At 55.6% G+C, this 57,671-nt stretch carries 50 protein-coding genes (1 of these 50 running past the window's edge); 36 read left to right on the forward strand and 14 right to left on the reverse strand.

The features are described 5' to 3' along the window. Positions 1-632, reverse strand: a 632-nt coding sequence (locus FKP33_RS18580; protein WP_181410206.1) for an energy-coupling factor ABC transporter ATP-binding protein, incomplete at its 3' end; no start/stop codon positions are given. A 185-nt stretch (positions 633-817) separates the two neighbouring features. Here FKP33_RS18580 and FKP33_RS18585 point away from each other — a divergent pair. Next, complete coding sequence (locus tag FKP33_RS18585; protein WP_054800392.1) at positions 818-1,405, forward strand: biotin transporter BioY; 588 nt, start codon at positions 818-820, stop codon at positions 1,403-1,405. 68 nt (positions 1,406-1,473) lie between these two features. On the opposite strand, the gene motB is transcribed toward FKP33_RS18585, so the two are convergent. Continuing rightward, on the reverse strand, positions 1,474-2,286 hold the full coding sequence (motB, locus tag FKP33_RS18590) for a flagellar motor protein MotB (RefSeq protein ID WP_141336034.1): 813 nt from the start codon (positions 2,284-2,286) through the stop codon (positions 1,474-1,476). Further along, positions 2,279-3,073: a flagellar motor stator protein MotA gene (motA, locus tag FKP33_RS18595; protein WP_127606980.1), complete on the reverse strand. Its 795-nt coding sequence runs from the start codon at positions 3,071-3,073 to the stop codon at positions 2,279-2,281. The genes motB and motA overlap by 8 nt, the downstream gene beginning before the upstream one ends. A gap of 325 nt (positions 3,074-3,398) precedes the next feature. On the opposite strand from motA, the gene FKP33_RS18600 reads away from it, so the two are divergent. Continuing rightward, positions 3,399-4,277: a VOC family protein gene (locus FKP33_RS18600; RefSeq protein ID WP_141336035.1), complete on the forward strand. Its 879-nt coding sequence runs from the start codon at positions 3,399-3,401 to the stop codon at positions 4,275-4,277. Positions 4,278-4,437: 160 nt separating this feature from the next. On the opposite strand, the gene FKP33_RS18605 is transcribed toward FKP33_RS18600, so the two are convergent. From FKP33_RS18605 to FKP33_RS18630, 6 genes are all read right to left on the reverse strand, one after another. Next, positions 4,438-5,439 (reverse strand): aldose 1-epimerase, encoded by a 1,002-nt coding sequence (locus FKP33_RS18605; protein ID WP_127606976.1) that lies wholly within the window; start codon positions 5,437-5,439, stop codon positions 4,438-4,440. 92 nt (positions 5,440-5,531) lie between these two features. Next, positions 5,532-6,335 carry a formate dehydrogenase accessory sulfurtransferase FdhD gene (fdhD, locus tag FKP33_RS18610; protein ID WP_141336036.1) on the reverse strand — a complete coding sequence of 268 codons (804 nt, stop codon included), beginning with the start codon at positions 6,333-6,335 and terminating at the stop codon, positions 5,532-5,534. A 20-nt stretch (positions 6,336-6,355) separates the two neighbouring features. Next, complete coding sequence (locus FKP33_RS18615; RefSeq protein WP_141336037.1) at positions 6,356-8,710, reverse strand: FdhF/YdeP family oxidoreductase; 2,355 nt, start codon at positions 8,708-8,710, stop codon at positions 6,356-6,358. 138 nt (positions 8,711-8,848) lie between these two features. Then, positions 8,849-9,211 (reverse strand): Na-translocating system protein MpsC family protein, encoded by a 363-nt coding sequence (locus FKP33_RS18620; protein ID WP_054796737.1) that lies wholly within the window; start codon positions 9,209-9,211, stop codon positions 8,849-8,851. Between the two features lie 170 nt (positions 9,212-9,381). Further along, positions 9,382-9,915 (reverse strand): glutathione peroxidase, encoded by a 534-nt coding sequence (locus FKP33_RS18625; protein ID WP_141336038.1) that lies wholly within the window; start codon positions 9,913-9,915, stop codon positions 9,382-9,384. Positions 9,916-9,918: 3 nt separating this feature from the next. Further along, entirely contained in the window at positions 9,919-10,368 is a 450-nt protein-coding gene (locus FKP33_RS18630; RefSeq protein ID WP_054796747.1) for a MarR family winged helix-turn-helix transcriptional regulator, read from the reverse strand. Positions 10,369-10,649: 281 nt separating this feature from the next. Here FKP33_RS18630 and FKP33_RS18635 point away from each other — a divergent pair, with 281 nt between their 5' ends. The 4 genes from FKP33_RS18635 to FKP33_RS18650 are packed head-to-tail and all read left to right on the forward strand — an operon-like array spanning position 10,650 to position 15,123. After that, positions 10,650-11,222 carry a TetR/AcrR family transcriptional regulator gene (locus FKP33_RS18635; RefSeq protein ID WP_141336039.1) on the forward strand — a complete coding sequence of 191 codons (573 nt, stop codon included), beginning with the start codon at positions 10,650-10,652 and terminating at the stop codon, positions 11,220-11,222. Between the two features lie 39 nt (positions 11,223-11,261). Continuing rightward, positions 11,262-12,536: an HlyD family secretion protein gene (locus FKP33_RS18640; RefSeq protein ID WP_054796735.1), complete on the forward strand. Its 1,275-nt coding sequence runs from the start codon at positions 11,262-11,264 to the stop codon at positions 12,534-12,536. A gap of 6 nt (positions 12,537-12,542) precedes the next feature. Next, positions 12,543-13,793 carry an ABC transporter permease gene (locus FKP33_RS18645; protein WP_127606966.1) on the forward strand — a complete coding sequence of 417 codons (1,251 nt, stop codon included), beginning with the start codon at positions 12,543-12,545 and terminating at the stop codon, positions 13,791-13,793. A 22-nt stretch (positions 13,794-13,815) separates the two neighbouring features. After that, positions 13,816-15,123, forward strand: coding sequence for a TolC family protein (locus FKP33_RS18650; RefSeq protein ID WP_054796734.1), 1,308 nt, complete (start codon positions 13,816-13,818; stop codon positions 15,121-15,123). 173 nt (positions 15,124-15,296) lie between these two features. Here FKP33_RS18650 and FKP33_RS18655 read toward each other — a convergent pair whose 3' ends face one another. After that, the gene (locus FKP33_RS18655) at positions 15,297-16,166 is read right to left on the reverse strand and encodes an AraC family transcriptional regulator (protein ID WP_236595848.1); all 870 of its coding nucleotides are present in this window, start codon (positions 16,164-16,166) and stop codon (positions 15,297-15,299) included. Positions 16,167-16,296: 130 nt separating this feature from the next. Here FKP33_RS18655 and FKP33_RS18660 point away from each other — a divergent pair, with 130 nt between their 5' ends. The 5 genes from FKP33_RS18660 to FKP33_RS18680 all read left to right on the forward strand — a co-directional run bounded on the left by FKP33_RS18660 (position 16,297) and on the right by FKP33_RS18680 (position 22,040). Next, entirely contained in the window at positions 16,297-17,664 is a 1,368-nt protein-coding gene (locus FKP33_RS18660; RefSeq protein ID WP_141336040.1) for an MATE family efflux transporter, read from the forward strand. 143 nt (positions 17,665-17,807) lie between these two features. Further along, the gene (locus FKP33_RS18665) at positions 17,808-18,626 is read left to right on the forward strand and encodes a dienelactone hydrolase family protein (RefSeq protein WP_127606960.1); all 819 of its coding nucleotides are present in this window, start codon (positions 17,808-17,810) and stop codon (positions 18,624-18,626) included. Positions 18,627-18,792: 166 nt separating this feature from the next. Beyond that, on the forward strand, positions 18,793-19,755 hold the full coding sequence (locus FKP33_RS18670; RefSeq protein ID WP_141336055.1) for an acetylxylan esterase: 963 nt from the start codon (positions 18,793-18,795) through the stop codon (positions 19,753-19,755). A gap of 146 nt (positions 19,756-19,901) precedes the next feature. Continuing rightward, positions 19,902-21,356, forward strand: a complete 1,455-nt coding sequence (gene aspA / locus FKP33_RS18675) for an aspartate ammonia-lyase (protein ID WP_127606956.1) — start codon at positions 19,902-19,904, stop codon at positions 21,354-21,356. Positions 21,357-21,509: 153 nt separating this feature from the next. Next, positions 21,510-22,040: a L,D-transpeptidase gene (locus FKP33_RS18680; RefSeq protein ID WP_258313488.1), complete on the forward strand. Its 531-nt coding sequence runs from the start codon at positions 21,510-21,512 to the stop codon at positions 22,038-22,040. A gap of 385 nt (positions 22,041-22,425) precedes the next feature. Here FKP33_RS18680 and FKP33_RS18685 read toward each other — a convergent pair whose 3' ends face one another. Together FKP33_RS18685 and FKP33_RS18690 are read right to left on the reverse strand one after the other, a co-directional pair. Next, a complete protein-coding gene (locus FKP33_RS18685; protein ID WP_141336041.1) occupies positions 22,426-23,691 on the reverse strand; it encodes a glucuronate isomerase in 1,266 nt (421 codons plus the stop codon). Positions 23,692-24,036: 345 nt separating this feature from the next. Beyond that, on the reverse strand, positions 24,037-24,243 hold the full coding sequence (locus FKP33_RS18690; protein WP_054796732.1) for a DUF1657 domain-containing protein: 207 nt from the start codon (positions 24,241-24,243) through the stop codon (positions 24,037-24,039). Between the two features lie 169 nt (positions 24,244-24,412). On the opposite strand from FKP33_RS18690, the gene FKP33_RS18695 reads away from it, so the two are divergent. From FKP33_RS18695 to leuS, 17 genes are all read left to right on the forward strand, one after another. Continuing rightward, positions 24,413-25,273 carry a DUF421 domain-containing protein gene (locus FKP33_RS18695; protein ID WP_054796731.1) on the forward strand — a complete coding sequence of 287 codons (861 nt, stop codon included), beginning with the start codon at positions 24,413-24,415 and terminating at the stop codon, positions 25,271-25,273. Between the two features lie 23 nt (positions 25,274-25,296). Next, positions 25,297-25,776 (forward strand): stage V sporulation protein AC, encoded by a 480-nt coding sequence (spoVAC, locus tag FKP33_RS18700; RefSeq protein ID WP_054796730.1) that lies wholly within the window; start codon positions 25,297-25,299, stop codon positions 25,774-25,776. A gap of 1 nt (position 25,777) precedes the next feature. Continuing rightward, positions 25,778-26,794 carry a stage V sporulation protein AD gene (spoVAD, locus tag FKP33_RS18705; RefSeq protein ID WP_141336042.1) on the forward strand — a complete coding sequence of 339 codons (1,017 nt, stop codon included), beginning with the start codon at positions 25,778-25,780 and terminating at the stop codon, positions 26,792-26,794. Between the two features lie 18 nt (positions 26,795-26,812). Next, positions 26,813-27,178 (forward strand): stage V sporulation protein AE, encoded by a 366-nt coding sequence (gene spoVAE / locus FKP33_RS18710; RefSeq protein ID WP_054796744.1) that lies wholly within the window; start codon positions 26,813-26,815, stop codon positions 27,176-27,178. Between the two features lie 219 nt (positions 27,179-27,397). Continuing rightward, positions 27,398-28,357, forward strand: coding sequence for an AAA family ATPase (locus FKP33_RS18715; protein ID WP_127606946.1), 960 nt, complete (start codon positions 27,398-27,400; stop codon positions 28,355-28,357). Then, positions 28,354-29,607, forward strand: coding sequence for a DUF58 domain-containing protein (locus FKP33_RS18720; RefSeq protein ID WP_236595853.1), 1,254 nt, complete (start codon positions 28,354-28,356; stop codon positions 29,605-29,607). The genes FKP33_RS18715 and FKP33_RS18720 overlap by 4 nt, the downstream gene beginning before the upstream one ends. Continuing rightward, positions 29,604-31,832 carry a transglutaminase TgpA family protein gene (locus tag FKP33_RS18725; protein WP_141336043.1) on the forward strand — a complete coding sequence of 743 codons (2,229 nt, stop codon included), beginning with the start codon at positions 29,604-29,606 and terminating at the stop codon, positions 31,830-31,832. Before FKP33_RS18720 ends, FKP33_RS18725 begins: the two co-directional genes overlap by 4 nt. A 145-nt stretch (positions 31,833-31,977) precedes the next feature. Then, a complete protein-coding gene (locus FKP33_RS18730) occupies positions 31,978-32,472 on the forward strand; it encodes a YqeG family HAD IIIA-type phosphatase (protein WP_127606942.1) in 495 nt (164 codons plus the stop codon). Between the two features lie 7 nt (positions 32,473-32,479). Next, positions 32,480-33,610 carry a ribosome biogenesis GTPase YqeH gene (gene yqeH / locus FKP33_RS18735; protein ID WP_141336044.1) on the forward strand — a complete coding sequence of 377 codons (1,131 nt, stop codon included), beginning with the start codon at positions 32,480-32,482 and terminating at the stop codon, positions 33,608-33,610. A 66-nt stretch (positions 33,611-33,676) separates the two neighbouring features. Beyond that, the gene (gene aroE, locus FKP33_RS18740) at positions 33,677-34,540 is read left to right on the forward strand and encodes a shikimate dehydrogenase (protein WP_054796729.1); all 864 of its coding nucleotides are present in this window, start codon (positions 33,677-33,679) and stop codon (positions 34,538-34,540) included. A 460-nt stretch (positions 34,541-35,000) separates the two neighbouring features. Next, on the forward strand, positions 35,001-35,291 hold the full coding sequence (gene yhbY / locus FKP33_RS18745; protein ID WP_127607047.1) for a ribosome assembly RNA-binding protein YhbY: 291 nt from the start codon (positions 35,001-35,003) through the stop codon (positions 35,289-35,291). A gap of 39 nt (positions 35,292-35,330) precedes the next feature. Beyond that, on the forward strand, positions 35,331-35,918 hold the full coding sequence (locus FKP33_RS18750; protein ID WP_127606939.1) for a nicotinate-nucleotide adenylyltransferase: 588 nt from the start codon (positions 35,331-35,333) through the stop codon (positions 35,916-35,918). Further along, complete coding sequence (gene yqeK / locus FKP33_RS18755) at positions 35,908-36,504, forward strand: bis(5'-nucleosyl)-tetraphosphatase (symmetrical) YqeK (protein WP_054796728.1); 597 nt, start codon at positions 35,908-35,910, stop codon at positions 36,502-36,504. Before FKP33_RS18750 ends, yqeK begins: the two co-directional genes overlap by 11 nt. Before the next feature lie 13 nt (positions 36,505-36,517). Then, positions 36,518-36,865 carry a ribosome silencing factor gene (gene rsfS / locus FKP33_RS18760; RefSeq protein ID WP_141336045.1) on the forward strand — a complete coding sequence of 116 codons (348 nt, stop codon included), beginning with the start codon at positions 36,518-36,520 and terminating at the stop codon, positions 36,863-36,865. Continuing rightward, positions 36,862-37,761 (forward strand): CvfB family protein, encoded by a 900-nt coding sequence (locus FKP33_RS18765; protein ID WP_127606937.1) that lies wholly within the window; start codon positions 36,862-36,864, stop codon positions 37,759-37,761. The genes rsfS and FKP33_RS18765 overlap by 4 nt, the downstream gene beginning before the upstream one ends. Before the next feature lie 48 nt (positions 37,762-37,809). Then, positions 37,810-38,598, forward strand: a complete 789-nt coding sequence (locus FKP33_RS18770) for a class I SAM-dependent DNA methyltransferase (protein ID WP_127607045.1) — start codon at positions 37,810-37,812, stop codon at positions 38,596-38,598. A 559-nt stretch (positions 38,599-39,157) separates the two neighbouring features. Then, complete coding sequence (gene leuS, locus FKP33_RS18775; protein WP_141336046.1) at positions 39,158-41,608, forward strand: leucine--tRNA ligase; 2,451 nt, start codon at positions 39,158-39,160, stop codon at positions 41,606-41,608. 71 nt (positions 41,609-41,679) lie between these two features. Here the strand turns inward: leuS and comER are convergent, their stop codons facing one another. Next, positions 41,680-42,513, reverse strand: coding sequence for a late competence protein ComER (gene comER / locus FKP33_RS18780; RefSeq protein ID WP_141336047.1), 834 nt, complete (start codon positions 42,511-42,513; stop codon positions 41,680-41,682). Between the two features lie 96 nt (positions 42,514-42,609). Here comER and FKP33_RS18785 point away from each other — a divergent pair, with 96 nt between their 5' ends. The 8 genes from FKP33_RS18785 to FKP33_RS18820 all read left to right on the forward strand — a co-directional run bounded on the left by FKP33_RS18785 (position 42,610) and on the right by FKP33_RS18820 (position 57,408). After that, the gene (locus tag FKP33_RS18785; protein WP_218029632.1) at positions 42,610-43,236 is read left to right on the forward strand and encodes a ComEA family DNA-binding protein; all 627 of its coding nucleotides are present in this window, start codon (positions 42,610-42,612) and stop codon (positions 43,234-43,236) included. Between the two features lie 141 nt (positions 43,237-43,377). After that, entirely contained in the window at positions 43,378-44,667 is a 1,290-nt protein-coding gene (locus FKP33_RS18790; RefSeq protein WP_141336048.1) for a homocysteine synthase, read from the forward strand. Between the two features lie 17 nt (positions 44,668-44,684). After that, entirely contained in the window at positions 44,685-45,197 is a 513-nt protein-coding gene (locus FKP33_RS18795) for a deoxycytidylate deaminase (protein ID WP_054796723.1), read from the forward strand. 91 nt (positions 45,198-45,288) lie between these two features. Then, positions 45,289-47,889 (forward strand): DNA internalization-related competence protein ComEC/Rec2, encoded by a 2,601-nt coding sequence (locus tag FKP33_RS18800; protein WP_258313489.1) that lies wholly within the window; start codon positions 45,289-45,291, stop codon positions 47,887-47,889. A 355-nt stretch (positions 47,890-48,244) separates the two neighbouring features. Continuing rightward, positions 48,245-49,318, forward strand: coding sequence for an S-layer homology domain-containing protein (locus tag FKP33_RS18805; protein ID WP_181410208.1), 1,074 nt, complete (start codon positions 48,245-48,247; stop codon positions 49,316-49,318). 20 nt (positions 49,319-49,338) lie between these two features. Further along, the gene (locus FKP33_RS18810; RefSeq protein WP_141336050.1) at positions 49,339-54,927 is read left to right on the forward strand and encodes a hypothetical protein; all 5,589 of its coding nucleotides are present in this window, start codon (positions 49,339-49,341) and stop codon (positions 54,925-54,927) included. 702 nt (positions 54,928-55,629) lie between these two features. Next, a complete protein-coding gene (locus tag FKP33_RS18815; RefSeq protein WP_181410209.1) occupies positions 55,630-56,340 on the forward strand; it encodes an Ig-like domain-containing protein in 711 nt (236 codons plus the stop codon). 153 nt (positions 56,341-56,493) lie between these two features. After that, a complete protein-coding gene (locus FKP33_RS18820) occupies positions 56,494-57,408 on the forward strand; it encodes an EamA family transporter (RefSeq protein WP_141336051.1) in 915 nt (304 codons plus the stop codon). 64 nt (positions 57,409-57,472) lie between these two features. On the opposite strand, the gene FKP33_RS18825 is transcribed toward FKP33_RS18820, so the two are convergent. Continuing rightward, on the reverse strand, positions 57,473-57,671 hold the final stretch of the coding sequence (locus FKP33_RS18825) for a LysR family transcriptional regulator (protein ID WP_054796710.1). It continues 674 nt past the right edge of the window; 199 of the gene's 873 nt are visible here — the last part of the coding sequence; the start codon falls outside the window, past its right edge — the gene reads right to left on this strand; the stop codon is at positions 57,473-57,475.

The raw sequence follows: 57,671 nt of genomic DNA on the forward strand, positions 1-57,671 counted from the left end.
GGCTGCCGTTCGAGCGATTCCGGCCGCTCCGCGCCGTACAAAAACAAGCGCGGCGAGCCGTCGAACGCGAGGGCGCCTTCGTTCAAAGCGATGACGCGCTCGCTTGCCGCGGCTTCCTCCAGCCGGTGTGTGATCCAGACGACCGCGGCGCCGTCCCGGTGCGCCTCGCGCACCGCTTCCAGCACCTGCCCGCGGGCGTCCGGATCGAGCATGGCCGTCGGTTCGTCCAGTACAAGCACATCCGGACGAACGGCGAGCGCCAGGGCGATGTTCAGCAGCTGCTTCTGACCCCCCGACAATTCCCCGATCGGCGTGGAAGCGGGCAGCGGCAGCCTGACGCGCCGCAGCGCTTCGTGCTGCCGCCGTTCGAATTCGTCCGCCGGCAGTCCGATGGCGCCGAGGACGAAGTGAAACTCTTCCTCGATCGTGTCGCCAAGCACCTGCGCATCCGGATGCTGCATCACGCCGCGTACGACGACGCGGCCGCTCGGGATGACGCGGCCTTGGGACAACGGGCAGCTGCCGAGCAGTATGCCGGCCAAGGTGCTTTTGCCGCTGCCGTTGGAGCCGGTGACGGCGATCCATTCGCCGGGGCGGATGTCCAGCGAGAAGCCGTTTAATGCCTTGCGCACGCCCTCCGATTCGGAAGCGAAGTGAACGGAGGCGTCATGTATAGAAATCAGAGGGGAGAAAACAGACATAATAAACGACCTTTCCGTATAAAAAAAATGTTGTAGGCACTCTCGAATTGTTAACCACATTGTGTTAATATAGGTTAACGATATAACCATATCAAAAATGAGAGGGTCGTTCAATCATGAAATTATCGCTTCGTGGAATCGTATTTAGTGCGCTCCTTGCCGCTTTATTGGTGCTGTTCGGTTATGTGAGCATCCCGCTGGGCTTCACCCCGGTCCCCATTACGCTGCAAACGCTCGCCGTCATGCTCGCCGGAGGCTTGCTGGGCGCGTGGTACGGCTTTCTCAGCATGGCGCTCGTCGTCGTCCTGACCGCTATCGGATTTCCGCTGCTGCACGGTACGGGAGGCTTGCCCGTATTGTTTGGCCCGACCGGCGGCTACGTCATCATGTGGCCATTCGCTGCGCTGTTGATCGGCTTGCTGCTGCCACGCATTCGCATGAGAGGAGCGCTAGGTTATGCAGCCGCGTTCCTCGTTCTGGAAGTATTCGGCTCCCTGCTGCTGTATGTGACCGGCGTACCTTGGCTTGCTCACGTCACCGGGTTATCGTTCGAGAAAGCCATGATCGCCGGATGTTACCCGTATTTGCTGGGCGATGCGATCAAAGCGGCCGTGGCGACGCTGATCATCTCGCCGGTTCGTCAAGTGTTCCCGCCGGAGCGGTTAACGGGCTCTTCCGGAAGTCGCGTCATTTCTTTAGATTAACGGAAGCAACTAAAAAAGCAAATGACGGAATTTGTTCCGCCGCTTGCTTTTTTTGGCAGGCGCTGCGTTTATTTCGGCACTTCCTCAAATTGCGGGGTTTTCATGCTGCGCAAAATGCTCACTTCCACCCGGCGGTTCTTGGACCGTCCTTCCTCCGTGTCGTTCGTGTCGATTGGATGGTACTCGCCGTACCCGATGGAACGGAAGCGGGCGGGGCCGATTTGATCGTTCTCGAGCAATATTTTCATAAAATTAAGTGCCCGCTTCGAGCTCAAATCCCAGTTCGTTTCGAATGCGGCGCTGCCGATCGGGACATTATCCGTATGACCTGCCACTTCGACCCGGTAATTCGGGTATTGCGCCAGCATCTCGGAGATGAAGCCGGCAAGCCGTGTAGCTTCCGGTTTTACCGTAGCGGAGCCGGAGGAGAACAAGGCGTTGTCTCGAATGGTAATCATCAGCAAATCGTCGGTCAATTGGGTGTCGAGCTCCGCAGACAACTGGTTGTCCGCTATGTATTGATCGAGCCTTTCCTTGAGCTGCTCCAAATCGTGCTGTTCCTTCTGAAACTGCTTCGCCTGCTGTTCTTGCTGTTGCTGCTGGGCCGTTGCCGGGTTCGACGGATCCTCGTACTTGCTCTTATCAACGTTCGGCGCCACCTGAAGTGGAATCATATTGGACACGTCAAAGGTGCCGGTACCGCCAGTGAAGGCAGAGTTCAGAGAACGCATGATACTGTCGTACTTTTTGGAGTCCACCTGACTGGAGGCGAACAAAATAATAAAGAGCGCGAGCAGCAGGGTTAACAGATCGGCATAAGGGATGAGCCATGTTTCGTCGATATGCTCCTCATGATGCTCGCGGTGCTTTTTTTTACTCATCCCTGTCTCCCGCCTTGCTCTCGTTTTTCTCGTCGCGCTGAGAAGTCGGTATGAAAATCATCAGCTTCTGCTTCACGGCCGTCGACGAAATACCCGACTGGATGGAGAGCAGTCCTTCGACCATCATCAGCCGGATTTCCACTTCTTTCTTCGACTTTTGCTTCAATTTGTTGGCAATCGGATGCCAGAGGACGTAACCCGAGAAAATCCCGAGCAGCGTTGCGACGAAAGCCGCAGAGATCAAGTGGCCGAGACTCTCGACATCGTTCAAATTGCTGAGCGCCGCGATCAGGCCGATAACGGCCCCGAGTACCCCGAGCGTAGGCGCGTATGTGCCGGCTTGGGTAAAAATTTGCGCGCCTGAACGGTGCCGCTCCTGCATCGCTTGAATATCTTCCATCAAGACGTCGTGCACAAAGTCTTGATCGTTGCCGTCAATGATCATGCGCATACCGTTGCGCAAGAACGGGTCTTGAATTTCCTCCACCTTGCTCTCCATCGCGAGGAGCCCTTCGCGGCGGGTGATGGACACCCAGTCCGTGAACAGGTTGATCAGATCCATTTTCGGAATTGTTTTTTGCTCGGTGAAGGCAATCTTTATCAGTTTGGGGAAGCCTTTCAGTTCTTCTAAAGAAAAGCCGATAAAGAGAGAGGCCGCCGTTCCTACGAAAATGATCATAAGAGCAGCCGGGTTGACGAGGGCAACGGGACTTGCTCCCTTCAGAATCATCCCCACAATGACTGCCACAAAGCCAAGAACAATACCGATAACTGTTGATTTTTCCATTTCGCTAAAAACACCTTCCGCCTGTTTATTTTCTCCATTTTCATGCCATGTTTCCAATTACTTCGACAAAAAGTGACAGTTATCCTGCTAGGGAATTTTGTTTAATTTTTCACATTTGGAATATTTGGAGTATAATGAGAGTTAAGATGAATGAAGCAGATGGGCGCAGCCGCCGTTATTTTTCATGGCGGTCAGCCCGCGCAGAACGAACTTGGCGCCCGGGTCAGCAGGGCCATTTGAAAGAAGACGTTCGCGAAGCGGTCATCCCTTGAGCGAAGCGGAGGATGACCGTAACCGAATGAATGAAGAGAGGGGAACAAAGCATATGCAGGCAAATCATCTCCACGAGAAGACAAGGCTTGGACCGGTCCACTTGAAAGTGAGCGAGCTGGATCGGTCGGTGCGCTTTTATGGCGAGGTTGTCGGGCTGCGCGAGCTGCACCGCGCGTCCGGGAGGGCTGTGTTGACGGTCGGCGGGGACGAGTCGCCGCTGGTCGTTCTGCATGAGCTGCCGAACGCTATCGTCATGCCGCGCCGAACGACCGCGGGGTTGTATCACTTTGCGCTGTTGGTGCCGAATCGCGGGGCGCTCGGTCTGTCGCTGCGCCACTTGCTGACGTGCGGCATTCATGTCGGACATAGCGATCACTTGGTCAGCGAGGCGTTGTACATTCAAGATCCGGACAACAACGGCATTGAAATTTATGCCGACCGGCCCCGTGAAACCTGGCGGCGCGACGAGAGCGGCCGTTATGTGATAACGACCGATCCGCTCGACTTGGACGGATTGCTGGAGGAGGCGGGGGATTCGCCGTGGGAAGGGCTGCCCGCGGGAACTAGTATCGGGCATATTCATTTTCACGTATCCGACCTGCTTGAAGCACGGCGGTTTTATATCGAGACGTTAGGCTTCGACCTGATGGCGTCACGGGATTCGGCGATGTTCGTCTCGGCCGGCGGGTACCATCATCACGTCGGGCTGAACACCTGGGCCGGCGTTGGCGCACCGGCTGCTGCGGACGATGCGGCGGGGCTCGCTTATTATACGCTGGTCGCGCCGACGCCCGAAGAGCTGGAGCGGACGACCGCCCGGCTGCGTCAAGCCGGGATCGCGCTGGAGCAGGACGGGAAAGCTTGGTTCGCCCGCGATCCGTTCGGCATTACCGTCAGGCTGACTAGCGAAGAGGCTATCCCTAAAGGGTAACACCCAATGCAATCATCTTAATGGGACAAATTCGAAACCAAGCAAAGAAGAACCTTCAACACCACTTGCAAAGTGGGGATGAAGGTTCTTTTCATCTTCGATGCATGACAAAACCGTCCGGTCCAGGGGGAACGAACGGTTTGGCGATGCGATGTTCAGGCTAAGCCCGGATGCAGTACAAGCGGCTCGTCGCTTCCCAGATTTCGCCTTGCGCGAGCGAGAACAAACCGATCTCCTCGGCCGGCAAATCGACGTTCGGAGCGTTGACAAGATTCGTTTGCGGCTCGGGGCAGAAGAAGCCTTCGGTTGCATTGTTGTTCCAGATCATCCAATGCTTGTAAGACGTGCCTGCGTCATAGACGAGCTTGACTCCAAGCCGGGAGTCGGTCAGTTCCATCCGGTTGCGGCCGTTCTGCGGCTCCGCCGTGTAATGGTTATCCATCGGCTCGAAGAACGGCGAAATGCCGCCCGATTTGATCGCTTCTTCTTCCGGCTTCAGCGTCTGGAATCTGCCCGTCGGCAGCATCCGTTCGCTCATCTCGCGACGCCGGCCGATCGTCATTGTAAAGCGGCAGTCGGCTGCGGTGCTGCCCGGAGCGAATGGCGCATTGACCGCTGTATGGAAGGCGAGCAGGCAGGGCATAAGTTCCGTGCCGTCGTTGCGCACGAGCACGTGCTGGCCCAATCCGTCTTCCGTCAGCGTATAGGTGAGCCGGAACGTAAAGGCGTGCGGCCAATAACGGTATACCGGATGGGCGGCGTCAACCTTCTGCGTGAGCGTCACGTAGCTGCTGTTCGAAGTCGTACCGTACGTTTCCACGACCCAGGGAATATTGAACAAGAAGCCGTGCAAATGGTTGCCTCGCGCCGCTTCGTTCACCGGGAATTGATAGGTGGCGCCGTTCCAGGGGAACTTGCCGTCCTCGATCCGGTTCGGCGGGAAAAGCACCGGCATGCCGTGAATCACCGGACGCGCTTTGAAGCTCTCCATCTCCTCAAGCGCAGGTTCGTGCAAAAAGCGGTAGCCGGCCTCCGTATCGCGGAATGCGATAAGATTGGCGCCGATTTCGGGCAGAACAGCCGCTTCGTAACGGCCCGCCTGCAGCCATACCGCCTTCTCGCCTTGATAAGTATCCTCATAAGCTTTGCATGCGAAAGTCACAATAGGTCCCCTCCGTCTAGTCTCGTCCATCCTACATCATAGCGGGTGGAAGGGCAGCTTGCCATTAAAATAACAACCTAAACTATTAATATTTAAACCTCGACGTCCGGCGAAGCGATACGCTCCCGATGCGTGTAAACGTTCATGGACGAGCCGCGGATGAAGCCGACGCACGTAATGCCGAGGTCGTCCGCCAAGGAGAGCGCCAGATCGGTCGGCGCCGACTTGGAGAGCATCACGCCGACCCCGATTTTCGCCGCCTTCAGCACGACTTCGGACGATAAGCGTCCGCTGAACGCGATAATTTTATCGCTCGTCCGCCACCGGTTGCGCAAGCAGTGCCCGAACAGCTTGTCGAGCGCGTTGTGCCGCCCGATATCCGCGCGCGTCGCGAGCACATCGGTGACCGAGCAGAGGGCCGCGTTGTGCAGGCCCCCCGTATTGCGAAAGTCAACCGAGCTTCGCTGGAGCGTCTCCATCAAGCTGTAAACCTGCTCGGGCTTAATACGAATTTGCGAGACCGATGTTTTTGCGGTCCGCACATCGTTTTGAAAATAAAACTGACGGCTTTTGCCGCAGCAGGAACCGATAAACCGCTTGGCGTAATATTCCTTGCCGACGGATTGGGGGCGTATCAATTCGGCGTAAGCGATGCCGCGGTCCTCGTCGACGGACATCGTCTTCAACTCGTCGGCTTGCCGAATAACGCCCTCCGACGCCAGAAAACCGACGACCAGATCAGTCAGCTCGGTCGGCGAGCAGACGATCGTCGCGAATTCTTCGCCGTCCACATACAAGGTTAGCGGGAACTCCTCGGCAATCTCGTCTTCTTGCTCGATTGCGCCTTGACCGCTGAATTTCATCATATGCCAATGGGTCGTCAGCTTTCGTGTCATGGACTCGCCCTCCGATCGCTTCAGCCGAGCGTTTCCATTTCGAGCTCGGCGACTCGTTTCTCAACGTAACGCGTATCTTTCAAAGCATGATACGTTTCCGCTTTTTCCACCACGACGGCGGTATTGTATTCGGGGATGCCGGCGAAAGCCTCATACACGCCTTTGGGAAACAGCATGTTGCCTTCCGGCCAATACAGCTCCACATTGCCGGGGGCCACCTCCGCAGTTTTCGCCCGGCCGTGGAATGTGCCGAACTGGTTGTAAACGACAAGGGCATCCCCGTCTGCAATCCCCAGCTTCGCCGCATCGGTCGCATGCAGCAGCACGTCGTAACGGTCCGCAGCATTAAACGGGTCGTGGCTGCCGTAAATCATGGAATTAAATTGCTTGCCGCGCCGCGTCGTCGCGTAGAAATGCCCCTCCGGCTTGCGCCGCTCCGGCAGTTCTACCGGGATCAGTCTGCCGCGTCCATCCGGCGTCGGGCAAATTCCGTCCTCGCACAGCCACGCATTGCCCCATTGGAACACGTCGCCCTTCGCGTGCAGATGCTGGATGCCGTCGTAATTGGGAGCGGCTCTGGCGATTTCCTGGCGGATGCCCGCCGCATCCGTCAAGCCGAGCACAGAGGCGGAATCCGGCCGCACGAGCGCCGCAAGCTCCGCGTAGATGCTCCACTCCGCGCGCGCTTCCGGCATGCGCGGACCTTCGATTTCCGGCGAAAAGTAGACCATCCGCTCGGTGGAAGTGGACGTGCCGCCGCCCGGCTGTTCATAACGGGTCATCGCCGGCAAGACGATCACGGCTTCCCGGGCGTCGACCAGGGTCGAGGTGTTGAGCACGATGTCTTGATGGACGCGGATGTCGACCTGCTCCAGGCAGGAGCGGACGAAGTCCGGCTCGGGCATCGTCTCGAGGAAGTTGCCGCCGGACGTGTAGAACACCTTCAGCTTCCGCTCATGATCGTCCGGGAGCAGCGCATTCTCGAGTGAGACGCCGACGATGTCGCCCTGCCACTTCGGCAGCTCGAAGCCCCACTCGCGCTCGATCCGCGCGATGTCGTCGCCCTTGAACTCGCCGCCCGGCAGGCTGAACGGATCGGCGCCCATTTCGCCCGAGCCCTGCACGCCGCTATGCCCGCGAATCGGCATCAGGCCGCAATGCTCACGGCCGAGAAACCCTCGCAGCAGCGCCAAATTGGCGACCTGCGAAATGTTATCCGTGCCGAAGCGGTGCTGGGTCAGCCCCATGCTCCAGACGAAGACGGCCGATTTGGCTTCCGCCAGCAGCTCGGCAAATTCCCGCATGCGCGCCTGGCTCAAACCGGAGGAGCGTTCCAGTTCCTGCCAATCCTGCTGAAGCACGTGCGCCTTCAACTCTTCGTATCCGTTTACATGCGCCTTGATGAAGGCGTGATTGACGGCCGATCCGGGAGCTTCCGTCTCCATCTCGAACCAGCTCTTCATGACGCCGTGCATGAAGGCGATGTCGCCGCCGATATGCACCTGGTAGAAATCGTCGGCGAGCTTCGTCCCGAACAGCGCCGATTCCGGAATCGACGGGATCCAGTAACCGTCCATCGCCGGCTCGCGATACGGGTTGATCACGATGATTTTCGTGCCCTTGCGCTTCGCGGCGTACATATATTTGGTGGAGACGGGCTGGTTGTTCGCGGCGACGCTGCCCCAGAAGACAAGCACGTCGGTGCCGATCCAATCTTTATAGGTGCAGCTGGAAGCTCCGATTCCGACCGAGCGCTTCAAGGCCGTCTTGGACGGCGAGTGACAGATGCGCGAGGCGTTGTCGATGTTGTTCGTGCCGATGAAACGGGCAACCTTGGCGGCGGCGTAATAAGACTCGTTCGTGATGCCGCGGGCCGTCAAATAAAACGCCAGCTGCTTCGGGTCGATGGCGCGTATTTTACCGGCGATCGTCTGCAGCGCTTCGTCCCAGCCTACACGGCGGAAGCGCCGCTCTCCCTTGCCGCGCATCAGCGGGTAGGGAAGCCGCCCGAGCTTGCGCAGCTGCGCGCTGTCCAGCTTGCGCAGCTCGTCGATATCGGCGTGCAGCATGTCCGGGCGGATCGCCGGCATCGTGTTGAGCCGCAGCACGTTCAGACGCGTCGTACACAGATGCGGGCCTTCCAGCGTCTGATCGTATAACCCGGACACCCCGAGCGCGCAGCCGTCGCAAACGCCCTGTGTCAGAATGCGGGCCGCATACGGCAAATTGTCGCGGTTCTCCCAGGCGACCTTCAGCGTATCGCGAATATGATGCGGCTTAATTCGTCCCAAGCCGAACGGCATTCGGCTGACCCAAAGCTTCGGGTCGGGCTTCCCAGGCAATTTTATGCGGCCGCTATGTTTCGTTTTTCCCATTGTACGTCCTCCTTAGAAGTGTCGGTCTGGTATAAGTTCAATAAAAAAACCGCCGAGACGTTACTTTTTCGCATGAAAAAGCTTCATCTCCAGCGGTTAGTCTCCAGCAGGTTCGCTGCCAAGCGCCAACGTTTGACGTTATCGGTCGCCGAATTTATTTTGGATGTTCTGATCAAACACGAAGATGGACATGCCGAAATCCTGATCGATGTCGATATCGACGAACAAATCGACGAATGCAGCTCCCAGCAGCTGCTCCATCTCGGTTGGAGGGTGACTGCGGTAAATATCCTTGACCCATTGCGTGCGGGCTTCCCGCAGCATTTGCTTCCCGTCGGCCGCGTTTGCGATAAATTTCTCGACCGGGGAGAGATTGCCTTCCATCTCGCAGATGGCCCAGTTCTTGCAGAAGGTGGTCGTGATCCGGCCCGGGCCTTTGCCCATATGACGCTTTCGGTACGCTTTGACCAAGTTGCTGAATTCGGCTTCGTATTTATTCATGCTTCGACCTCCGATAACCGTTAAACGGGTAACAGGTGCGCTGTCCCATATCTGACGGCAAGCAGCAAGATATAGTCTTAACAAAATAATCTTAACAAGAAAGCGTTACCGTGACAAGACAAGAAAAAACCTCCCGCTCGCACACACGGCGAACAGGAGGGGGCGGGGGACTACAGCAGCGCTTCGATATCGGCTGTTAAGGCAGCCGGCGTAACGGGCGGTTCGAAACGTTTCACGACGTTGCCGCTGCGGTCAATCAGGAACTTGGTGAAATTCCATTTGATCTCATTGCCTTCAAGCAGCCCTTGCTGCTCCAGGAACGAGGCCAGCTTGCCGCCGGTCTGCGGGTCGATTCCTTCGAACGGAGCTTGTTCCGTCAAGTAGGCGAACAGCGGATGCTTATTTTCGCCGCGCACCTCGACTTTGTCGAACAGCGGGAAGGTGACGCCGTAATTCAGCGTGCAGAACGTGTTGATTTCTTCATTCGAGCCGGGCTCCTGCGCGCCGAATTGATTGCAGGGAAAGCCGAGGATATTCAAGCCGCGGTCTTTGTACGTTTCGTACAGCTGCTGAAGCTCGTTGTATTGCGGGGTGAGTCCGCACTTGCTGGCCGTATTGACGATAACGAGCACCTTTCCTTTGTATGCCTCTAAAGAAACTTGCTCTCCGCGGATGTTGTTGGCTTTAAATTCGTATACGCTCATGGTTTATTCCTCCGTTGTTTTGAGATGGACTTGCTCCAATAAGGAAGTGAGACGCAGACGCAGCGCCGTCGTTTCGTCTTCCGTCATGCCGGTGACACAAAATAGTTTCTCGGGAAGGTCGTAGGCCTTCTCTTTAAGCGCGGCGCCCTGCGGCGTCAGCCGGATGCGCACGTTCCTCTCGTCCTGCGGGTCGCGTATGCGGGTAAGCAGCTTCAAGGCCTCCAGCTTCTTCAAGAGCGGGGTCAGCGTTCCGGAATCCAGGTATAGCCGTGCGCCAAGCTCCTTGACCGTAATGTCATCCCGTTCCCAAAGCGCCAGCAGCGCTACATATTGCGTATACGTAATGCCCAGTTCGTCGAGGTGCGGGCGGTACAGCTTCGTAATTTCGCGAGCGCACGCATAAACAGCGAAGCAGAACTGATTCTCGAGCTTCAAAAGTTCATCGCGATTCAGGATTTGCAAACCTCCTTATATTAGATTGCTTGAAATTAAATTGTATAAAATTTATTTACTGAAACTACTTTACCATCCGTAATGAGCGAAGTCAATGTTTACGCTGCGAACGGTGTGAATTTGTATCGAACGACGTTTTCCCGACAGGTCCTATCCATCATAAAAAGGGCAAAGCATGGCGCCCTGCGCATGTAACAGTTGCATTAGAAAAATACGGATGGTATAGTGGAAAATGACCTCAGAACCCAATTGTTATTTTGGTCAGTACAGGAGATGGATAAATGGATCCTAAAAAAACGGCGATCTTGAATGCGGCGAAAAAATCGTTCTCGCTTTTTGGCTACAAAGGCACGACGATGGGGCACATCGCCAAAATCGCAGGAGTCGGCAAAGGTACTTTGTACTTATATGTGACAAGCAAGGAAGAACTGCTGAACGAGATTGTCAGCGTCTTGGTGGAAGATATGAAACGAACGGCGGAGGAAGCGATCGGGCAGGGCGCCACCGTCTTTGAGAAAATCCACGGGGCCATCTACGCCGCGCTTATGTTCAGGAAGGAACAGGAGCTGCTCATCAAGCTGGCGCACGAGGTGAACGAATTCGGCAGTCAGGTGACGGAGAACGCGCTCGACCAGATCGAGAATCAAATGGTCGACTACATTTCGCAGCTGATCGAACGCGCGGTCAGCACCGGGGGGATGAAGCCCTGCGATCCGAAAATTACCGCCTTTATCGTCTATAAGCTGTATCTGGCGCTCGTTTACGATTGGGAACGGCAGCATCCGCCGCTCACGGATGAACGCATTTTGGAGCTGCTGCAAACGTATCTAATGAACGGCCTATCCACGAAATAGGCTGCTTTTTTTCATCATCTTTTATGCGGAGGGGTATTTATGCGCTTTATTCGACCATTGGTTTATTCAGTGATGGCGGTGGCCATCGGTACGGGAGGCTTTCTGCTCACTACGAAGCAAGTAAACGGAAGCACGCAAGCCGGAGCTGCCGTGCAGCCGACAGCTTACATTGAATCGAACGAGGTTAGCGCCAGCTTTAAGATCGGCGGCCGCGTTACCGAGATTCTCGTGAAAGAAGGGGATACGGTCAAGAAAGGCCAAGTGCTGGCGCGTCTGCAAAGCACGGAGCTTGAGGCGAAGGTGGCGCAGGCCAAAGCGGCCGTGGCGCTCGCCCAGGGCAAGATTGCCGAGGCGCAGGGCGCAACCGCTACCGCTCAGGCGAAGAAGGCGCAGGCGATCGCCGGCGTGACGGCTACGGCCGATGCGGCGGATCAGCAAATCGCCCAGGCCGAAGCGGCGGTGAAGGCGGCGCAAGCGAAGGTCGACGGGCTGCGTAACGGCGCCCGTCCGGAAGAGAAGAAGCAGGCCGAAATTCAACTGCAGGCGACCAAGGAAGTGTACGCCCTCGCCGAGCAAAACTTGAAGCGGATGCAGGCGATGCTTGCGGAAGGCCTTGTGGCGCAGGCCGACGTCGATAAAGTGAACGTGAGCTATCAGGAAGCGAAAACGAAATATGAGCTGGCGCAGCAGCAGTACAACCTCGCTCAGCAAGGGCCGCGCGAGGAGGAAATACGCGCAGCGGAAGCGCAGCTGGAGCAGGCCAAAGCGGCGCTCGGCCTCGCCCAGGCAGGCCGCGAGCAAGTAGCCGTGCGCGAAGGCGACGTTGCCGCAGCGAATGCGGCCATACAGCAGGCGCAGGGCGCTGTGCAGTCGGCCGGCTCCGCCGAGCAGCAGGCCAAGGCGGCGCAGGCTGAAGCGGAAGCGTATCAGAGCTACACCGAGCTTATCGCGCCAAGCGACGGAGTGATCCTGGCGCAGGGCGCACAGCCCGGCGAACTGGTCGGCTCGGGCTTCCCGGTTTTTACCATTCAAGCGACAGACGGCCATTGGGCGAGATTTTATATGACCGAGACGTCGCTCGCCGGACTGAAGAACGGAGACCGCGTCAAGCTGAAGCTGATCGCGACGGGGCAGGAACTCGAAGGCAAGATCCAGTCGATAGCGGCGGCACCGGATTTTGCGGTCAAGAAAGCGACGCAAACCGCGGGCGAGACCGACGTGCGCTCGTTCGGCGTGAAGGTTGAGCTGCCGCAGCTTCCGGAAGCGGCTGCGATCGGCATGACGCTGCAGTGGAACGGTAAAACGGAAGGGTGATCGGTCGTGACGGAGCTTAAAGTAGGCGGCGTCATTGCCGACGAGTGGAGACACATTATCAAAGACAGGCGGCTGTTCTTAATTCTTTTCATCGTGCCGGTCATGTATACGCTGCTGTTCGGCTCGCTTTATACCCACCACAAGGTGACCGAGATGACGACGATTGTCATGGACGAAGATCAAAGCCCGCTCAGCCGTCAAATCATTCAAGCTTTCGAGGAAAGCGAATCGTTCCAGGTGACGCGCGAGGCGCATACCGAGGAGGAGGTCAGGCGAGCGATCGCCTCCGGGGAAGCGAAGGTCGGGTTGTTCATTCCGAGCCGGTTCGAAGCGAGCTTGAAGCAGGGCCAGACGCTGCCGCTGCTCACGTGGGTCGACGGCAGCAACATGCTGTACTCGAATTCCGCGACCAAGGGCGCGAACGAAGTCATCACCACGTTCAGCATGGGCCTGTCAGCCAAAAAAATGAAGCTGCAGCAAGGCCTGCAGGACGAACAGGTGGCGAACGTGCTGTCGCCGATTCCGTTTCGCTATCGGGTACTGTACAACCCGACGTTTAATTACAGCGACTTTATGATGTACGGTCTGGTCGGAGCCATTTTGCAGCAGGTGCTGTTTCTCGGCATTTCGCTGACCGTCACGCGGGAGAAAGACGGCGGGACCTGGCAGCGTTATGCGGCATGGAAACGCGATCCTTGGCGGATCGCGTACGCCAAGACGGCGCCTTATTTCCTGATCAATTTGTTTAACACGACGATTGCGCTGCTGATCGCGTCGTATTTATTCGGGGCGCCGCTTGCCGGCAGTTTGTTCGCCGGGCTGGCGGTCGTGATGTCCTTCACGTTCGCGGTGTGCGGGATCGGGTATTTGATCAGCATGTTCTCGGGCAATCAGCTCGGGGCGACGCAGACGGCGATGCTGATCGCAGTGCCTTCGTTCCTGCTGTCCGGCTTTACCTGGCCGTTCGAAGCGATGCCGAGGGCGCTGCAGGTTCTGGGGCATCTGCTGCCGCTGACCTATTTCCTGGACGGGGTGCGCAGCGTATTCGTGAAGGCGAACGATTACAGCGCAATCGGTTACGATTGCCTGGCGCTCGTGATGATGGGACTCGTGACGTTCATGGCGGCGATGCTGCTGACGCGCTTTGCCGTGTTTCGCAAGACGACGCCGGAGGATGCGGCTGCGCCGGTTGCGGTTCGCGCCGAGCCTGCGGGAACGGGAACCGCAACCGGAAACGGAAGCGGGCTTACCCTATAATATTGAGGGAGATGGAACGAGAATGAACCGAAGAACATTTGCGGGCTTTTGCGCCGCACTTTTGATTGCTGCCGCTGTCCAACCGGCCGTTTATGCCGAGACGGTAACGGAAGATCCGAAGCAAAACCTGTACTTGAGCGCCCCGGTCCTGGAGACGGTCGCTTCGATCGACTTGCCGTCGGTGCTGGAACGTGCGTTGACAGACTCGAACAACCTGCAGCTGCTCCTGTTGAAATATGCGGCGTTAAACTCGAAGGAGCAGGATTTAAAAGCACAGCGGGAATCGCTGGTAGGCGGCTCGTTCACAGGCGGACATTTACCGGATACGCCCGAGGAGATGGTCGCCGGGATGAATGCGCAAGGAGTAGCCGTCGATCCGGCGGACAACCTGTGGCTCGGGCCGGTGACGACCGTCACGAATAAGGCGATCAATCAGCTTATCCAAGGCATGGGTACGATGAGCGCCGGCATGAATGAGATCATCCAGCAGCAGCGCGAGCAATTGAAGACGACGGCGCACCAGTTGAGCACGGACCAACGCAACGCGCTGCTGCAGAAGGACGAGGCGGTTGAAGCCATCCGGCTGCAGACGACCGCCCAATACGTGCAGCTGCTCGGCTTGAAGAAGCAGCTTGCCTTTATGCAGGATTACGCTTCCGTGCTGGACAAAGAAGTGAAGAAAGCGATGCTTTTCCGCGAACAAGGGCTGGCCTCGAACGAAGACGTGCTGACGGCGACCAAAGCGCTGAACAAGCACAAGGACGAGCTCGCCCTGCTGAACCAAAATTACAAGCTGGCGCTGGTGCAGCTTTCGTTCGACATCGGGATCGCGTACAATCCTTCGCTGGAAGTGAAGGACATCGCGAACGTCACCGTAGAACCCGTGCAGCGAGCGGATACGGAAACGATCCTGAAGAACGCCTATCAGATGAAGATGAGCGCGAACAATATCGACGAAGCGGCGTGGCAGCAGTCCAATACGGTAACCCAAAATACGTATGGGGGCAACTATTTGGGCGTAAACCTGGCGATTTCGGGCATGAAGAACGAGCAGACGCAGCTGGAGCTGACGAAGAAAATCGAGGCCGTGTACACGGAAGCGGAGAACGCCTATCTGGCCTATACGACGGAAGCGCGGAATACGGCCGAAGTGAAGGCGGACTTGAATAAAATGAAGGTGCGTTACGACGCAGGCGTCCTGTCCAGGCACGATTTGCAAAAGTTCGAGCTGAAGGTGCGCGGGCAAGAGACGACGCTGGAAGCCGCGAAGCTGAAATATTTCGTCCTTCGCGAGAAATCGCGCGCGATGGAGAAAGGGTTTATCTCGTAATGGGAAATGGGCTGTGCCGGGCTGATCAAGCCGGCGCAGTCTTTTTTTTTTGTGAGCGGCAGCGCAGGGCCGGATACGTGCCGCCTGCCCGGCCCCGGCATGCCTTCGCTTGAAGGCATGCCGGGGCTTTTGGCACGGAGCGGAGGCGACTTCTTTCGCTTGCGCGGTTGCCTTTACTGGAACCGGCGCCGGTATTCGCGAGGCGTCGCGCCGACATATTTCACGAAGCAGGAGGTGAAGTAGGCGGCTTGATTAAACCCGACGTCGTCGGCGATGCGCGTGATCGGCAGATCCGTTTGCAGCAGCAGCAGCTTGGCCTGCTCCAGCCGGTAATGCATCAAGTATTCGAACGGCGAGCAGCCGAACTGCTTCTGCATGCAGCGCGCGATATAAACCGGATGAAAATTCAACGCTTCGCCAAGCGCCTGAGCCGACACGTTCTCGTGGTAATGCTGCCGCAAATAAGAGGCCGCCTGATCGGCGCATCTGGCGGAGGACGCCGTCTCGTCGGACTGCCAGGACTCATGCAGCCGCTCCAGCAGGTTCTGAAACAACGTCTGCTGTTTCCAGCGGGACAAGCTGTCGGAACGGGCGCCCAGTTCGATCATCTGATCCATAAGCGCGAACAGCTTGGCCGGCTTCGGGATATGAAAAGATTGGGGGATATGAAATTTGATGGTTTGCGGAATGAAAACCCGCAGCCGATCCGGAATCTTTTCCTCCCGGTCATCGCTCGTTTCCGATTCGTTCGGATCAGACACGCGCCACTCGCCGGACGTTTGGAAGTGGAGCCAATAATACAACGTTTCCTCCTGACAGGGTGCCGTCGGATAATGATGTTTATCCGGGCGCAAAATCAACATGTCACCGGCTGAAACCTCGTATTTCCGGTCTTCTTCGGCGATGTACAAGCAGCCGCTGCGCACAAGCAGCATATCGAACACACCGATATTCCGACGGTTCGGATGTTTGAAGCCCGGCTCGTTCGCCGCGAAACCGTTCACAATGAAATAGGGCATCGGCGGGACGGACAACTGTAGCACAGACAGCGCTTTCACCCCCTTACTATAGGCATGTAAAGTTTGAATTTTAATAGTTCTGGTTGCAAATATGATATATGAATCCCAGTATACCATCTATAATGTGTAATGACGACAGGAGGGATTTACGGACATGACGGATACGCACAAAAAAATGACCTTATGGGCGCTTGCGTGGCCCGTTTTTATTGAAATGTTTTTGCAATTTTTGCTCGGGACGGCGGATACGTTTATGGTAAGCCGCATATCCGACGATGCGGTGGCCGTTGTCGGGATCTCAAACCAGCTGTTTAACGCGGTGACGATTTTATTCGCCGCCGTGGCGGGCGGAGCCGGTGTGCTGATCGCTCAGCGGATCGGGGCGCAGCGGAACGAAGATGCGCGCAAGATCGGCATCATGACGGTGAAAGCGTCGATCGTGATCGGGCTTGGCTTGAGCGTGCTTCTTTACTTCGGCGCGGCCCGCGTAGCGGCCTTGCTGCAGCTGGAGGTGTCGCTGCTGCCGCTTGCCAAGACGTATATCGCCATCGTCGGGGGCGGCATGGTTTTGACGGCTGTGATGTCGACGCTCAGCACCGTCATCCGCAGCACGGGCGACACGCGCACGCCGATGTTCGTCGCCATTGGGATGAACGTCGTTCATATTATTCTGAACTATTTGCTGATCTACGGCACATTCGGGTTCCCGGCGTTAGGTTTGGAGGGTGCGGCCCTATCCACGGTCATGAGCCGATTGGTCGCTTCGATAGTGCTGGTCATCGTTTGGGCCGGTGCCTTTTCCCGTCGGCTCGAGTGGAGCGACTGGAAGCTGTATGACCGCCCGATGTTTCGCGAAGTGCTGCGTATCGGTTGGCCGCTGGGCCTGAACATGGCCTCCTGGTTTTTCTCCCAGCTGGTCATTTATGCGTTCGTCGCCAAATTGGGCGCGTCGGCCTTAGCCGCAAGAACGTATATGAATACGCTGGAATCGTTTTGCTTCCTGCTCGGCTTCTCGGTGGCCTTGGCCGTCCAAATCCAGATTGCCTATTTATACGGCGCCGGGCGTAAAGAAGAGGCCTACCGCAGCGCATACCGGGCAACCGGCAGCGGTTTGGTTATCGTCTTGATCGGTGCGCTGCTTCTTTATGTATTAGGAGAGAGCATATTGTCGTTCTTCACTCAAGATGCGGGCATCTTGGCGATCGGCTTGTCGCTGCTCGGGTTGAATTTGATTTTACAGCCGGGCAAAATGGTCAACATGGCGATGGGCAATGCTTTAATCGCGATCGGGGACACCCGCTTCGTCGTATATAACGGCTTTTTCTCCATGTGGATCGTCGCCGTAGGGCTGTCCTATGTGCTCGGCATTCAGTCGGGGTGGGGCTTGATCGGCATCTATGCGGCGATGATCGCCGACGAATATTTGCGCGGCTTGCTCGTTACCGTCCGCTGGAGCAGCAAAAAAGCGCTGAACAAAGCCTTGACGCCTCCGGACGCGGCTCAAGTTGCCGTTCATCCTTAGCTTCGTTATAATTAAATAAGCGCATCGGATAAGAAGCATATCCGACCAGGTCAACAAGAGGCTTTATACCGGAAGAGGAAGACCGGGTAAAGCCTCTTTCCTATGTGAAGCGCATGCTGAAGAAGCCGAAGGAGGAACCGAACATGAGTTTGATCGCGGACTGGGTCCGATACGGCCCGGAAGGAGCGTACACCGGGTATGCCGCAAGACTGGCTACGGCACAAACGCCGCTTCCCGCCGTTATCGTGCTGCAGGAAATATGGGGCGTGGACGAGCATATCCAGGACGTCACGCGGCGTTTGGCGCAAGCGGGCTACGCAGCCTTCGCACCCGACCTTTTCGCGAAGGACGGCGAACGATTGCCGGCGCTCGGTGCCGGTCAAATCGAGGCGGCGAAGCAGTTCCTGAACACGCTTCCGCCGTCCGCATGGCGCAATGCGGAAGAACGGGATACCGCGCTGGCGCGGCTCCCCGAGCACGAGCGGTCGGGGATCTCCGCTACGCTGAACCGGCTCTTCGACCTGGGCGGGCTGCAGGACGCGTTTCGCACGCAGGCTGCCGAAACGGCCGTTTACTTGCGCGAGGTGTGCGAGCACTCGCGGGGACAGCGCGTCGCTTCTGTCGGTTTCTGCATGGGGGGCGCGCTGTCGGCGGCGCTGGCCGTGAGGGACGAGCAGCTTGCAGGAGCCGTCATTTTCTATGGCTCGGCTCCAGCCCTGGACGCGCTGTCCTCCATCCGGTGTCCGGTGCTCGGTTTATACGGAGAGAACGATAAGCGGATTACGGACGAAGTTCCCGCGTTCGCCGAGGCGATGGAGCAAGCGGGCAAACGCTTCGACTACCGGATTTATCCGGACGCCCCGCACGCCTTCTTCAACGATACGCGCCCGAGCTACCACGTTGCATCGGCCAGAGCGGCCTATGCCGAGACGCTTCGATTTCTGCAGGAGACGCTGAGCTAGGATGCAGCCTCTGGAGCCGCCCTTCATGCGGAGCCGGAGGCTGCTTTATTTAAATCTGCCGGAAGAGCGAATCGGGCGCGCCATGATACCGTTGAAAAGCGGAATGTCACCGCGTATAGTTGGAATGAAGAACCAATTTTCCAGTGAATAAAAAAGGATGATGATGATGCCGTTAGTTGACATGCCGCTTGCCCAATTGCGTACCTATGAGGGCCGCAACCCCCGGCCGGCCGATTTTGACGCTTATTGGAACCAGGCGCTTGAGGAAATGAAAGCGGTCGATCCGCAGGCGGAGCTCGTGCCCGCCGAGTTTCAGGTCCCGTTCGCGGAATGTTTTCATTTGTATTTCAACGGTGTGAGGGGCGCTCGCATTCACGCCAAATATGTCAGGCCGAAGCAATCGGAGGGACCGCATCCGGCCGTCCTGCATTTCCACGGGTACACAGGCAGCAGCGGCGACTGGACGGATAAGCTGGCGTATGCGGCGCTCGGATTTTCCATCGCATCCCTCGACGTTCGCGGACAAGCCGGCTTGTCGGAAGATTCGGGCGGCGTCTTGGGCAATACGCACCACGGTCATATCATTCGGGGCTTGAACGATCCGGACCCGCACAATCTGCTGTTCCGCCACATCTTTCTCGATACGGCGTTGCTGGCCTCCGTCGTCATGGGCTTCCCGGAAGTCGACGAGGCAAGAGTCGGCGCCACCGGATGGTCGCAAGGCGGCGCGTTGACGATTGCGTGCGCCGCCCTCGAACCGCGTATCCGCAAGGCGGCGCCGGTTTATCCTTTCCTGAGCGACTACAGACGCGTCTGGGAAATGGATTTGTGCAAAGACGCTTACGCCGAGCTGAAGACGTTCTTCCGCCATGCCGATCCGCAGCATATTCGGGAGGACGAAATTTTTACGAAGCTCGGTTATATCGATATTCAACATCTGGCGTCCCGCGTCGGGGCGGACGTCCTCGTCGGCGTCGGATTGGCCGATACCGTGTGCCCGCCTTCGACGCAGTTCGCAGCGATTAATAAGATGAAGACGACCGTCCGCACGGAAATTTATCCGGACTTCGGCCATGAGAACTTGCCGGGGATGCATGATAAAATTATTCGTTTCTTAAGCGCGTTGTAAAGCTCCAGAAGGTCAACGGTGCAGAGCCGGGCTTTCCCTTGGCGGGAGGCTCGGCTCTTTGGTTTGCTTCGGAAGGGGTATAGCCGTATCAGTGCAAGGGAACGCTGAAATATTGCGGGAAAGAAGAGCGGGAAAGGATGAGGGGTATGGCGGAAGCCGGCTTTCGGATAGAAAAAGATTTTTTGGGAAGCAAAGAGGTTCCTATTCATGCATACTACGGTGTACAAACGTTGCGCGCGGTAGATAATTTCCCGATCACGGGCTACCGGATTCACCGGGAATTGATCGTGGCGTTGGCGATCGTCAAGAAAGCCGCAGCCCTTGCCAATATGGAAACCGGGCAGTTGAAGCCGAAGTTCGGCGAAGTGATTGTGAAGGCAGCCGACGAAATGATAGCAGGCCTATGGCACGACCAATTTATCGTTGATCCGATTCAAGGCGGCGCCGGCACTTCGATCAACATGAACGCCAACGAAGTGATCGCGAACCGCGGGATCGAGCTGCTTGGCGGGGAGAAGGGCAACTACTTCATGCTGAGCCCGAATACGCACGTCAACATGGCGCAGTCGACGAACGATGTATTTCCTACCGCGATTCATATTGCGGTGCTGCGTATGCTGGACCAGCTGATGGCCGCGATGCACGACCTGCACGAGAGCTTCCGCGCGAAGGCCGTTGCATTTGACGGCATTATCAAAATGGGCCGCACCCACCTGCAGGACGGGGTACCGATCCGGCTCGGCCAGGAATTCGAAGCGTACCGGCGGGTGTTCTCCCGCGACATGACCCGAATCGGTCAGGCGCGGCAGCATTTGTACGAAATTAACATGGGCGCGACCGCGGTCGGCACGGGACTGAATGCCGACCCCCGCTATATCAAACGGGTGGCCGAGCTGTTGGCCGAGCTGACGGGTTACCCGCTTGTGAGCGCAGAGCATCTGGTGGACGCCACGCAAAATACGGATGCTTACACGGAAGTGTCCGCGGCCTTGAAGGTATGTATGATCAACATGTCCAAGATCGCCAACGATCTGCGGCTGATGGCTTCGGGCCCCCGGGCCGGACTGAACGAGATTAACCTGCCCGCACGGCAGCCGGGATCGTCGATCATGCCCGGCAAGGTGAACCCGGTGATGTGCGAAGTTGTGAACCAGGTCGCCTTCCAAGTGATCGGTAACGACCATACGATCTGCCTGGCTTCGGAAGCGGGGCAGCTCGAGCTGAACGTCATGGAACCGGTGCTCGTCTTTAACCTGCTGCAGTCGCTCGGCATGATGACACAGGTATTTAAAGTATTCAAGACGCACTGCCTGGACGGCATCGAGCCTAACGTGGAGCTGTGCCGCAATTACGTGGAGCGCAGCGTCGGCGTCATTACGGCATTGAACCCGCACCTCGGGTATGAGCCGGTTGCGCGAATCGCGCGCGAGGCGATCGAGACGGGCAAATCGGTGCGGGAATTGTGCCTTCTCTACGACGTGCTTCGCGAGGACGAATTAAACATCATCCTCGACCCCTATGAAATGACGAAACCCGGCATTGCCGGCGCGTCGCTGCTGCATACGGAACCCCCGGCAGGAAGCGAAAAGCCGAAGCCGTGAGCTTCAATTGAATAATGACCGAAGCCGACCTCGCCGGAGAAGTCGGCTTATTGACGCTGGAAATGGCGTTTATCGCCTGAGGCGCATGCCGCGGCGGTTCTTGGCAAACAATAAGGCCGATGTGAATCGTTACCTTCAAAGGAGAAAGAAGGTTTGAATCGGGCCCTACCATTACTTCGGTGCGTTTGGTTGCTGCTTGCAGGATGGTTACCCGCCCCGGCTTCGGCTGAAGCGGGTAACGCCGCGCCTCCGACCCGACAACAAGCCGATGCGGAGCTGCTCATGGGCTTGCAAGAGGAGGGGGTGTACCTGCTCATTGAAAAAAAGGCAAACCGTCTGTCCCTTATCCACAACGGACGTGTCTATCGCTCGTTTCCGGTGGCGACCGGACGCCGCAGAGAGCTGACCCCGACGGGCACCTTCCATATTGTGACGAAAATCGTGAAGCCGTGGTACGTACGAAAGCAAATTCCCGGCGGCCATCCGAAAAATCCCCTCGGGACGCGATGGATGGGCATCAACGTGCCAGGTAGCGGAGGTTATACGTACGGGATTCACGGCACGAATCGGCCGTATGCGATCGGGTCGAGCGTTTCGTCGGGCTGTATCCGCATGTTGAATCGGGATATCGAATGGTTGTATCGGCATATTCCGCTCGGGACGGTCGTCGTCATTCAAGATTGAAAAAAATAGGCCCCCGAAGTGTATGGAACAAGGCTCATCTGCGCAACATAGGATCAACGGTGAAAGAGAGAGGTGTGGTTCCGTTGAGCAAATTAGCGGGTTATACCAAGGAAGTTGTTGTTGAATCGAGATAGAAGCGGAGGGATGTGCCAAAGACACGTAAGGGTAGTACAACGTACTGCAAGACGTGACCCGAGGTAAGACTCATGCTTTACGCAAGATTCATGGCAAGCGACCATCATGAATTCACCGTTGGAAAGGACTCCGCAAGGAGTCCTTTTTCCTGTGGCGTTCTTCCGGGCAAGCTGGAAAGCCATGAGCCATTCCATTCAGGTTCGAAGCAAGAGGCAAGAGGCAAGGGGCAAGTCTTCGATCGGCAGCTTCGTTACTTGGCAGAAGGATCGGGTTTCCCCAGGAACGTCCAGAACGCGCCGCCGAGCAGTCCTTCCACGTCACGGCGAATTTCGTCTTCCTCCAGGCGCCAGCCCGCCCGCAGCAAATCCGTGTATTTATCGCCAAGCACCTTAGCGATAATCGTCCGGGAATGATCCCACTTGTAGAGCAGCTGATCAAGCACCCGGCAGTCGGAATGCTGGGGAATGACGCTGCCGCCGAGCAGCTCCAGCCGCATCCGGGTTATTTCTTCGATGAGGCTCGGATTGTTCAGAAACCACCAGCAGCCAAAGATGAGCAGATTGCGGTTTTTTCGCGCCGTCACGGCCAGCTCGTGCTGATTTTCCCGCGATAGCATCGTCACCAGAAATTTGACGTTCGGGTGTCCGCTCACGATCCGTTCGACGGCCCCGATGTCGCTGTAGCCCAGACTGTCCCCCGCGTCCTTCAGCGAAGGGTTGACCTTCCGTTTGACGCCGATCATAAGCGCGAACGGAATGCCCGCTTCCTCGGCAACGGGAAGGATGCATTCGTCAATGACCCGTCCCCGCAATGACGGCTCGGGGTAGGCGAAATCGTTCGGCAGCGAAACGGCCATGTACAGCGGGTTCATTCGGCCGATCCAATCGTGAAGAAAGCGCCTCACCTCCGCTGCCGTGTCTCCCGAGAAATCTTGCATTACCGCATATCCTTGCTGCTGGAGCTTCATATAGGCCGAATCCCAGCCGTTCAGCAGCGGGTCGATGCGCAGCGCGGCCAAAAACCGCGGGTCGGTGCTGCCTCCGCCGGACCAACGCTCCCGCTCGTAGTCGTCGAACGGATCGTTCGTCATGACTACCGTCTTGACGCCCGCCAGCTCCAGAATCCGGTCGATATAATCGCTAGCCTGCACTTCCCGGAAGTAGGCCCGGTACGATTCCAAATCGCGCGTGGACAAGTCGAAGCCGAGACGGTTCAGCACCGTGACGACGCCGCGGCATGCTTCGCTGTAAGGAGAGTGATCGATAAACAATGTTTGCCAAATCAGATCGGCGCGCTCCGTTTTGCTCATCCGCCAGAAATCGTCGTAAGACAGATCGGGACGAAACCGGAACATTTCAGCGATCAAATAGTGATACGTCAGCAGGTCGTCAACCCCCCATAACAGCAGGTCGCCGAACGATTCGGCGAATAAGTGGGTGTGAATATCGGTGACGGGGGTAAGGCGAACGGTCTCTTGAACAAAAGCGATCAGCTGTTCTTCGGTACGAATGGCCATGATATTCGAAGTCCTCCTAAGAAAAAGGCATATGTTCACGTGAACAATGGCATTATATCACGTTCTTTGTCATCTGAATAGACGGTCATTCCGTATCGTTAATCGCAATGGGCGAGTGACCGGTTCGCCGGACCGGGCGTACGCATAGGATGGATGGAGGGCCAAAAAGTTAGCGGAAGGAAGATACGATGGTCGCATACGAATCCGTGGTGCTTATCCTGGTGCTGTTTATTTTGCTGTTGGTCTTACTGCTGATATGGATATGAGGATTGTCGATTAAAAGCCCGGTTGCTTCTCCTTGGCGGAGAGGCGGTACCGGGCTCTTATTTGTTCTTCAGGCCAATATTAGAAGCCTTTATACTGCGGTTCTTCGTTCTCGAGATCTTGAACGCGAGAATTCACTTGGTCGACAATTTGCTGAGTTTGCTTGGCGCAATTCTCGAACAAGGTTTTGGCTTCCTGGTTCTGGGTGCCAAGAGCGAACGTCTCCAGGCTGGCTTGAGCGCTTTTCAAGGATGCGAGCGTCGTTTTTACTTGCGATGCCACTGTCATGCGAATCACCTCCCGAACTCTAATGTGCTCAAATTTTCTTAACTAATGAATGGAAAAAATCACCAGACGACGGGACCGGATAAACGGAAGTCGGTTCGGTACATAATTTATATCGTTCGCCTTGTTTTGCAAGGTCAAATAAGTGCTTGTTAGCAGGGAGAGGGAAGCTTTGCAGGATTTGATGCATATCGCATTACGTTCGTTCACGGCCCTCGTCATCTTGTTTGCGATAACGCGCATTTTAGGTAAAAAGCAAATTTCCCAGCTGACGTTCTTCGAATATATAACGGGCATCACTCTCGGGGAGTTGGCCGGGTTTATTTCGACCGATTTGGAAGCTCATTATTTATACGGCTTAACGGCTATCGCTGTCTGGTTTCTGGTGCCCTTCGTGGTCGAGCTGTTTACTTTGAAAAGCTTGCGGCTCCGAGAATGGCTCGAGGGCAGGGGAACCGTGTTTATCCAGGAAGGAAAAGTGCTGGAAGACAACCTGAAGCGGGAGAGGTTTACCGTGAACGAATTGCTGGAGCAGCTGCGAACGAAAAGCGTGTTTAACGTGGCCGACGTGGAATTCGCGATGCTCGAGGCGAGCGGCGATTTGAGCGTGCTGTTAAAAAGCGAAAATCAGCCGTTGACCCCGAAGCATCTCGGCATGCGGGTAGCGCGGGATCGCGAGACGAAGGCGGTCGTAATCGATGGCAATATCATGGACGAGGCGCTTGCTGCGGCGGGGCTGAGCCGGGAATGGCTTCACACGGAATTGGAGAAGCTAGGGGTAACGATGGAGAATGTTTTTATCGGTCAAGTCAACGCTTGCGGTCAGCTGTATGTCGATTTGTACGACGATAAGCTGCAGGTGCCGCAACAGACGGACATGCCGCTGCTTCTGGCCACTTTGAAGAAATGCGAGGCTGATTTGACGCTCTTCAGCTTAAGCACGGCGAGTCCGGAAGCGAAAGCGATGTATGAGCAAGATGCACAACAATTGCGACGCATGATCGATCAAGTCGAGCCCATACTAAAGAGATAGAAATTCGAAAGGAGACCGTCCGCATGTCCACGAAATCGAAGATGAAAAAGTTAACTTGGGTGCAGCAGGAGTATCAGGAATTAGCGAAGACGCGGGAACCGGCAAGACCGGTGCTGAAAAACTGCATACGCGCTTTTATCGTGGGTGGAGCCATCTGTTTCGTCGGACAGGTGATTAGTGAAATATTCATTCACGGGTTCGGCTTTGACAAGAAGACGGCCGGAGATCCGACGGTAGCCGTCCTGATTTTCATCTCTGTCGTACTGACAAGTCTCGGGGTATACGATAAAATCGCACAGTGGGCCGGCGGGGGCTCGAGCGTTCCGGTCACAGGGTTCGCGAACTCGGTGTGCTCTGCGGCGCTTGAACACAAAAGCGAGGGCTTTGTGCTTGGTGTCGGCGGCAATATATTTAAGCTGGCCGGCTCGGTCATCGTTTTCGGCGTAGTCGCGGCATTCGTTGTCGGCCTGACCCATCTGATGCTTGGCATAGGGGGGCAATAAGATGCTAATCGGACATCAGAGCTGGGAGTTCCGCAACCGGCCCGTCATTCTAGGCACGGCCACCGTCGTCGGCCCCGATGAAGGGGAAGGGCCGCTGGGTAATGAGTTCGACATTGTGCATGCCGATGCCATCCTTGGCCAGGACAGCTGGGAGAAGGCGGAGAAGAAGATGCTCGAGGAAGCGGCGAAGCTGGCCGTGGAAAATGCGGGCCTGACCAAGGAGAAGATCGAGTTCTACGTCGGCGGCGATCTGATCAACCAGATCATCAGCAACAGCTTTGCGGTCCGGACGATGCAAATTCCGTATCTCGGCATCTTCGGCGCATGCTCCACCTCGATGGAAGGACTGGCCATCGCCTCGATGATCGTCGATGGGGGTTACGCCAAGCACACGATGGCGGGAACGTGCAGCCATAACAGCACCGCGGAGAAGCAGTTTCGCTATCCGACGGAGTACGGCTCGCAAAAACCGCCTACCGCGCAGTATACCGTCACGGGTGCAGGAGTCGCCGTCATCGGCAAGCATGGCCGCGGCCCTGTCGTGACGGGGGCGACGATCGGCCGTGTTATCGATATGGGGATCAAGGACCCGTTCAACATGGGCGCGGCGATGGCCCCGGCGGCGGTGGACACGCTGCAGTCGCATTTTCGCGATTTCGACCGGCAGCCGGAGTATTACGATCTGATTGTTACCGGCGACCTCGCGGAGGTCGGATACGGGATTGCCCGCGAGCTGCTGAAGAAGCATCGGGTCCCTATCGAACAGACGACTTACAAGGATTGCGGGCTGATGATTTACGACTTGGAGAAACAGAAGTCGCTTGTGCAAGCCGGCGGCAGCGGCTGCGGCTGTTCGGCGACCGTGACTTACGGCCATTTGTTGAAACGTTTGGCGAAGGGCGAGTTGAAGCGCATTCTCGTCGTAGCGACCGGCGCGCTGCTGTCGCCGTTGTCGTTCCAGCAAGGCGAGAGCATCCCGTGCATCGCGCATGCGGTAGCCATAGAAAGCGGAGAGTGATCGAGAATGGACAATTGGATCCAATTTATATGGGCTTTCCTGATCGGCGGCGCCATTTGCGTCATCGGACAAATCCTGATGGACGTGCTCCGTTTGACGCCGGCGCACACGATGAGCACGCTTGTCGTCGCCGGCGCCCTTGTCGAAGCGATTCCTTACAAAGATAAAGGGCTGTACGACCAATTTATCGAATTTGCCGGCGCCGGCGCCACCGTGCCGATTACGAGCTTCGGCAACTCCCTCGTCAACGGGGCACTCAGTTCCTTGAAGGAGGACGGGCCGATCGGCATCATCGGGGGCATTTTCGAAGTGACCAGCGCAGGCATATCCGCGGCCATCATCTTTTCCTTCCTGGCCGCGCTCGTATTTCGCCCGCAAGGCTAGATCGTTTAAGATCGCAGAACGGCATCAAGACCTGTTTCAGCCCCTAATCAGGGGCTTTTTTGCATTTCTACAAACAATTTCATCAGTTTTACACGTATACGGCGAATTTTGAATCCGGTACAATGAAAATTACACCATACAAGCGAACTTTTTTCAGTCGCTGACGTATATGAATTAGTATGGATCATACAGAGGTACGACATAAAGGAGGCCCGGACGATGGAAACGATGATTCGAGAAGATGTACAAGCGTTAAAGCGCATACAGGCGAATTTGGAATCCTGCATTCTCGGCAAAACCGATGAGATCGCTTTGCTGCTTACGGCGATGCTGGCAGGAGGACACGTGCTGCTTGAAGATGTTCCAGGCACCGGCAAAACGGTCCTGATCAAGGCGCTTGCCAAATCGGTCCGCGGCCAATTTCGCCGCATTCAATGCAACCCGGACTTGCTGCCCACCGATATTACCGGTGTTTCCATCTACCATCCGAAGGAAGAGGCGTTCATATTCCGCCCGGGTCCGATCATGACGCATATTTTGCTGGCGGATGAAATTAACCGCGCGACGACGAAGACGCAATCCGCGCTGCTGGAAGCGATGGAGGAGCGTCACGTCACGGTGGACGGGGAAACGTATGAGCTGCCGAAGCCGTTCCTGCTGCTCGCGACGCAAAACCCGATCGATTTCGAGGGGACGTACACGCTGCCGGAGGCTCAGCTGGACCGCTTCATGATGAAGTTCAGCCTCGGCTACCCGGATGCGGAGACGGAAACGCAGATGATCGTTGCGCAAAACGTGACGCACCCGCTCGATACGCTGGAAGCCGTTTCGGGCGTGGAGCAAATATTGGCGCTGCAGCATCAGGTGAAGCTCGTGCACCTCGACGAAGCCGTCGCGGCTTACCTGGTGGCGGTGTCGCGTGCGACCCGCAACCATCCGGCCGTATACCTCGGCGCGAGCCCGCGGGCGACGCTGGCGCTGGTGCAAGCCTCGAAGGCCTATGCTCTGCTGCAGCAAAGAGAGTACGTCATCCCGGATGACATTAAATTTTTGGCGCCCTATGTGCTGGGACACCGGTTGATTCTGCAAGCGGAAGCGCGGATGGAAGGAGCGTCTGTTTCATCCGTCCTGCAGTCGGTGTTTCAACAAGTGAAGGTGCCGGTACGTTGGGAGAAGTGACCAGGGTGAGGACGTCGCTCGTTCAAAAATGGATCGAACGCCCCCGTTACAGCCGAAAATTTTGGGCGGTGGGCGCCGCTTTTTTAGGAAGCCTCGGGTACCTGTTGTTTCAAGGCGGCAAGCTGGCGCTGATGTTATTTGTCATCATGCTGATCCTGAGCGTATATTTGCTGCTCGGCCAGTGGAGCGGCATCAAGCGGACGCAGGGGACCCGTGTTCTTCATACGGCGGAAGGAGCGACCACCCTTGAAGCCGGGAGCACGCTCGGCGTGAAGGTGCAGCTGCAAATTCCGGGCTTTTGGCCGATCCCGTACGTGTTCGTGAAAGACCGTCTCTACCATAAGAACGGGCGCGAGCTGACGTTCGAAGCGACGCTCGTGCCGGATTGGCGCCGCCGCGCCGATTGGGAATACCGGACGCCGGCGATGCGGCGGGGACATTATACGTTCGGGCGGACGGAATGCGTGACCGAGGATATATTCGGCTTGTTCGAGCATCGGGGTGAGCTGGAGCTGCCGCAAACGATTTCCGTGCTGCCGCAAACGATCGCGATCCGCGATTGGCAGCAGTACCACCAGATGGTGAAGGGCGCGAACCATCATTCCTCGACGACCCGGGCTGTGCGCGAAACGACGCAAATCAACGGGGTTCGGGAGTATATATACGGCGACCGCATTTCCCGGATTCACTGGAACGCAACGGCCAAGACGGGCACGTGGAAGTCGAAGGAGTTCGAGCGCGAATCGCTGCCGAAAACTTATATCGTTTTGGACCGGGATCAGCGCCTTTACGGCGAGTCGGACGAATTCGAGCTTGCGGTTTCTGTCACCGCCTCGCTGTTTCAATATGGCTCGCAGCGAGGGCTGGCGCTTGGTCTCGTATCCGCGGGCAAAGACAGCGCATACTTCGAGCCGCGCCAAGGACAGCATCAGCATCAGCTTGTGCTGCGGCATTTGATGGACGTCGAGGCGGACAGTCCGGACACGATCCGTTCGTTATTGAAAGACAAGGCGCAGAAGCTGGCGCCCGGCAGCTTTGTGACGATCGTCAGCGCTTCCTTCGGCGAGCCGATGCTGCAGGTGCTGCTGGGGTTAAAGAAACAGCAGATGAATCCTTGCCATATTTGGATCGTGCCGCCGGCTGTACGCAAGGAAGCCTGGGCTAGCCAGCTGCAGTCCCGAGGGATTACTTGCTATGCGATCGGTCAATTAACCGATCTGCCTGTCCAGTTGGGAGGTCGGGCCGGATGAACGGGAAACCTCTCTCTTGGAAAAAGCGGCTGTTGTTCGAGGAGTGGCCGTATCGGCTAACGGTGCTATTTAGCGGCATATTTTTGCTTCAACTCCTCCTTTGGTTTCAGAAGGAGGATTACTGGCTGCTGCCGGAGACGGTGGCGGTCATGGCGTGGACGCTGCTTGCCGTTTGCGTGCTGGAGCACATTCCGTGGATGCACTGGATGCTGCGCGGGGTACTGCAGTTCATCGCGATCTTGACGATACAAGTGACGGTGCTGGAGCGATACGAAGCGATCGAACCGATGACGCTTGGAAGTTTTTTTTCATCCAAACTGTTTCTGAACTTATACGAACTGACGCCTTATTTATGGTTCGGCCTGGGGACCTGGGTCGCCTACCTGACGATGATCTGGTGGGTGGAATCGAAGTGGCGCATCTACGTGCTGCTTGTCGTGGGCGTGCTGGCGCTGTGCATCCGCGATTCGTTCTCGGGCGTATACTTGTGGCCGCAGGTCGTCATCATGGTCGGCTGCGGGCTGTTCCTGCTGATTCTGGCGCACTTCCGGCGGCTGCGGATGAAGGATCCGTCGGCTTGGAGACAGCTCTCGGAAAACCCGTTCTCGATCGTCCTGCCGGTGACCGGTCTGATCGGCCTGACGCTGCTTGCCGGCGCGGCGATGCCGGAAGTCGGCCCGATGCTGACCGATCCGTATACGGCCTGGCGAGCCTACCGCGGCGAGCCGATGAACTTCGCCACCGGCAAAGGGGAGCAGGTTGCCCTTGCGACCGATGCGATGGACGCGTCGTCCGGCTACAGCCGGAATGACCGATTCCTTGGCAGCGGATTCCAGTTCGATTATACGCCGGTGATGACCATCGACACGACGCACCGCGGGTATTGGCGGGGCGAGACTCTCTCGTTATATACCGGCAGAGGGTGGCAGGAAAGCGAGCTCGATCGCGCTTCCTGGGGGCCGGTCCGGCCGGATGCGGTCTTGCCGGCGGATACGCGATTGCCGGGCGACCAAATGAAAACGATCGAGGTCACGCAAACGGTGACGCTGCTGAACGATGACCGGTATCCGGTTCTATTCGGCGCCTATTCGATACAGAAGGTCGTAGGGATGAACGGAGCGCGCAGCGGGTTTGAAGGACTGATGTGGTCGGCGCAGCAGGGCGAGCTTCGATTCAGCGAGCGTCAGCCGTATCCGAAGACGTACACGATCGTGTCGCAAATGCCGGTCATCGACGAAGCGGCGCTGCGCAAGCTGCCGCATCAATTGCCGAGGCCGGAATTGGCGCCGTTCCTGCAGCTGCCGGATCATTTGCCTGAGCGGGTGCGCAATCTGGCTTTCGAAATTACCAAAAACGCAAGCAGCGATTACGATAAGGCGAAAGCGATCGAGCAATATTTGTCGATGAATTACGCGTACACGAATAAGCCCGACTTGACGAAGGGCCGCAGCCGCGACTTTGCCGACCGGTTCCTGTTCGAGATTAAAGAAGGCTATTGCGATTATTATTCCACGTCGATGGCCGTGCTGTCGCGAGCGGTCGGCTTGCCCGCAAGGTGGGTGAAGGGCTATTCCTCCGGCTCGACGACGCTCGACCAGCAAGGTTTGGGCGGGTTCGCGCCGGGCGAGCTGTTTGCCGATCCGAATGCCGCCGGCGAGTATACGGTGCGCAACTCTGACGCGCATTCCTGGGTCGAAGTGTATTTCAGCGGATACGGCTGGGTACCGTTCGAGCCGACGTCCGGATTCTCCATGCCGCGGGCCGTTCCGGTTGAAGATCCGGTCGCCGAGCCGCAGGCGGTCGGATCGCTGCCTGCGGTTGCGGAAGAAGAGGCGGCTCCGGCGGTGCAAAGCCGTCACTACCTGTTCGGCGGCTCGCTGCTTGTCGCGCTGCTGCTGGCCGGCTTTGCCGCATGGCGCTGGCAGCTGGTCGATCTTGTGCGGGAGCGCGCCCGCCGCCGCCGGGCCTTGCAGCTGAAGCAGAAAATCATTGTGGAATGCGAACGGCTGCTGCGCATTTTCCGCAGGCACGGCTACGTGCGCGAGGAGCACGAAACGCTTCGTGAAGCGGTGCGGCGATGGACGGCCAAGAGCAGCTGGATGAAGGGCGAGCTGGACGTCGTGCTGCACCATTTCGAGAAGGCCAAGTACGGCAAGGACGATATGACCGAAGAGGAATTCCGTGAAACTACGCAAATTGTGGAGAAGCTTCGTTCCCAAATGTAAATGAGGCCAAGGGCTGAGGGCCCGCTGCCGGAAGGCGGCGGGCTTTTTGAAGGTAAAGAAGGGATTGGCACTCCCTCTTTGAACACACCGGACAAGTGTGATATAGTTTGACGTATATAGCCATTGTTTCCCTGAGGTGAACGTTTTGCTGAAAAAGCTAATCCCGCGTGAGCAAGTGAACAGCATCTATGAACTTGAATTGGATACGTTATGGAAGCAGGGGTATCGGGGCATCATTACGGACTTGGACAATACGCTGGTCGGGGCCAAAGCGCCGTTCGCAACGCCGGAACTGATCGAATGGCTCAAAGTGGTGGGTCAGATCGGCTTTCAGGTTGTGATCGTATCGAATAATCAGCGCACCAGAGTAACCAAGTTCGCGGAGCCGCTGTCCCTGCCTTTTATTTACCGGGCCAAAAAGCCGACCCACGCCTCGTTCCGCAAAGCGCTGAACATGATGCGTCTGGAGGCGGGGCAGACGATCGTCATCGGCGATCAGATGCTGACCGATGTGCTCGGCGGCAATCGCCTGGGGTTATATACGGTGCTGGTCCGTCCGATTTCGCCTACGGATGAGGGCTTTTTTACGAAAGTGAACAGGACGCTCGAGAAAGCGGCGTTAAAGATGATGAAAAGGTAGGGAACGTATGACGCTTGACCATGAAAACAGGCAAGAGGACGACCGCTGCGCAGGCTGCGGCGTCACGCTGCAAACCGCAGACTCCGAACGGCTCGGCTATGTGCCGGCCCAAGCTTTGACCCGGACGCCGATCATTTGCCAGCGGTGCTTCCGCATCAAGAATTACAACGAGTCCTCCAGCATTACGCTGAATCAGGACGATTTCTTGCGGCTGCTGTCGCATGTAGGCTCGACCGAATCGCTGGTCGTGAACATCGTCGATCTGTTCGATTTCGAAGGCAGCATGATTTCGGGGCTGCCCCGATTCGTCGGCAAAAATCCGATCGTGCTCGTCGTGAACAAGATCGATCTGCTGCCCAAAGTGACGAACTATAACCGGATTTTGAACTGGGTGCAGCGTCAGGTGAAGGAAGCCGGGCTGCGGGTCGTCGAGGTAGTGCTTTGCTCGGCGAAAAAGAACATGGGCTTCGAGCGCGTTATTGAAGCGCTGGACGAACACCGCGAAGGGCGCGACATCTATGTGGTCGGCGCGACCAACGTCGGCAAATCGACGCTGATCAACCGGCTGATTCGCGATTACAGCGACCTGGATGCGGAGCTCACCGTCTCCCAGTACCCGGGCACGACGCTCGATTTGGTGCGCATTCCGATGGACGACGGCTCTTCGATCATCGATACGCCGGGGATCGTGTACAAACACCGCTTGACGGAGCTCGTGAACAAAAAAGATTTGATGAAGCTGATGCCGGACAAACCTGTGAAGCCGCTCGTGTTTCAGTTGAACGAGAAGCAGACGGTGTTTTTCGGCAGTTTGGTGCGTTTTGATTTCGTGCAAGGGGAGCGGCAGTCGTTCACGTTCTATACGTCCAACGGCTTGAAAGCGCACCGTACGAAGCTGGAGCGGGCCGATGAGCTGTACGCCGAGCATAAAGGGGTGCTGCTGTCGCCGCCGACGCTTGAAGAGCTGGAGGAGCTGCCGCCGCTCGTGAAGCACACGATCCGTATTCCGAAAGGGAAGCCGTCGGACGTCTCGATATCCGGTCTCGGCTGGGTCAAAGCGAACAGCGAGGCAGGCGCGGATCTCGTCATCCATGTGCCGAAGGGCGTCAAGGTGGCGCTGCGCGAATCGCTGATTTAATTCTTTCGTGCCGCATGGGGCGAGGGAGAACCGGATCTAAGATGAATATGGGGGGAACAACGGCCAATGCTAACGTCGCATAAGCTGGACAGTCATACGATCCTTTACGGCGTGTTCGGAGATCCGATCCGCCATTCCAAATCGCCGATCATGCTGAATCGGGCGTTCGAGGTTACAGGCGTTAACGCTGCTTACGGCGCGTTTCATATTGTGCCGGGGACGCTGAAAGACGCCGTTGCCGGCATCCGCGCGCTGCAGTTTCGCGGCGTAAACGTGACGGTTCCGCATAAAGTGGAAGTGATGGAATACTTGGACGCTATCGATGAAGGCGCGCGGATGATCGGCGCGGTGAATACGATCGTCAACGACAACGGCAAGCTGACCGGCTATAACACGGACGGCATCGGGTATATCCGCTCCTTGAAAGAGGAAACGGGCATCGACCTGCGCGGCCGCAAGGTGCTGATGATCGGCGCGGGCGGCGCCGCCCGCGGCGTCGGCTACGCGATCGCCAAAGAAGGCGCGGCGCATATTTACATCGCCAACCGTACCAAAGAGAAGGCGCAGGAGCTTGCCGCTTCGATGAGCGAGTTCTCGAGCGTCTCCGGCCACGGGCTCGACGAAGTCGCCGCTCTAGCCGGCGAAGCCGCGCTGATCGTCAACAACACGTCGCTCGGCATGCACCCGAACGTCGACGACGTTCCGATGGACGTCTCGCTGATCCGTCCGGACACCGTCGTCAGCGACCTCATCTATAACCCGCTGCTGACCCGATTTTTGCGCGAAGCCCGCGACCAGCGCGGCGCCGCGATCCACAGCGGGTTAGGCATGTTCATCTACCAGGGCGCTTACGCGTTCGAATATTGGACGGGCCAACCCGCTCCCATCGAAGCGATGCGCGCGGTTGTTTTGGAGTCCTTCGAGGGTTAAGCTCTGTACTTGGCTTTCGGTTTTAGTTTTAGGTAGGCTTTAAAGTCTTTTAAGGCTTTTAATCCTTTAAGGGCCGGATGGCCCCTTAAAGGGGGTGCGGCAGATTCGCCTCAGCATGAGCAGATTGCCGCCACCCCCTCTCTCGCCGTTAGCTTTATGACGCAGTCATAAGGCGGTACCACGGTCGAACGAAACGTTAGAAGTCCAGCATTCCTGTCTGCACGTGATGCAGGCAATAAGTCCCGTACGAGCGCCTAACGTAAGCGTGTCCCTGCCGTGTCAGCCCAAGGGGCTGACACGGCAGGGACGATAAGCGCTCCCAGCACAGACATTCCATCAACGACGGCCCAGTCGCTCATCCGCCACCATCTGGGGTCCAGGGGCAGCGCGCCCTGGTCCTCCCCCTTCGGGAAGGGGGAAAGAGGGGGATGCGATACAGGCAAGAAAGGTTTTGAATATGATGTTAACAGGCAAACAAAAGCGTTTTCTGCGCTCGCAAGCGCACCACCTCACTCCGATTTTTCAAGTCGGCAAGGGGGGCGTCAACGATCACTTGATCCGGCATATCGAAGAAGCGATCGAAACACGCGAACTCATGAAAGTGTCCATTCTGAACAACTGCATGGAGGACCGCCACGAAGTGGCCGAACAACTGGCAGAGGGAGCGGGCGCGGAGCTCGTTCAAGTCATTGGCAAAACGATCGTGCTGTATAAGGAATCGCGGGATCATAAAACGATCGAGCTTCCATAACGAAACGCTAGTTTTCCGATGGAACAGGAGGAGAGCCGGATGAAGGTTGGCATCATGGGGGGCACCTTTGATCCGATTCATATCGGCCATCTGCTGGCGGCGCAAAGCGTCTGCGAGGAGCTCGGTCTGGATGAAGTATGGTTCATGCCGACCAATGTGTCTCCGCATAAGGAGCAAACGCAAGGCGCCACGGCGCGGCAGCGCTTGGAGATGGTCCGTTTGGCGGTCGAGGGGCACGAGGCGTTCCGTGCAAGCGATATCGAGCTGGTGAAGGGCGGCGTCTCTTACAGCATCGAAACCGTCAGCTTGCTCCGGGAACGTTATCCCGACCATCGGTTTTACTACATTATCGGGGCGGATATGGTCCAGTATTTGCCCAAGTGGCATCGGATCGACGAGCTCGTACGGCTTGTGACGTTCGTCGGTCTGCAGCGCCCCGGCTTTGACGCCGATCTCGAAGAGCTGCCTGCGCCTATGAAGGAAGCCGTCATGCTCGCCTCCATGCCGCAAATCGAGCTGTCCTCCACCTTGATCCGTGAACGCCGGGCTGCAGGCCGGCCGGTGCGTTATATGGTGCCCGACCGGGTAAACAACTATATCGAGGTGAATCGTTTATATGAAACGTGAAGACATCATCGCATCGGTGAAGCAGCAAATGCCGGAGCGGCGCTGGACGCATACGGAAGGCGTGATGGAGACGGCAGTCATTCTGGCGAAGCGGTACGGAGAGGATCCGGCGAAAGCCGAGCTCGCCGCGATTTTGCATGACGTGTGCAAGTATTGGAGAGTCGACGAGCAGGCGCGCGTGATCCGTGAGAACGGGCTGCCCCAAGACTTGCTTGGCTATGACAAAGAGCTGTGGCATGCGCATGCCGGGGCGTGGGTGGCCGAGCATCAATACGGCGTCAAGGACGAAGCGGTGCTGGACGCCATCCGTTACCATACGTCCGGGCGAGAGCGGATGACGAAGCTGGACAAAATCGTCTGTCTAGCCGATTATATGGAACCGGGCCGGGATTTCCCGGGGGTGCATAATATTCGGGAAATCGCCGAACATAGTTTAGAGAAGGCGCTTATAGCCGGTTTTGACGGAACGATTCGCTTCTTGCTGGAGAAGGGCAAGCGAATTTACCCGCTCACCCTGTTCGCCCGCAACGGGCTGATCGAGGAACTGGAGCGGCAGGAGGAACACTACGATACGAACAGACACTAAGGGAGGAAATGGAATGACCATTCAACCGGACGAACTGATGACGCTCGCCGTCGAAGCAGCGGAAGAGAAAAAAGCGATGAACCTGGTTACACTGAATTTACGGGGAATTTCCTTGATTGCGGACTATTTCGTTATTTGTCACGGGAACTCCGAAACGCAGGTCCAGGCGATCGCTACGGAAATTCGCAAGCGGGCGGAAGAACGAGGAGCGCGTGTTCGCGGTTTGGAAGGCATGGATACGGCGCGTTGGGTACTGCTCGACCTCGGCGACGTGGTCGTGCACGTGTTCCATCGCGACGACCGGGAATACTACAACATCGAGCGCCTGTGGTCCGATGCGAAAGTGGTTGAGAAGGTATGAGGCTGGAAGCCGGAGTGGTCCGCAAGCTGGAGGTGGCCCGGGAGGTATCGCCGCACGGGTTCTTTCTTACCGATGGGGAGCAGGATGTGCTGCTGCATTATAGTGAAAAAGTCGGCGAAGTGAAGCCGGGCGATCAAGTGGACGTGTTTATTTATCACGATACGGAAGACCGGCTGACCGCTACGATGAAGAAGCCGCTGCTGACGCTCGGCGAAATCGCGCTGCTCGAAGTGGCCGATTTTCATCAACGGTTCGGCTGTTTTCTGGAAATGGGGCTCGGACGCCAGTTGCTGCTGCCGTTTCGCGAGCTGCCTGAGCTGCCGGAGCTGCGTCCGAAGGTCGGCGACAAAGTATTTGTCAGCCTGGCGCACGACCGTCAAGGGCGTCTTGTCGCGAAGCTCGCGAAGGAAGAGGAGCTGCGCAAGCTTTGCTTTGCCGCGCCGCAGGATTGGAAAAACCGCCGCGTGGACGCGCGGGTATACAAGACGCTGCAGATGGGCACGTTCGTCGTTTGCGACGGCGGAGTGTTAGGCTTCGGCGTGATCGGGCTTATTCACGCGACTGAACGCACGCGTCTGCTGAGGCTCGGCGAAGCGGTGAACGTTCGCGTTGCCTTCGTCCGCGAGGACGGCAATGTGAATTGCTCGATGCGCGAGCCGAAGGAAGTCGGACGCGGCGAGGACGCAGAGAAGCTGCTCGCGTTCATGCGGGAGCGCCCGAACGGGGCGATGCCGTACTCCGACGAGACGCCGGCTGACTTGATCAGCCAACGGTTCGGGATGAGCAAGTCGGCGTTCAAACGCGCCGTCGGCAAGCTGATGAAAGAAGGGCTTGCTTATCAGGATGGCAGTTGGACGTATTTAAAGAAGGATGAATCGAAACCGGTTGCCGACTGATCCAGAGGGCAAGCGGTTTTCTTTTGCGGGAAGGCGGTGGGCGTGAAGATGGCTTATGAGCGGTTTTCTTATGTGTACGATCGGCTGATGGAGGATATGCCTTACGAGGAATGGCTGCAGTTTGCGCGGCAATGCTGGGATAAATACGGAACCCCTCGCACGGTGGTCGATTTGGGCTGCGGAACGGGCAGCCTGGCCATACCGCTGGCGAAGCTCGGCCACGAGGTGATCGGGATCGATTTATCCGGGGACATGCTGACCATTGCGCAGCAGAAAGCGGATACGGCGCAGCGGGAAGCGCCTTTCGCGAAGGGCGGCAAGCTCACGCTGCTGCAGCAGGACATCCGGGAGTGGACGATCGGGAAGCCTGCAGATGCGGTCGTATCGTTCTGCGACTGCTTGAATTATTTGCTCGAGCCGGACGACCTGGCGGATGCGTTCCGGCAAACTTACGCTGGTTTGGCGCCGGGCGGAATATTTGCATTCGACATGCACACGCCTTATCAGCTTCAATCGTATTGGGAGTCACAGCCTTTCATGCTGAACGAGGACGATGTGGCTTATATCTGGACGTGCGATTTCGATAGCGAGCGCTGCGAGATTGAGCATGAGCTGACGGTGTTCGTCAAGGAGGACGAGGGCGCGAAGAGGGAGTCGGCAGGCGAAAGGTTCATCCGGGTCGACGAGACGCATCGGCAGCGGGCCTATCCGCTGGATCAAGTGACGCTCCTGCTGAAGGCAGCGGGCTTTCACGACATCTCGGTATATGCGGACTTTCTATGGAAGAAGCCGACGGAGGACACGCAGCGGGCGTTTTTTGTCGCGGTAAAAAAATAACGGGTTCGACCGCGCGCATGTTTACTTTCCGAGCAAGTGAAGTATGAGCTGCAGCAAGCAGAGCACGATGCCCCACAGCGGCAGCGACAGCAGCAAACCGTTGACCAATCCGCGCATGGGCGAATCCTCCTTGCACCCTTTTACCTCAAGTATGGTCTGATGGGGGAAGCCGTAATCATCGACGGCTTGACATGCGGGATTTATTTTACATATAATGAGGGATAATTGGATTCATATTGAAGGCTGTGACAAGAAATAGTAGCGATCATGAGCGCATGCAGAGAGCCGGTGGAAGGTGCGAACCGGCGGCGGCGTGAAGCGAACTCGTCTTGGAGCCAGATGGCGAATGAAGGTGTATCGGCAGCTTGAAGTTAGCGGCAGCCGCACGTTCGTAACCGGATCGAGCGCCCCGCGTTAAGGGGATCGAGTGGACGAGGGCAAAGCATGCCCGTCGTCAACTAGGGTGGTACCACGGGAAACCAAAGCTTCTCGTCCCTAGCGTCAGCTAGCGACGGGGGCTTTTTTGTTTGCTCGCAAATCGAAGGAGGATCAACTCGACATGACACAGGAAACAAGAGAAAACCAAGGGTACAACCCTTTGGTCATTGAGCCGAAATGGCAGCAGGTATGGGACAAAGAGAAGACGTTCAAGGTGCTTGAGGACGACGAGAAGCCGAAATTTTACGCGCTCGACATGTTCCCGTACCCTTCGGGAGCGGGGCTGCACGTCGGACACCCGGAAGGATACACGGCTACCGATATCGTATCGCGTTATAAGCGGATGCGCGGTTACAACGTGCTGCACCCGATGGGGTGGGACGCGTTCGGCCTGCCGGCCGAGCAGTATGCGCTGGATACGGGGAACGATCCGCGCGATTTTACGAATAAAAACATCGATACGTTCCGCCGTCAAATCAAGTCTCTCGGCTTCTCGTACGACTGGGACCGCGAAATCAGCACGACCGACCCGGATTATTACAAATGGACGCAGTGGATTTTCATCCAGCTGTATAAGAAAGGCCTGGCTTACGTCGACGAGGTGCCGGTGAACTGGTGTCCGGCGCTTGGCACAGTGCTCGCGAACGAGGAAGTCATCGACGGCAAGAGCGAACGCGGAGGTCATCCGGTCGTCCGCAAGCCGATGCGTCAATGGGTGCTTCGCATCACCGAGTACGCGGAGCGTTTGCTCGAGGATCTGGAAGAGCTCGACTGGTCGGAGAGCATCAAGGATATGCAGCGCAACTGGATCGGCAAGTCGAAGGGGGCGGAAGTGACGTTCCCGATCGAGGGGCATGCAGGCGAGGGACTCAAGGTGTTCACCACGCGCCCCGACACGTTGTTTGGTGCGACGTACTGCGTACTGGCGCCGGAGCATGAGCTGGTGGAGCGCATTACGACGGCGGCGCAGGCGGATGCGGTGAAGGCTTATCAGGAGCGCGCGGCGCATAAGAGCGACCTGGAGCGGACGGATTTGGCGAAGGAGAAAACAGGCGTATTTACCGGGGCCTATGCGGTGAACCCGGTGAGCGGCGGCAAGGTGCCGATCTGGATTGCCGATTATGTGCTTGCCGGATACGGAACGGGCGCGATCATGGCGGTGCCGGGTCACGACCAGCGCGACTACGAGTTCGCGAAGCAGTTCGATCTTCCGATCGTCCAGGTGGTTGAAGGCGGCGACTTGACGAAGGAAGCGTATGCCGGGGACGGCCCGCACGTGAACTCCGGGTTCTTGAACGGCTTAAACAACGAGCAGGCGATTGCCGCCATGATCGAATGGCTTGAAAGCAACGGCAAAGGTCAAGGCAAGGTGACGTACCGTTTGCGCGATTGGCTGTTCAGCCGTCAACGCTACTGGGGCGAGCCGATTCCGATTCTGCACCTGGAAGACGGCACAATGACAACCGTTCCGGAAGACCAGCTCCCGCTGCTGCTCCCGCAAGTGGACGAGATCAAACCGTCCGGTACGGGCGAATCGCCGCTGGCGAACGTCGAGGATTGGGTCAATACCATCGATCCGGTAACGGGCATGAAGGCGCGCCGCGAGACGAACACGATGCCGCAATGGGCAGGAAGCTGCTGGTACTACCTGCGTTTCATCGATCCGAAGAACGATAAAGAAATTTGTTCGCCGGAGCTTCAGAAGAAATGGCTGCCGGTCGACTTGTATATCGGCGGCGCCGAGCATGCCGTGCTTCACTTGCTGTACGCCCGCTTCTGGCATAAGGTGCTGTATGACATCGGTGTAGTCGATACGAAGGAGCCGTTCCACAAGCTCGTCAACCAAGGGATGATTCTCGGCGAGAATAATGAGAAGATGAGCAAGTCGCGCGGCAACGTGATCAATCCGGACGAAATCGTAAACGAGTACGGCGCGGACACCCTGCGCATGTACGAGATGTTTATGGGTCCACTTGAAGCGACGAAGCCTTGGAACGTGAACGGTGTAGAGGGCACGTACCGTTTCTTGAACCGCGTATGGCGGTTGTTTGTCGGCGAAGACGGCGCCTTGAGTTCGAAGATCGATGCGAACGAGGAGCTTGGCAGCGAAGCGTTCAAGCGCACGTGGCACCGTACGATCAAGAAAGTGACGGAAGATTTCGAGGCGCTTCGTTTCAACACCGCGATCAGCCAGCTGATGATCTTCGTCAACGAGGCTTACAAGACGGACCGCTTGCCGAAATCGGCGATGGAGCATTTCGTGCAAATGTTGTCCCCGCTCGCTCCGCACATCGCGGAAGAACTGTGGGAGAAGCTCGGTCACAGCGACAGCGTGACGTACGTGGCATGGCCGACTTACGAAGAGGCTTGGACGGTTGACAACGAAGTGGAGATCGTCGTTCAAGTGAACGGCAAAATCGCCGACCGTGCGACAATTGCCGCCGACGCGGACGAAGCGACCATGCAGGAGCTCGCATTCGGGCTCGATAAAGTGAAGGAAGCGACGTCGGGCAAGACGGTGCGTAAAGTCATTGTAGTCAAAGGCAAACTCGTCAATATCGTTGTCGGGTAATATGAAAAAAAACCGCATGCCTGTGTTGCACCGGCATACGGTTCATAACGGAAAACGTGAAAGCATCGCGTTCAATCGACCTTGGTTCTGAATAACCGGGCTTTCACCTTTTCCACATCTTCTTCGTATTTAGCATGAGTTGTGCGGATCAGGTCATAGAAGACCCCGCACAGCTCTTTTTCCATTATTAAGAGCGCTTCGGCGGTAATACCGCCCGGAACGGCCACTCTTTTTTGCAGCTCCGCCGGGGAGAAGCCGCCGGTCGTCAGCAGCTTGCCGGTGCCGAGCGTCATTTCGCTGGCGAGCTGCGTCGCTTCCGCTTCGGAGATGCCGGTCGTTTGAACCGCGGCTTCGACGAATTTTTCCACGAAGAAGGCCAGGAAGGCCGGGCCGCAGCTGCTCAGGTCCGAGGAGATGCGCGTATATTGTTCGGACACGCGAATCGGAGCGCTGATGTGGGAGAGCAGGTTCTCGAGCAGATCCTCGTCCTCCGGCAGCATGCGATCGCCGTAAATGCACAGCGTCGCGCCGCTTAATACGTAGTTGGTGATGCTCGGGATGATCTTGGCGATCTTGCAAGGGAGCAGCTCCTCCAAGTGGCGGATCATCACGGGACTTGTGATCGAAACAACGGTTTGCTGCGACGAAACGACAGATTCGATTTCGTCAATGACGGCTTTGAATTCCATTGGTTTTACGCACAGGAACAGCAGATCGGACTCCGCAGCCGTTTGTTTATTGGAAGGGGCCGCTTGAAGGCCCGGATAGCTTTGTGCCAAACGTTCCACTTTCGTTAACGTGCGGTTGGTTGCGATGATTTGCTCCGGGTTTAGCGCTCCGGAACGGATGAACGCTTCGATGAGTATGCTCCCCATGCTGCCTGTTCCTATGAATCCTACTCGCATGACCATCCCCCCTGAATAGATTGCAGCCTTTTTCCATTATATAGGGGGGCGTTTGAAAATATGCATCATTTTTCCAGTTAGAAGGAAGGGATGAAGATGGGAAACGGTCATTCTCCCCGTTTCGGCGGAATTTGGCTCGGGATGGCGGGCTTGCTTGCGCTGCTGATTGTCGGCTTTGCGCTGAAGCCTATTCTGTTTGCAGCTCCTGACGCGGGCTTTGTCACGGTCGACGAGGCGATGCGCCGTATGCTTCAAGAGCAGTCGGGCGCGGAAGCGGGGACCGGGAAAGCGGAGGATGGGAAAGCGGAGGCCCAGAAAGCGGAGGCCCAGAAAGCGGAGGATGGAAAGGCCCCGAGTGGCCCGGGAGCAGGAACTGCATCGGAGGCGTTGAAGCCGGCGGAGGCGGAGAAAGGGAAGCCGAACGAACCGGCGAACGACGCGCCGGAGGGAGCGAAGAAGCAATTGCCTTCCGCAGGCACGGAACCCGGTGCAGCGCAGCCCGCTCCGGGCGCAAGCGGCGGCAAGCTGAACCTGAATCTGGCGTCGGCCGACCAGCTCGATGCATTGCCGGGCATCGGGCCGAGCCGCGCACAGGCGATTATCGAGCTGCGCAGCAAGCTCGGCGGTTCGTTTCGCTCGGTGGATCAGCTCGGGGAGGTGAAGGGGATCGGCGAGAAGACGTTGAACAAGCTGAAGCCGCTCGTCACGGTCGGGACCGAGTGATGCCTTGCTTTTAATCATTTTGGAAATATGGCCGGTCCGGACGTTTCTAACGCGGTGCCTGCTTTCGTTTTTGCGAGAGATGTGCGACAATAGAGTTGTTTCTCATCCAATTCATGCCAATTTGAAGGAGGATTTGCACTCATGTCAGAACGCAAGCTTGCTTTGGAAACGTTAGCTGTTCATGCCGGCCAGGAAATCGATCCGACGACGAGATCCCGAGCGGTACCCTTGTATCAAACAACGTCCTACGGATTCCGGGATACGGATCACGCGGCCAATTTGTTCGGTTTGAAAGAGTTCGGTAACATATATACCCGCTTAATGAACCCGACCACGGACGTTTTCGAGAAGCGGGTGGCAGCGCTTGAAGGCGGGCTGGCGGCCCTCGCTACCGCATCCGGACAAGCTGCGATCACCTACTCCATCTTAAATATTGCCGGAGCGGGAGATGAGATCGTCTCCGCCTCCAGCCTGTATGGCGGCACTTATAATTTATTTGCGATTACGCTGGCGAAGCTTGGTATTCGCGTCCATTTCGTCGATCCCGCCGATCCGGAAAATTTCCGCCGGGCGATCACGCCGAACACGAAAGCTGTGTTTGCCGAGACGATCGGCAATCCAAGGGGCGATGTGTTCGATGTGGAAGCGGTTGCTGCAATTGCGCACGAACACGGCATTCCGTTAATCGTCGACAACACGTTCCCAAGCCCGTATTTGCTTCGTCCGATCGAACACGGCGCCGATATCGTTGTTCATTCGGCGACGAAATTTATCGGCGGACACGGGACGTCCATCGGGGGCGTGATCGTGGACGGCGGCCGCTTCGATTGGAAAGCGAGCGGTAAGTTTCCGGGCTTGACCGAAGCCGATCCGAGCTACCATGGCCTCGTCTATACGGAAGCGCTCGGTCCGATCGCCTATATTATCAAAGCTCGGGTGCAGCTGCTGCGCGATATGGGGGCGGCGATCTCGCCGTTCAACTCTTTCCAGCTGCTGCAAGGACTCGAGACGCTGCATCTGCGTATGGAGCGGCACAGCACCAATGCATTGGCCGTGGCCCGCTTTCTGGAAAAGCACCCGTCCGTGGAATGGGTCAGCTATGCCGGTCTGGAAAGCCATCCGTCCTACTCGCTTGCTCAGAAATATTTGCCGAAAGGCCAGGGCGCAATTCTGACGTTCGGCATTCAGGGCGGCGTCGAAGCCGGCCGGAAGCTGATCAATGCGGTGCAGTTGTTCTCTCATCTGGCTAACGTGGGCGATTCGAAGTCGCTGATCATTCACCCCGCCAGCACGACGCATCAGCAGCTCTCGGAGCAGGAGCAGGCTTCGGCCGGTGTATTGCCAGGCATGATACGTTTATCGGTCGGCACCGAGGCGATTGATGATATCCTCTATGATTTGGACCAAGCAATCCAAGCAAGCCAGCAGTAAAGGAGAAGAGCTTGACCATGACTCGACGCAAAGACTGGGACACTTATTTTATGGATATCGCTTATATGGCGTCTACTCGATCGCAATGCGGCCGCAGGCACGTCGGGGCTGTGCTCGTGCAGGGCAAAAAACTGCTGGGCACCGCCTACAACGGAGCCCCGTCGGGCGTGCCGGATTGCTCGGAAGCAGGCTGCATGCTCGTTGAAGAATACGAGCTCGTCGATACAGCAAGCGGAGAGCAGGTAATCAAGAAGCAGCGATGCATCCGCACGATTCATGCGGAGCAAAACCTGCTGCTGTTCACCGACCGCGAGGACCGGGAAGGCTCGAGCGTGTATGTGACCGATCAACCGTGCTGGACGTGTGCCAACATGCTGGCGAACAGCGGCATTGTGGAGATCGTGTACCATCGGGCGTATCCGAAGGACAGCGAGAAAGTCAGCGCGTTAATGGCCCAAAAAGGATTGACGTTCCGGCGTATGGCAGAATATGAACCGCCGTCCGGTACGTTAGCCGAAGTGAAAAATTAATCGATTGCCAAGAGGAAGAACCTCCAAATGATTTGCCGACAGGCGAATGACGGGAGGTTCTTTTTGTTGCTTATGCAGGGGGAGATGGGACTTGGGTTTGGCCGAAAGACCGGTCGTTCTGATCGTGCTGTGTTGGACGCTCGGCTATGTATTGGCGTACGTGTGGGGTCTGCAAACCGCAGGGATATATATGGCCTTAGCCGGTATCGCGTTCAGCGCGCTTCTTGCGGCGGCGAAGCCGAGAGGCTGGATGTGGCTGCTTGCCGCGGTTACCGTGCTGACGGCTGCCGGCTGGTATGGGGCGTACGATGATCGAAACCGGACCCTTATCGCTCCGGCCGCCGAGGAGGTGGAGCAGGTCGCTTTCCGCGGTCGCCTTGTGACGCCGGTAACGGTGGACGGAGATCGCGTTTCCTTTCAGGCGGTGGCGGAATCGGTTAAGCTGCCGGACGCGCAAAGGGTAGGTGAGGAGGGCGGTGAAGCTAGGGGCGAGAAGCTGCAGGTGTCCGTACGCTTGTTGAAGCAGGAGGAACAGCTCATGGCTGCGAGCTGGCGGCGCGGGGACCGGATTGAAATGACGGGAACGCTGAAACGGCCGTCAGAGGCACGCAATTTCGGCGCGTTTGATTACCGGCGATATTTGTATATGCACCATATTCATTGGCAGTTGACCGTCAAAGGAACGGAAGCAATCGTCGTGACGGCCCCAGGTCGCGGCGATTGGGGAGTGTGGCGGCTCGGGAGGTGGAACGACCGTTTTCGGGACGCGCTCGCTTCGAAAGTGGACGCGTTGTTTCCCGAAGAACAAAGCGGCTTTATGAAAGGCATGCTGATCGGCTTGACGGATGAGATCGACCCGGAGCAATTCGACGCTTTTTCCCGGCTTGGTTTGACGCATATTATTGCGATTTCCGGATTAAACGTAGCGATCTTTCTAGGCTGTCTGATCTGGCTGCTGCGGCGCATCGGATTGACCCGTGAGACCTATCTGTGGACGGCGATGGGCTTTATCCCGCTCTATATAGCGGCAACCGGGGGCTCTCCTTCCATCGTCCGCGCCGGGATGATGGCGATGATCGGCCTGTACGCGGCTTACCGTAACCGGTTGAAGGACGGCCTGCACCTCGCGTTCATCACCGGACTTGCCATGCTCGCGTGGCATCCCTATTACTTGACCGATGTCAGTTTTCAGCTCTCGTTTCTCGTGACGATCGGCATTATCGTTCTTGTGCCGAAGGTGAGCAAGCTGCTTCCGGTCACGAATGTGAAGCTGCGCGACGCCTTGTCGATCACGCTTGTCGCACAATTCGTATCGTTTCCGCTGACGATCTATTATTTCAATCAATTTTCGCTGCTGTCCTTTGCCGCCAACTTGGCGCTCGTTCCGGTTTTCAGTTTAGTTGTCATGCCGGTCGGAACGGTTGCCATGCTGCTTGGATTCGTGTCTATGGAGGCGGGCGGCATACTGGCCTGGATCGTGGAGAAGGTCAACGGGCTGTTATTTGCGGTTGTGACTTGGTGCAGCGAGCTGCGGTTGTTTCAGACGATTTGGCCCAGTCCAACCGTCGGTTGGATGGTCTTCTATTACGGAGGGCTGGCGGGGCTTGTATGGCTGGGGCTGCAAAGGAAGCAGCAAGTTGAATCCGCTTCGGAAGACAGCGGGCCTATGCTGGATTCGGTTCTTGTTATGCACTGGAAAACACGCTTGCATCGATGGAACCGCCGTGTCCTGCTGCCTGGGGCTGTCATTGGCTTAGGACTGGTGTTGTGGGCAGGGTACCGTCCGCTGCAGGAATATTCGCGGCAGGGCAAGGTGCAGTTTATTGACGTCGGACAAGGGGACAGCATCTTGATCCATTCTCCTGGAGAGGCCAGACACATCTTGGTCGACGGCGGGGGAACGGTGTCGTTTCGCAAGCCCGGGGAATCATGGAAGGAGCGGAGAGACCCATATGAGATCGGCCGCAAAACGCTCGTGCCGCTCCTGAAGAAGCGCGGCATCCAGCAGATCGACGAGCTCATCGTGACGCATCAGGACGAGGATCATTTCGGGGGGCTGCAGGCGGTCCTGGAAGACATTCCGGTGAAAAGGCTGCTGTTTAACGGAACGTTGAAGCCAATCCCGAAGGTGAAGCAGTTGTTTGAAACGGCACTTGCCCGGGGCACCCAGCTTGTCCCGATACAAGCCGGAGACAGGCTCAAGGTCGGGGCGGATACCGAGCTGTTATTTTTATTTCCCTTCAGTGAGATGGCGCAGCCGGAACGCACGACGGTCCGGTTGGAATCCGATCAAAATCCGATCTCGCTCGTATTCATGATGAAGATGGGCGGAACGCGATGGCTTTTTACGGGAGATATCGGGGTGAAGGAGGAACTGGAGCTGCTGGAACGTTGGTCCGCACTAACTCCGGAGCAGGGGGGAGGCTTGCATTTGCTGGAACAGCCGATCGATGTGTTGAAAGTCGCCCACCACGGAAGTAAATCGTCAACCGCCGACCCATGGTTGGAAGCTTGGCGACCGAAACAAGCGGTCATCTCCGCCGGAGCGAACAATGTGTATGGGCACCCGAGTCCGCAGGTGATGAAGCGGTTAAGCAGCCGCGGTACGCTGATTCACCGAACGGACCGCCACGGGGAGGTGCAAATGATGGTGAAGGAGGGGCAAATCTCCGTTCGCCGGAAGTTGGAATGAGGTGACAAGTGGATTGAAGGAATGTGTAAATTAGGATAAAATACCCATATATTCCGATCGAAAGAAAGGGTTAAATCGGATTTTATGTTGAGGGTGATATCGATATTATCGAGTAAAAACGACAACAATCCAATATCGCAGTACTTGTCTTTTTAACGATGAACGCATCGATATTGTCTATTTATGTAACTGAAACGACTTTGAGCGAAGTGGACGGGCATTGGGCTGACGATCAAATCCATCAGGCGATTGATGAAAAAGTATGTTGACGGCTACATCGATGGCACTATTAAATCTGAGCAAAACGTTAGCCGGGTTTATTGGCCGCTCAATAATACTAAAGGAGCTAATAATTATGAGGAAAAAAGGAATTATTTCGTTATCGATCGTTGCAGTATTGGGACTATACGTTGGCATTGAGAAAAGTCGGGCAAGTTTTTCTGATACGGCTGGACATTGGGGCGCTGATGCGATTAACAAGGCCATTCAACTCAAAGTTGTGGATGGATACCCTGACGGTTCGTTTAAGCCTGAACAAAGCGTTAGCCGTGCCGAGTTCATGAAGATGACGGCAACAGCTTTAAAACTCAAGTTGGATTCGGTTGAGCAAGGTTCGGGCTGGTACAAAGCCTATGTTAAGGCACTCACGGATGCGGGAATCACGCGGGACCGAGATTTTGCTACGGAAGACTGGAACGCGCCGATCACACGGCTGGAAATGTCCCGCATTGCGGTACGCGCAACGGATGCAGACTTGCAGAAGAAGGAATTCAATATCGACAATGCTTCGGTCATGTTCAATGCAACGAAGACCGGCTTGATTCAAGGTTTGGCCAATGGCGAACTGGCCGTGGATGCGCCCACAACGAGGGCGCAATCCGTTACGATCATCGACCGGATCTTGAAGGTGAATAACGGGGAGAAGCTACAGGTTGATCAAGCTGCCGCCAGTTTTGCGGAAATTGATCTGCGCGGTAGCAACTTTGAAACCGTGTGGAATATGAGGATTAAAACGCTCCCTGTTACGGAAAAAATAAATGACCATTTGGAGTTAACGATTCACAAGATGGTTGTTGTTGATACAAAGAAGCCTGATTCTGCATATTTCGACTTATATGAGGAAATGGCTTCCGACTATTGGGGATACCCTTATGTTATGGGGGCGTACATTACTTTAAAGAATAAAGCTACAGAAGAAGAAAATATTATTTGGCCACGGCAAATTATTACTACATTACTTGGACAAAGAGTTATTGCTAGCCATGATAACATAATTAACTTCAAGACCAATATAGATGGTGAATATAGCGGCTGGATTTCATTTGGTTTCGAGAGAGATGTATTTGATCCAATGTTAAACCAAGGGAAAAAGCCTCTTATTAAGATTCACTTACCATCTAAACAATTGAATCTTATGTACAACGAGTAGTTCACAAAGGCGGTATTTCAATGGCTTATAAAAAACTTATATTCAAAGCGATACGTTATATCGTTCTTATAACCTTTGTGACTTCTTGTCTTCCGCTGGATTTGATTCCGTCTGCAAACGCCGCTACAGAGCAGAGCGTTCGAGTTTTTGTTGATTTTTCCAGCTCCAACACAACGGGATCAAGTGCCGAACTTCCTATGATGCATTCAAAGGATACCAGAAAATCCGTAAATGTGGATGTGGGTTCTTTAGTTAAAGGTAACATCACATCGTGGAAGTTTATGTTTCATGGCGCTGATAAATCCTCGGTCGCAACCTTAAACGGATATAACTTGTCCATTAATAATTTGGACGGTAAACAGCAAACCGTTTACGGAAGAATGGATACAAATCCGGGTCATTACATCTATAGGCTGCCCAGCGGGAAAAGATGGGAGCATAAAGGGGAAAAAACAGCGATATGGCAATTTGATGCTGACTCGTCAACGGATACGAACGGTGATGGGGCAAGTGAGTATCCTGGATTAATACCTTCGACCGGATATATTCGTCAACCCGATCAAGCTTTGGCATCAAACACTCCCCAATCCTATGATTCGGCTCCTCCCCTTAATGGCCGCGATTTGCGGTACAATGGTACGGATGGCATAGCCCCTGATTGGAACGGGAGGGGAGCAGCAGCTACAGCTGCATATGAAGCGGAGCCGCCCGCAGATTTTTATGAGACAAAGGGGGGTATAGGCTTTGATACTCCAATAGCTAGTAGTAATGTAGTTAATGTGAGGATAGCAAAAGCAAGTCCACAAAATATTTCACGCCCTGTTCCCCTTCCAACCCCTTTCGATTGGGGGCCATCTGCAAATAACAAAGGTATGGTTAAAGTATTTCGACATTTATCAGAAGCACTTAAAGGTAATGGAGTCGATTTTGAAGCTTTCCCCGATCCCAGCAAGCAACATGCGGAGCTTCGAAATTACATGATGAAGGTAGACACCGAGTGGGAAGGGGAAACCTATCTTTACCAAGGCTACTTTGACATCACGTATCAAATACCAACCAAGCCTGACATCGTAGCAGATAAGCTAACCGCTGACAAAGCTTGCTTTATAGCCGGGGATACCGTTAATTTTGAATATTCGTTTCGAGTGATTGGTCAAGATATTTCAACGCCGTTTAAGGTTCAAATCAAGGTCGATTCTACCGTTTTACGAACGGATGATTTCAATGGGACTTATACGACCGGCTTGAAATGGGGAAGAACGTTCAGTTATACATTCTCATCATCCGTTGCTAAATCTATAACGATTACGTTTGATTCCGAAAATATCATTTCAGAGGATCGAGAAGATAATAATGTCATCATTGAAACCTATACGCCGAGCGCAACATGTGATCAAGATTCTCCACCGGAAGTAATAACTGGCGAACTCGTATTGGAAAAGACCACAATGAAATTCGGCGAAAGCAATTTAATCAACAACAAAAACGTCACGGTTACAGGAGGAAACGGCTGTTCACTTTCTGAATTGAGCTATACCTTAACTCAAGGCAGCTTGACTCAGACATATAAAAACGGTTATCTCTATTCCGTAAATTTCGCGGGGCCACCGTACCCGAAAAGCATGGGGGCAGGAACGGTTAGCGTTGCCATGCAAATCAAGAGTACCTGCGGGACAATAAAAACAGTTACTCCCCAGACGTTCGAAATAACGAAGGATCCGGATAACAGTCCACCTGTGTTTGAGGGTTCATTTTTCCAAGGGTATAACACCGCTGGTTATCCTCCAATACAAGAAGTCATTGTAGGAAATAGGGTTGATCTGGGCGTGGTAAATGATCCTACGACAAACCCTAAAACCCCGTATGATCCGGATGGAGATCCCGTCATCTATTATTGGAATTGGGAGGGCAGCTCCAGTGCATGGATCAGAGGTCTAAAGGGAAAGCATGATCTTTGGGATTATGGCGATCACTTTGGTCCGTTTGTTGCCGATGTCGAAGGCACACACACCATCGAGGTCACGGCCATCGATAAACGCGGCGCGGTAACCGGACCCAAGCGCGTTACATTGAAAGTAGTGCCGGAGAATCCGCCGCCAATACCTGTTATCACGTTGCCGCCGAAGGTCATTGAGGGCAGACCATTTACGCCGGACATTAGTGGCGCGGACAGCTATTCGCCGCGTAAAGATCGTACGATTGTACAGTATGACTGGACCGGTAAACAAGCTATTTACCCTACAGCCGGAGGGTATCCTATCACTTTGTCGGTTGTAGATAGCGGCGGAATCAGATCTACATCACCGGCTGAGGCAACCTTAAATGTACAACCAGATTTGCCGCCTGTGGCAAGACTGAATAATCCTGGGTACGGTATTCGAGGATCTGCAATTAATTTCAAGGATACTTCGTACAGCCCGGATGATGACCCAATAAGTGTGCATACGCTCACCATGTCTTACGACAGTAACAATGATGGTTCGTTTTCTGGAGAAAGTTCATGGACGGTAACGACAGACGCAGCAGGAAACTTCTCTTACACGCCAACTAAGATAGGTAAATACAACATTCGCATTTTCATTAAAGAGGGGGTTGGGTATCAGAAATCGGACCAGAAAGATTTTCAGTTCGAGGTTGTGAACGAAGCGCCGGAAGCTAGTTTTTACATTCAAGGTTCCGACTTCTTCCCGCCTGAAATCGTAACCAAAAGCTATTCGACTTCTGATCTCATAAATAACTGGAAAACTTCGACCGTTTATGAGGGTGTAAAAGCAAATAAGGAATATGTATACAATTCCGGGGAGGACGCTTTAGAAACTCCTACGGCACCTGTTGATTTGCATACTCCGTCCGTTGGGGCGCCCAATTTTACAAAGTATTCCTTTAGTTGCGCACCTCAATATTGTGCACCTAATGTTATCTCCCCAAATTTGATTGAAGCAAAAGCCTGGGACAACATATATTTTACAAATCCTAAGTGGGCTGGAACAGGGTACTACCAAGCCGCTCGATGGAGCAGCAATTATCACACTCAAATTGGAGCTTATGATGTAGAGCAGGATCGTATTTGGTATGTGTCAAAATACGAAACAGTTGAAAATAGTCTATCGGTGTGGAAAGTAACAAATTTGGTATACCGAATTTCAGATTTGGCGATGGCGGGAGCATCCGGGACGAGTAATATGCCTTCCCCCATATGGCAAAGCGCGGAAACTATAGGGTATTTCGCTCAACCCACACCACCGCCGTCCAATGTATTCTATACGCCACCGGAAAAGAAAGCTGCGGTACAGAAATATTCCGTTGTCAAAGAGGGAACCAAAACCGCCAAAAAGATTTACGGACCCTCCGGTGAGCTGATTGCCAGTCTGCCCGATGCTCAAGGAATCAAGTTTTTCGGGGATACGATGATTTATTTCACGCATACCAGGACAGAGGATTGGACGTTTATCCATTATGATATCTTCATCAATTTTTATGATCTAAAAGCAAAAGCAGCTATAGGTTTACCCCAAAAAACAGGCCATAATGCTTTTGATAAAGAGTACGTACCTTCTAATCAAAAGGATATTTATCCTATGCCTGACAATCGAATCATGGTAGCTAGAGATGGAAAAATAGTTTTGGTAGATAAATTCTATTATTCCGGGAGTAACTTTACCAATCCTATTTATTATTTATTCGACATTAGGGGTAACCAGCTGATTAGGCAAGAACTTTCCGATTCTACGTTCCCTGTTGGTGTTGCGCCGATTATGTTAGAGGACGGCAAGCTTTACTTCCTTAGCACTAGTGGCACCTCCGTCGAGGTGCGCAAGACCGATTTTACTCCACCCGCTATAGGCGCTGAATCTTTCAACTATGGTCAGTTCTACAACGAAGCCGAAACATTGGATAACGGGGAAATTTCACAAAAGGTCAAATTCAACTATAACAACTTTGCAAGTGAACCTTCCGTGGGTATTTCTGCAAGAATGGCTGACCATCGCAATATGTACAGGTTGGAGTTAGCCGCAGATAAGGTACGGATCGTAAAAATCGTAAATGGCGTAAAAACAACGCTTGGCGAAGTCGGGTATGCGATCTCATATCGTAATTACTATGACATGAAAATCAAACTGAACGGCAATCGTATCCGGGGGTACATAAACGGCGTACCATTGCTGGATGTGCAAGATTCGACTTTTACTAGCGGTTCTTTTGGGCCCTTCTCGGAAACGTCTTATGTGCTTATTAAAGGGCTCTCAACAACGAAGTACATCGGTAACAACAACCAGCTTCAAAATGTCGGCATCGTAGGGACGCAGCTCGATTATGTCAAAAGCTATTCAGATCTAGAGAATGACCCTGCGATTGAAAACATGACAAGATGGACTTACACGCACACCGAGCCGAATAAATTTTTAGATGCAGGGGATGGTTACTCTGGAATCTCATCGCTAAACGGCCATACGGTAACATCACCTTATGCAGTGCTGGATAAGGTCGGGACGTACAAAATCGATTATCAGATCCCCGACGATCCGGCCCCGGCTGGTTACAAGTATCCGGACAATACATTTGCTGCTTACCGCAAATACTCGGATTTGTCGAGCACTTACGTCACGATACATCGCAGGCCGGTTTCGTTCTTTACGTTGACAATCAATGCGGATAAAAGCGTGGCATGGCAGGATGCATCCTACGACCCTGACAGATGGCTTAGCCCGTCGAATTACTCGACCGAAGCTACCGGTATCGATTACCGCACAAACAGAGGAGTTATCGAGTACAAACGGACCTACACGACCCCAAGCGGCGCGACGATCAACGGTCAGCTGTCAAGGCCGACAGAATGGGGTTGGTATACGGTCAGACAAGCGGTCAAGGACGAATATGGGGCTTGGAGCGATTGGCACGAGGTTTTCATCTGGCTGGAGCCTGCACCGAATAACCCGCCTGCCGTTGCTTTAACTTTCCCGACAGGCACTTATGCTTCACCAACGCCGGTAAGCCTGAAACCGACCATCACTTGGAACCAGTGGGACCCTGATCCGAATACGACCTTCAGCGTCTTTAATCTAACAGTAAAAGACGAGTGGGGGAATTGTATCGAATGTCTCTCCAACAGAGCCATGTACACGCAAAACACATCTTGGGCGTGGACGATGGACATACCGCTGGTGATGGGGAGGAAATATCAAGCGCAGGTGCAAGTTGTCGATGACGGCAATTTAGCCTCTCCATGGAGCGGCATCGGCTGGATGTCGACGAACAGCCCGCCTTCCGCCTATATGAGCGATCCGTGGGGAACCGAAAGCAGCCCGACTTTGAAAAACACAGTACGACCCGATCTTATATTTGCCCAAACCGATTCTGATCCTGGAACAACCTATATGTACATGCAGCTCCAAATTACAAATGCCGATCAGACCGTCACGATCAAAGACAGCGGTAAAGTATGTCAGCGATGGTCGGGAGGCGTTTGTGTCGGAACCACAAGTGTGTCGAACCGCTACAATTTTAATGAAGATCTCCCTGCCGGTCAAAAGCTGCGTGTGAGAGTGAAAGTGTGGGATGTGCGACTTGTTCCGCTACAACCGTGCCATACGGGAAATGCGGGGATTTGATATCAAATCCAACTTTGTATCCGAAGATGGGAATGAGGGATCCATGTTTCCTGAAACCATCTCGTTAATACTCCTGCATGCGGGAAGCGGGCAGCGCTTGCCGTATGACGCCAGGTGAAGTCGGCAGAAGGTAAGCTGGAGCCGCTCGATAAGAGAAGGTATGCGGACCGATATGCCGGACGGCTGAAAAGCAGGCTATGGTGAGCATGACCGAACGGTCTGACAAACTGCCGAATGTACGGGGCTATACACTTGACATATGGAAACATATGGACCAACCCTGCGTTGGTGTGGGCGGCGAAAAGTACGAATGTCCTATAGGAAATTCGCTATGCCGAACGATGGCGGCATCCGGCCCACAGTCTCAGAGGCAGCACCTAAGGCCTGCATAGGATAGCTAGGATACAAGGAACAAGGAAAGCAAGGGACGTCCATGCATCGAACTGCCATTCGGGACGGCTGCTATAAGACCTGTAAGTCGAAGTGCAGTTACCCTTGTGAGAGCAGGGGCACGACTCATGAAGTACCTGTAATAGGTATGGAGGAACAGCCCCAAGTCTTCTTTCCAAGAGAAGATGGAACGCCGTGTGCGCGGAAACGCGCATGCACGGTGTGGTGGAGGGGAAAAGGCGGAGATTGTATCAAACCCTTACCTATTCCAATCAATATGGTACAGCATCGGACTGGTCGCCGGAAGCTTGGATGTTTATCAACCGAGGACCTACGGGCTTGCTCGCTTTTGACACGCCGATCTACGAGCACGATACGCCGACGTTTACGGTCGCGGTCGCGGACCCCGACGGAGATTCGATGAACGTTCAAGTCGAAAGCAGCTATAACGGCGGCGCTTACGTGAATTTGATCCAATGGTCCGGCGTTCCTTCCGGAGAGCCGAAGGCGTTCTCGCACGGACCGCTGGCCCGCGGTACCTATACGTTTCGACTAACTGTGAATGACGGTAACGGCGGATCGTATCAGCAAACGTACGTGTTCTACGCCTTGCCGCTCGGGCTTGCCGGACGTGTAAGCCACACCCCGGAGTGGGAAAGCTACCGGCAATTGTGGAACTCCAGGTTTCCGCTGCAGCCTCGCGGTTCGGATATGTTCTGGGCGGGCGAAGCGTTTGTGCTGGCGGCAGATGTGACCGATACCGGAACAAGCTCGACGAAGCCGCTGGCCGTAACGGCGACACTGCTTGCTACCGGCGAATCGGTCGATTTGACAGGGGATTCCTTCCTGGTGTTGTACGAAGGAATGCTGCTGAACACCGAGCATCCGTACACGCTGGCGCAAGGCTCCCAAACTTTCCGGTTCAACGTGCAATGGTCCAACGGACTCCATCTAACATACGACGTGCCGATCCGTATCGAGGGGTCTGTCTTCGACGTGATCGTCAATCAAATTCGCCATTAATCGCGCATCATGACGTATAGCCTGTTTTACCCGGACAGCAGTTCTCTTGTTTTCCCAGTTTTTTTCTGTTATATTTCTCACTTGTGGGGTTCTTTCGAAGTCGGAGGAAGCTTCGCGGGTGGGTGAGGGAACATTTCTACAGAAGGATCAATCATGGAGAAAAACAATCGCTGGAAAGCGGTCGTTTACGTGCTTCTGGGCGCAGCTTCTTACGGCGTATTGTCCACTGTCGTGAAACTGGCTTATGCAGGCGGCTTTACGGCGGCGGAAGTGACAGGAAGTCAAGTGCTGCTGGGATGTGCCGCGATGTGGCTGCTCTCCGCCCGGTACTGGAATCGCATTCGGGAGATCTCCGTCATTTCGATGCTGAAAATGATCGGCAGCGGCGTATTTACCGGATTAACGGGCATCTTTTATTATCAATCCCTGCAGCATCTGGACGCGTCGTTCGCCGTGCTGCTTTTATTTCAATTTACATGGATGGGGATGGCGCTCGAATGGCTGCTGCACGGCAAACGTCCGGGACGCCCCCAAGCGGCCGGCGCCGTCGTCGTCTGGGTCGGAACGCTGCTCGCTTCCGGACTGCTCGAAGGACGGCTGGCCGGTAAAGTCGAATGGCTCGGCATTGCGCTCGGGCTGATCTCGGCGGTCTGCTATACGCTGTTTATTTATTTCAGCGGTAAAGTGGCCGTCGAAGTGCCGCCCTCGCTGCGAAGCGCCTGGATGCTGGCCGGCGCGGCGTTGGTCGTATCGATCGTGTATCCTCCGCACTTTCTTTGGAACGGCGCACTGCTTCACGGGCTGTGGGGGTGGGCTGTCGTGCTGGGCTTGTTCGGGATGGTCTTGCCCCCGTACTTGTTCGCCAAAGGCGCGCCTAAGCTGAACACCGGGTTGACGGCTATTCTCGGCTCCGTCGAGCTGCCAGTCGTCTTGATCTGCTCGAGCCTGCTGCTGCAGGAATCATCGGATGCGGCGCAGTGGATCGGGGTGGCGCTGATCTTAGGCGGCATCGTGATCTCCGAGTGGTACAGCCGCTTGGAAGGGAAGCTCGGAAGCCTAACTTCATAGCATCCTGGCAATCGCGCCGCGATAACCGTTCTTCCCCATCGGGGAGAACGGTTTTTACTTATTTTCAGAAGGAATGCGCCTTGAACGCTGCGACGAATGCCTGGAAAGCCGGTGAGTAATACGCATCCTTGCGATAAATGAATACGGTTTCCACCGTGCGGTGCCGCTCCGGTATAGCGTGAATGCGGATGAGGCCTTCGGCGCTCGCTTTGCTCGCGGCGAGCGATTCGGGAAGTAAAGAGACGCCAAGCCCGGCGGCCACA

Origin of the sequence: Paenibacillus sp. tmac-D7, from assembly GCF_006519665.1 — a bacterium.
GTDB lineage: Bacteria > Bacillota > Bacilli > Paenibacillales > NBRC-103111 > Paenibacillus_G > Paenibacillus_G validus.

Coding starts and splice junctions, on each gene's coding strand:
- FKP33_RS18585 (WP_054800392.1), top strand. CDS start 818: ATGAAATTATCGCTTCGTGGAATCGTATTTAGTGCGCTCCTTGCCGCT.
- motB (WP_141336034.1), bottom strand. CDS start 2,286: ATGAGTAAAAAAAAGCACCGCGAGCATCATGAGGAGCATATCGACGAA.
- motA (WP_127606980.1), bottom strand. CDS start 3,073: ATGGAAAAATCAACAGTTATCGGTATTGTTCTTGGCTTTGTGGCAGTC.
- FKP33_RS18600 (WP_141336035.1), top strand. CDS start 3,399: ATGCAGGCAAATCATCTCCACGAGAAGACAAGGCTTGGACCGGTCCAC.
- fdhD (WP_141336036.1), bottom strand. CDS start 6,335: ATGACACGAAAGCTGACGACCCATTGGCATATGATGAAATTCAGCGGT.
- FKP33_RS18615 (WP_141336037.1), bottom strand. CDS start 8,710: ATGGGAAAAACGAAACATAGCGGCCGCATAAAATTGCCTGGGAAGCCC.
- FKP33_RS18620 (WP_054796737.1), bottom strand. CDS start 9,211: ATGAATAAATACGAAGCCGAATTCAGCAACTTGGTCAAAGCGTACCGA.
- FKP33_RS18625 (WP_141336038.1), bottom strand. CDS start 9,915: ATGAGCGTATACGAATTTAAAGCCAACAACATCCGCGGAGAGCAAGTT.
- FKP33_RS18635 (WP_141336039.1), top strand. CDS start 10,650: ATGGATCCTAAAAAAACGGCGATCTTGAATGCGGCGAAAAAATCGTTC.
- FKP33_RS18640 (WP_054796735.1), top strand. CDS start 11,262: ATGCGCTTTATTCGACCATTGGTTTATTCAGTGATGGCGGTGGCCATC.
- FKP33_RS18650 (WP_054796734.1), top strand. CDS start 13,816: ATGAACCGAAGAACATTTGCGGGCTTTTGCGCCGCACTTTTGATTGCT.
- FKP33_RS18660 (WP_141336040.1), top strand. CDS start 16,297: ATGACGGATACGCACAAAAAAATGACCTTATGGGCGCTTGCGTGGCCC.
- FKP33_RS18665 (WP_127606960.1), top strand. CDS start 17,808: ATGAGTTTGATCGCGGACTGGGTCCGATACGGCCCGGAAGGAGCGTAC.
- FKP33_RS18670 (WP_141336055.1), top strand. CDS start 18,793: ATGCCGTTAGTTGACATGCCGCTTGCCCAATTGCGTACCTATGAGGGC.
- aspA (WP_127606956.1), top strand. CDS start 19,902: ATGGCGGAAGCCGGCTTTCGGATAGAAAAAGATTTTTTGGGAAGCAAA.
- FKP33_RS18685 (WP_141336041.1), bottom strand. CDS start 23,691: ATGGCCATTCGTACCGAAGAACAGCTGATCGCTTTTGTTCAAGAGACC.
- FKP33_RS18690 (WP_054796732.1), bottom strand. CDS start 24,243: ATGACAGTGGCATCGCAAGTAAAAACGACGCTCGCATCCTTGAAAAGC.
- spoVAC (WP_054796730.1), top strand. CDS start 25,297: ATGTCCACGAAATCGAAGATGAAAAAGTTAACTTGGGTGCAGCAGGAG.
- spoVAD (WP_141336042.1), top strand. CDS start 25,778: ATGCTAATCGGACATCAGAGCTGGGAGTTCCGCAACCGGCCCGTCATT.
- FKP33_RS18715 (WP_127606946.1), top strand. CDS start 27,398: ATGGAAACGATGATTCGAGAAGATGTACAAGCGTTAAAGCGCATACAG.
- FKP33_RS18725 (WP_141336043.1), top strand. CDS start 29,604: ATGAACGGGAAACCTCTCTCTTGGAAAAAGCGGCTGTTGTTCGAGGAG.
- yqeH (WP_141336044.1), top strand. CDS start 32,480: ATGACGCTTGACCATGAAAACAGGCAAGAGGACGACCGCTGCGCAGGC.
- aroE (WP_054796729.1), top strand. CDS start 33,677: ATGCTAACGTCGCATAAGCTGGACAGTCATACGATCCTTTACGGCGTG.
- yhbY (WP_127607047.1), top strand. CDS start 35,001: ATGTTAACAGGCAAACAAAAGCGTTTTCTGCGCTCGCAAGCGCACCAC.
- FKP33_RS18750 (WP_127606939.1), top strand. CDS start 35,331: ATGAAGGTTGGCATCATGGGGGGCACCTTTGATCCGATTCATATCGGC.
- yqeK (WP_054796728.1), top strand. CDS start 35,908: ATGAAACGTGAAGACATCATCGCATCGGTGAAGCAGCAAATGCCGGAG.
- rsfS (WP_141336045.1), top strand. CDS start 36,518: ATGACCATTCAACCGGACGAACTGATGACGCTCGCCGTCGAAGCAGCG.
- FKP33_RS18765 (WP_127606937.1), top strand. CDS start 36,862: ATGAGGCTGGAAGCCGGAGTGGTCCGCAAGCTGGAGGTGGCCCGGGAG.
- FKP33_RS18770 (WP_127607045.1), top strand. CDS start 37,810: ATGGCTTATGAGCGGTTTTCTTATGTGTACGATCGGCTGATGGAGGAT.
- leuS (WP_141336046.1), top strand. CDS start 39,158: ATGACACAGGAAACAAGAGAAAACCAAGGGTACAACCCTTTGGTCATT.
- comER (WP_141336047.1), bottom strand. CDS start 42,513: ATGCGAGTAGGATTCATAGGAACAGGCAGCATGGGGAGCATACTCATC.
- FKP33_RS18785 (WP_218029632.1), top strand. CDS start 42,610: ATGGGAAACGGTCATTCTCCCCGTTTCGGCGGAATTTGGCTCGGGATG.
- FKP33_RS18790 (WP_141336048.1), top strand. CDS start 43,378: ATGTCAGAACGCAAGCTTGCTTTGGAAACGTTAGCTGTTCATGCCGGC.
- FKP33_RS18795 (WP_054796723.1), top strand. CDS start 44,685: ATGACTCGACGCAAAGACTGGGACACTTATTTTATGGATATCGCTTAT.
- FKP33_RS18805 (WP_181410208.1), top strand. CDS start 48,245: ATGAGGAAAAAAGGAATTATTTCGTTATCGATCGTTGCAGTATTGGGA.
- FKP33_RS18810 (WP_141336050.1), top strand. CDS start 49,339: ATGGCTTATAAAAAACTTATATTCAAAGCGATACGTTATATCGTTCTT.
- FKP33_RS18815 (WP_181410209.1), top strand. CDS start 55,630: ATGTTTATCAACCGAGGACCTACGGGCTTGCTCGCTTTTGACACGCCG.
- FKP33_RS18820 (WP_141336051.1), top strand. CDS start 56,494: ATGGAGAAAAACAATCGCTGGAAAGCGGTCGTTTACGTGCTTCTGGGC.